At 55.1% G+C, this 57,671-nt stretch carries 32 protein-coding genes and 1 pseudogene; 16 read left to right on the top strand and 17 right to left on the bottom strand.

The features are described from left to right. The first annotated feature begins 422 nt into the window (after positions 1–422). The 4 genes from ABEA92_RS10730 (at position 423) to ABEA92_RS10715 (ending at position 10,256) form a co-directional block, all read left to right on the top strand. Positions 423–3,896 carry a PVC-type heme-binding CxxCH protein gene (locus tag ABEA92_RS10730; protein ID WP_345683821.1) on the top strand — a complete coding sequence of 1,158 codons (3,474 nt, stop codon included), beginning with the start codon at positions 423–425 and terminating at the stop codon, positions 3,894–3,896. Positions 3,897–4,121: 225 nt separating this feature from the next. Next, positions 4,122–4,871, top strand: coding sequence for an ABC transporter ATP-binding protein (locus ABEA92_RS10725; RefSeq protein ID WP_345683820.1), 750 nt, complete (start codon positions 4,122–4,124; stop codon positions 4,869–4,871). A gap of 399 nt (positions 4,872–5,270) precedes the next feature. After that, entirely contained in the window at positions 5,271–8,189 is a 2,919-nt protein-coding gene (locus tag ABEA92_RS10720; RefSeq protein WP_345683819.1) for a Gldg family protein, read from the top strand. A 12-nt stretch (positions 8,190–8,201) separates the two neighbouring features. Then, positions 8,202–10,256, top strand: a complete 2,055-nt coding sequence (locus tag ABEA92_RS10715) for a DUF4340 domain-containing protein (RefSeq protein WP_345683818.1) — start codon at positions 8,202–8,204, stop codon at positions 10,254–10,256. Positions 10,257–10,563: 307 nt separating this feature from the next. Here ABEA92_RS10715 and ABEA92_RS10710 read toward each other — a convergent pair whose 3' ends face one another. After that, complete coding sequence (locus ABEA92_RS10710) at positions 10,564–11,088, bottom strand: tRNA (cytidine(34)-2'-O)-methyltransferase (RefSeq protein ID WP_345683817.1); 525 nt, start codon at positions 11,086–11,088, stop codon at positions 10,564–10,566. On the opposite strand from ABEA92_RS10710, the gene ABEA92_RS10705 reads away from it, so the two are divergent. From ABEA92_RS10705 to nagB, 3 genes are read left to right on the top strand one after another with little or no spacing between them, the layout of a single operon-like run. After that, a complete protein-coding gene (locus ABEA92_RS10705; RefSeq protein ID WP_345683816.1) occupies positions 11,087–11,857 on the top strand; it encodes a hypothetical protein in 771 nt (256 codons plus the stop codon). The genes ABEA92_RS10710 and ABEA92_RS10705 overlap by 2 nt on opposite strands. Then, entirely contained in the window at positions 11,847–13,319 is a 1,473-nt protein-coding gene (locus ABEA92_RS10700; protein WP_345683815.1) for an HD domain-containing protein, read from the top strand. The genes ABEA92_RS10705 and ABEA92_RS10700 overlap by 11 nt, the downstream gene beginning before the upstream one ends. A gap of 13 nt (positions 13,320–13,332) precedes the next feature. Then, positions 13,333–14,103 (top strand): glucosamine-6-phosphate deaminase, encoded by a 771-nt coding sequence (nagB, locus tag ABEA92_RS10695; protein ID WP_345683814.1) that lies wholly within the window; start codon positions 13,333–13,335, stop codon positions 14,101–14,103. Between the two features lie 208 nt (positions 14,104–14,311). Here nagB and ABEA92_RS10690 read toward each other — a convergent pair whose 3' ends face one another. Both ABEA92_RS10690 and ABEA92_RS10685 read right to left on the bottom strand, forming a co-directional pair. Next, on the bottom strand, positions 14,312–15,292 hold the full coding sequence (locus tag ABEA92_RS10690; protein WP_345683813.1) for a Gfo/Idh/MocA family protein: 981 nt from the start codon (positions 15,290–15,292) through the stop codon (positions 14,312–14,314). Between the two features lie 59 nt (positions 15,293–15,351). Then, a complete protein-coding gene (locus ABEA92_RS10685) occupies positions 15,352–16,521 on the bottom strand; it encodes a cysteine desulfurase family protein (RefSeq protein ID WP_345683812.1) in 1,170 nt (389 codons plus the stop codon). Between the two features lie 245 nt (positions 16,522–16,766). Here ABEA92_RS10685 and ABEA92_RS10680 point away from each other — a divergent pair, with 245 nt between their 5' ends. From ABEA92_RS10680 to ABEA92_RS10670, 3 genes are all read left to right on the top strand, one after another. Next, positions 16,767–17,093 carry a DUF6793 family protein gene (locus tag ABEA92_RS10680; RefSeq protein WP_040771478.1) on the top strand — a complete coding sequence of 109 codons (327 nt, stop codon included), beginning with the start codon at positions 16,767–16,769 and terminating at the stop codon, positions 17,091–17,093. A gap of 50 nt (positions 17,094–17,143) precedes the next feature. Beyond that, positions 17,144–19,720 (top strand): hypothetical protein, encoded by a 2,577-nt coding sequence (locus ABEA92_RS10675; protein WP_345683811.1) that lies wholly within the window; start codon positions 17,144–17,146, stop codon positions 19,718–19,720. A 73-nt stretch (positions 19,721–19,793) separates the two neighbouring features. Continuing rightward, positions 19,794–20,720 carry an ABC transporter ATP-binding protein gene (locus ABEA92_RS10670; protein ID WP_345684035.1) on the top strand — a complete coding sequence of 309 codons (927 nt, stop codon included), beginning with the start codon at positions 19,794–19,796 and terminating at the stop codon, positions 20,718–20,720. Positions 20,721–20,931: 211 nt separating this feature from the next. Here ABEA92_RS10670 and ABEA92_RS10665 read toward each other — a convergent pair whose 3' ends face one another. Beyond that, positions 20,932–24,570, bottom strand: coding sequence for a hypothetical protein (locus tag ABEA92_RS10665; protein WP_345683810.1), 3,639 nt, complete (start codon positions 24,568–24,570; stop codon positions 20,932–20,934). Between the two features lie 300 nt (positions 24,571–24,870). Between ABEA92_RS10665 and ABEA92_RS10660 the strand changes: the two genes are divergently transcribed. After that, positions 24,871–25,296: an FHA domain-containing protein gene (locus ABEA92_RS10660; protein WP_345683809.1), complete on the top strand. Its 426-nt coding sequence runs from the start codon at positions 24,871–24,873 to the stop codon at positions 25,294–25,296. Positions 25,297–25,577: 281 nt separating this feature from the next. Here the strand turns inward: ABEA92_RS10660 and ABEA92_RS10655 are convergent, their stop codons facing one another. Next, positions 25,578–27,086, bottom strand: a complete 1,509-nt coding sequence (locus ABEA92_RS10655) for a hypothetical protein (protein ID WP_345683808.1) — start codon at positions 27,084–27,086, stop codon at positions 25,578–25,580. A gap of 458 nt (positions 27,087–27,544) precedes the next feature. Further along, entirely contained in the window at positions 27,545–28,603 is a 1,059-nt protein-coding gene (locus ABEA92_RS10650) for a hypothetical protein (RefSeq protein ID WP_345683807.1), read from the bottom strand. Positions 28,604–29,228: 625 nt separating this feature from the next. Here ABEA92_RS10650 and ABEA92_RS10645 point away from each other — a divergent pair. Continuing rightward, on the top strand, positions 29,229–30,239 hold the full coding sequence (locus tag ABEA92_RS10645; protein WP_345684034.1) for a DUF1559 family PulG-like putative transporter: 1,011 nt from the start codon (positions 29,229–29,231) through the stop codon (positions 30,237–30,239). Positions 30,240–30,362: 123 nt separating this feature from the next. Here the strand turns inward: ABEA92_RS10645 and ABEA92_RS10640 are convergent, their stop codons facing one another. The 3 genes from ABEA92_RS10640 to ABEA92_RS10630 all read right to left on the bottom strand — a co-directional run bounded on the left by ABEA92_RS10640 (position 30,363) and on the right by ABEA92_RS10630 (position 36,361). Further along, positions 30,363–31,679, bottom strand: a complete 1,317-nt coding sequence (locus tag ABEA92_RS10640; protein WP_345683806.1) for a 3-deoxy-D-manno-octulosonic acid transferase — start codon at positions 31,677–31,679, stop codon at positions 30,363–30,365. Between the two features lie 43 nt (positions 31,680–31,722). Further along, on the bottom strand, positions 31,723–35,433 hold the full coding sequence (secA, locus tag ABEA92_RS10635) for a preprotein translocase subunit SecA (protein WP_345683805.1): 3,711 nt from the start codon (positions 35,431–35,433) through the stop codon (positions 31,723–31,725). A 262-nt stretch (positions 35,434–35,695) separates the two neighbouring features. Next, positions 35,696–36,361 carry a hypothetical protein gene (locus tag ABEA92_RS10630; protein ID WP_345683804.1) on the bottom strand — a complete coding sequence of 222 codons (666 nt, stop codon included), beginning with the start codon at positions 36,359–36,361 and terminating at the stop codon, positions 35,696–35,698. A gap of 282 nt (positions 36,362–36,643) precedes the next feature. On the opposite strand from ABEA92_RS10630, the gene ABEA92_RS10625 reads away from it, so the two are divergent. After that, positions 36,644–39,688 (top strand): CHAT domain-containing protein, encoded by a 3,045-nt coding sequence (locus tag ABEA92_RS10625; RefSeq protein ID WP_345683803.1) that lies wholly within the window; start codon positions 36,644–36,646, stop codon positions 39,686–39,688. A 339-nt stretch (positions 39,689–40,027) separates the two neighbouring features. Here the strand turns inward: ABEA92_RS10625 and ABEA92_RS10620 are convergent, their stop codons facing one another. The 3 genes from ABEA92_RS10620 to ABEA92_RS10610 form a co-directional block, all read right to left on the bottom strand. Beyond that, complete coding sequence (locus tag ABEA92_RS10620; RefSeq protein WP_345683802.1) at positions 40,028–40,675, bottom strand: RNA polymerase sigma factor; 648 nt, start codon at positions 40,673–40,675, stop codon at positions 40,028–40,030. 7 nt (positions 40,676–40,682) lie between these two features. After that, complete coding sequence (locus ABEA92_RS10615) at positions 40,683–46,715, bottom strand: alpha-2-macroglobulin family protein (protein ID WP_345683801.1); 6,033 nt, start codon at positions 46,713–46,715, stop codon at positions 40,683–40,685. Positions 46,716–46,969: 254 nt separating this feature from the next. Beyond that, positions 46,970–48,307, bottom strand: a complete 1,338-nt coding sequence (locus tag ABEA92_RS10610) for an NRAMP family divalent metal transporter (protein WP_345683800.1) — start codon at positions 48,305–48,307, stop codon at positions 46,970–46,972. Positions 48,308–48,567: 260 nt separating this feature from the next. Between ABEA92_RS10610 and ABEA92_RS10605 the strand changes: the two genes are divergently transcribed. Both ABEA92_RS10605 and ABEA92_RS10600 read left to right on the top strand, forming a co-directional pair. After that, positions 48,568–49,332, top strand: coding sequence for a glucosamine-6-phosphate deaminase (locus ABEA92_RS10605; protein WP_345683799.1), 765 nt, complete (start codon positions 48,568–48,570; stop codon positions 49,330–49,332). Next, positions 49,329–50,264 (top strand): N-acetylglucosamine-6-phosphate deacetylase, encoded by a 936-nt coding sequence (locus tag ABEA92_RS10600; RefSeq protein WP_345683798.1) that lies wholly within the window; start codon positions 49,329–49,331, stop codon positions 50,262–50,264. Before ABEA92_RS10605 ends, ABEA92_RS10600 begins: the two co-directional genes overlap by 4 nt. Here the strand turns inward: ABEA92_RS10600 and ABEA92_RS10595 are convergent. From ABEA92_RS10595 to ABEA92_RS10585, 3 genes and pseudogenes are all read right to left on the bottom strand, one after another. Then, positions 50,234–50,791: a GNAT family N-acetyltransferase gene (locus ABEA92_RS10595; RefSeq protein WP_345683797.1), complete on the bottom strand. Its 558-nt coding sequence runs from the start codon at positions 50,789–50,791 to the stop codon at positions 50,234–50,236. The two genes, ABEA92_RS10600 and ABEA92_RS10595, sit on opposite strands and share 31 nt — an antisense overlap. A gap of 380 nt (positions 50,792–51,171) precedes the next feature. Continuing rightward, positions 51,172–51,636, bottom strand: a pseudogene (locus ABEA92_RS10590) (TMEM43 family protein); the annotation flags it as partial. Positions 51,637–51,648: 12 nt separating this feature from the next. Further along, positions 51,649–52,476, bottom strand: coding sequence for a TMEM43 family protein (locus tag ABEA92_RS10585; RefSeq protein WP_345683796.1), 828 nt, complete (start codon positions 52,474–52,476; stop codon positions 51,649–51,651). A 683-nt stretch (positions 52,477–53,159) separates the two neighbouring features. Here ABEA92_RS10585 and ABEA92_RS10580 point away from each other — a divergent pair. After that, the gene (locus ABEA92_RS10580) at positions 53,160–55,712 is read left to right on the top strand and encodes a right-handed parallel beta-helix repeat-containing protein (RefSeq protein WP_345683795.1); all 2,553 of its coding nucleotides are present in this window, start codon (positions 53,160–53,162) and stop codon (positions 55,710–55,712) included. Positions 55,713–55,904: 192 nt separating this feature from the next. On the opposite strand, the gene ABEA92_RS10575 is transcribed toward ABEA92_RS10580, so the two are convergent. Further along, complete coding sequence (locus tag ABEA92_RS10575) at positions 55,905–56,087, bottom strand: hypothetical protein (protein ID WP_345683794.1); 183 nt, start codon at positions 56,085–56,087, stop codon at positions 55,905–55,907. Positions 56,088–56,188: 101 nt separating this feature from the next. Continuing rightward, positions 56,189–57,406: a DUF1559 family PulG-like putative transporter gene (locus ABEA92_RS10570; RefSeq protein WP_425572423.1), complete on the bottom strand. Its 1,218-nt coding sequence runs from the start codon at positions 57,404–57,406 to the stop codon at positions 56,189–56,191. Positions 57,407–57,671: the final 265 nt, after the last annotated feature.

Genomic DNA, 57,671 nt, shown 5'->3' with positions numbered 1-57,671 from the left:
CCATCTGATTTGTTATTTCCATCTGACGTCTTTGCCTTTTCATCTTACCTGCTCGCCGCTTGCAGAGTGTAGTTCAATCCACCCCGCGATAGGGCACCCAGAGGTGGGCGGGGGGAAGGGTTTGATGAGTCGGAAAAGAGGGGAAGGCGTAAATCTAAACAAAACCGCCCTCTTAAAGGTTAAACTGCCCCGTCGCGTGGGTCAAACTGACCGGACAAACAATCCACGTTGATCTATACTGTCGCCTTCGCTCGGCGTGTGCTTGTGGCGTGTGCTCGTTCAGCTCACCTCGCTGGCATCCATGCAAAAAGCCCCGAATCGGCGTTTCGGAAACCAAACTCCCAAAAATCAGCCCAGTATCGATAATGAAGTATTGTCCCCCTCGTTGCCCTGCTGCTGCCCCTCTTTCTGGTTTGTCGATCGTGGCAAACGTCATTACGCCCAAGCGTGCTATCGCAGTCGTGCTGTGCGGCGTGCTTGCGATCGCGACTCAGCCGGCGCTGTATGCCCAGCGAGATCTGACCGAGATTCCGCAGCCGGATCCGGCGAGCGAGTCGTCCGAAATGCGAGTGGCTGAATCAGCAAGCGTTAATCTTTACGCGGCTGATCCTCAGATTCGCAAGCCCATTCAAATGAACTTTGATGCTTCCGGGGCTCTGTGGGTGGCGACCAGCGAGGTGTACCCGCAGATCAAACCGGGTGAGTTGGCAGATGATAAAATCGTGGTGCTGCGTGACACCGACGGCGATGGCGACATCGATCAATCGACCACGTTTGCCGATGGGTTGCTGATTCCGACCGGAGTGATCCCCGATGGCGAAAACGCATGTTACGTCGCCGACAGCACTCAGCTGCTGCATCTGGCGGACACCGATGGTGACGGCGTCGCGGACAAACGCCGCGTCATCTTTAGCGGCTTTGGTACCGAAGACACGCACCATCTTCTGCATACGTTGCGTTGGGGGCCTGATGGATGTTTGTATTTCAATCAATCGATTTACATTCACAGCCACATTGATACCGCGTACGGCACTCGGCACTTGGACGGAGGCGGGATTTGGCGTTATCGCCCCAGCACCGGCCGCTTGGAAGTTTTTTGCAAAGGGTTCATCAACCCATGGGGCCACGTGTTCGATGAACAGGGCGAATCGTTTGTCACCGATGGGGCGTGTTTCGAAGGCATCAACTATGCCTTTCCCGATGCCGTCTTCATCACGTCGCCGGGAGCAAGTCGATGGGTGAGCGGATTGAACCCGGGAAGCCCAAAGTATTGTGGGCTCGCCGTGTTGTCGGGGACGCACATTCCCGCCGATTGGAAAGGAGGCTTGGTCACCAACGATTTCCGTAGCCACCGCGTCTGCCGCTTCGACGTCACCCCCGATGGCAGCGGATTCCGCAGTCAACAGCAACCCGAAATCATTACGACGTCGCACGTCGCGTTCCGCCCGATCGACGTGCGGATGGGGCCCGACGGCGCCGTCTACATTGCCGATTGGTACAACCCGATCATCCAGCATGGTGAAGTCGATTTCCGTGACGAACGACGCGATCGCAAGCATGGTCGCATTTGGCGGGTCAGTTTTCCCGAGCAACCGCTGGATCCTTGGCCTGAATTTGCGAAACAGTCGACTGCCGAGTTGTGCGAACTGCTCGAGGATCCGTCGCTCGACGTTCGCCAATTTGCTCGCGAAGAACTGTGGCGACGTGCAGAGACCGATTCCGCCAGCGTGATGAAAACGATTCGTGATTGGCGAGACGCCGACAATGCAAACGCCGCGATGCGAGCATTGGAGGTGTTGTGGATGAATGAAGTGGTTTCGGCTGCGAACGCGAAGGATGCTGAAATCGCGATTGCCGCCAGCAAGCAATCCGAGAAACGAGTGCTCGGTACGGCGCTGCGAAGCATTTGGCGTAGCCGCGAGAACGTCGCCACCGACAGTGAGGCTTACAACACGATTTCGCAGATGGTGTTCGCGCAAGCGGATGCGGCGGATCCGCGGACACGATTGGAAGTGGCGATTAGTGTCGGCCAAGCCCATGCAGATCGTGATGCACTGAACGCCGTGATTGACGTTGCCAAGCATCCGATCGACAGCAATTTGGATTTTGTCATTTGGCAATCCTTGCGGAAACTGGACGCGGCATCGCCATCGACATCCATCTTGGAACAAATCGATTGGCAGTCAAAACCGCATGAATTAGCGATTGCCGTCAGCGCGATTGCCAATCCAAAGGCAGCCCAAGTGGCGATCGAGATGCTGCAGCGTGATGCCGGCAAAGCGGCCTCGAGCGACGAATTGTTCCTCGCCGCGGTCCAGGCTGGCAACGCAAACCAGCTCGGTCAATTGCTCAAAATGCTGACGAGTTCCTCGTCGTCCACGCCCTCGGCTTCGCGGTTGACCGCGCTGCTTGAGCGGACCAAGTCGGATGGAACAATTCCGGCCGATGCAAACGCCAGCGTCGCGGTTGCGGTCGCCGATGCGGCAACACTCGACCGCAACCCGCAGTGGCGAACAACGCTGTATCAAGCGGTTGCCACTTGGAAATTGAGCCAAGCCGAGTCGGCCTTGATCGAAATGTTGCCTCAATCCAGTGGCGATAGCCGGGTGGCGTTGATCGAGGCGATTGGATCGTTCGAATCAGACAAGGCCAAACAGACGATCCGCGGACTACTCGATTCGCAGGACCCCCAAGCCCGTGTAGCTGCCACCCGGACGATGGCAAGCCATCGCCCGCGAGCCGCGTTTGCTGCGGTGATCAAGCTGGTCCAAGACCAAGAGACGATCGAAGATGGAGCGACGATCGTTGCCGAGATGGCGAAACGCAAAGACATTCCCGAAGCCTTTGCCAGCGTGCTGGAGAAGCACACGCTCGATACCGAACTTGCGAGCCATCTGCTACGGCATCTTCGCAGCAGTGGTGGAAATGCACGACTCGAAGAAGCGATTCGCAAAAGTGGCAAACTCGAAGACCTTGCCTGGAAATTGACTCCAGAGCTTTCGGCTGAGATTTTGGCTCAAGCCAAGGAGGGTTCACCAGCTAAAGGCGAACGAATTTATCGGCAAGCCAAGCTGCAATGTATCAATTGCCATGCCATCGGGACGGCGGGCGGATTGGTTGGTCCCAACCTGATCAGCATCGGGGGAAGCTCGCAGCCGGACTACATCTTGGAATCGCTGCTCTCGCCAAATGTGAAGCTCAAAGAAGGTTACACGACGACTCAATTCTTGACGGACGAGGGCCGCGTGATCAGCGGGATCGTGCTTACCGAAAACGACAAAACAATCCAGGTGCGGCTGGCCGATGGCACGGTCACTTCGGTCCTTGTCGATTCAATCGAGGATGAATCGCCCGGCAAGTCGCTGATGCCCGAGGGGTTGTTGGACAATCTGACTCAGGGCGAATTGGCGGATCTTGTCGCGTTCCTCTCTGTGCTAGGGCGAGATCCGGAGTACACGGTTTCGACCGAACCGATGCTCCGCAGCATCGAGACGCTGATTTTTACCAACCAATCGAATCGCCAGATCAATCGCACCAGCACCGATGCTGTGGCAAACGACAGCGAAGTCATGCAGTGGCGACCGTTGACGTCGCGAGTCGACGGAACGTTTGTGATCGAAGAGATGGACGCGTTCAAACAGCACCGAACGACACCACCCACGTCGTTCATTCGTTTCCATATCAACGTGTCGGCCGACGGCGACGCGCGTTTGGAATTTCCCAGCGAGATCAGCGAGGCTTGGGTGGATGGCAAACCGACGCCTGCGGCATCGCTGCGGACCGAATCGTTGCCCGCGGGCGAGCACACTGTGGTGTTTGCCATCGATCGGACCTTGCAAACGTCTCCATTTACGATCGGATTGTCTGGCGGCGTGACCGCATCGGAGCCTAAGTAAACTCGCCGCATCCGAGCTAACCCGTGATCGGATTGATCCAGTGGTTTTGTGTCGGCTGGCATCGGTGCCGCCGGCGGGATCGGAATGCCCGAGGATAATTTTTCGGACATTCCAGGCGAACCGGGGGCCAAATGTCCGCGTAGCGGTGTTGAGAACCTCTCTCATACCGTTATATTCCCGGTTTGAAAATTCCCACATTTAAAGGACTTACCCAAGAACTGCCGCATGACGATTCAAAATGAATCCCGCCGGCCCATGATCGAAGCGATCGGGCTGAGTAAGTTTTATGGTCCTTTTGCCGCGACTCGTGACGTCACTTTTTCGGTCGGCGAAGGCGAATTGGTGGCGTTTTTGGGCCCCAATGGTGCTGGAAAAAGCACCACGATGAAAATGTTGACCGGGTACATCGCCGCCAGCGAAGGTGAGGCTCGGATCGCAGGTCACAACATGATGGAGGACCGGATCGAAGGCAGTCGGCATTTGGGCTATCTGCCTGAAAATGGGCCGCTTTATCCGGAAATGACCCCGTATGCGATGCTTAGTTTTTTCGCCGAAGCACGAGGCATGACGGCGAGTCGCAAGAAAGATCGTATCGATGCGGTTGTCGATATTTGTGACCTATCAAGTGTCGTGCATAAACCGATCAGCAAACTTTCCAAAGGCTTTAAGCAGCGTGTTGGCATGAGCCAAGCGTTGTTGCACGAACCCGACGTTTTGATCCTGGACGAACCGACCGCCGGTTTGGATCCGAACCAGATTCGTGGGGTCCGAAAAACGATGCGGCGATTAAGCGAAACAAAAACGATTTTGCTTAGCACCCACATTTTGCAAGAAGTCGAAGCGATGGCCGATCGTGTGGTCATGATCAACGAAGGGCGACTGGTTTACGACGGGGACGTCGAAGGTCTGCGAAAGCTTGGTGCAAACGATTTGGACGAAGCCTTCCACTCGCTGACTCAGGGTGCCACCGCCTAGCATGCCCGACACGCTTGTCCATCAGAAAGAAACGCACAGCATGACGGGCAGGATGGTTTTAACCACGAACGGTTGTGGGCAGGCAGCATTGTTGACGGGCGATTTGCCTCCGGGCAATTTGCCGACGATGCAGTGGGGCGACCTCTGGCCGCGTTCGCTGTCGTGATGTTCACCATGATCTGGATGCGAAATCGACACGTGACGCCCGAGATCACTGCCCAAAACGGCGCGAGACATCCTTGATGATTTCGACCTGGGGTTAAACCTGATATGAATGCATGCAAACCGTCGCTTAGGCCCGGTTTGCACTCCGCTCGGATGTTTCAAGCAACGAGCTAATCAACATCGAAGCGAACCACTTCGACACGTTTCATCTACACCATCAATCAAACAGAAAACATGACGCTCAATAACGTCGCATTTGCCCTGCTGAACCTGTTCGTCTTGGACTTGATCCTGCTGTTGGTATTAATGGCGATTGTCGCTGCACTGGCGGGTACCAAGCGAGCTGCCTATGCCGTGCTGAAGCGAAACTTTGTCGGCTATTTCGGTAACCCCACCGGCTACGTCTTCCTTTGTATCTTTGTCTTTTTGACATCGGTATCGGCGTTTTGGCCTTACGAGTTTTTCAACCAAAACTTGGCCACACTGGACCAACTGAATTACTGGTTCCCGTTGATCATGCTGGTGTTCATCCCCGCGATCACGATGAGCATTTGGGCGGAAGAAAAGCGTCAAGGCACCGACGAATTGCTGCTAACGCTGCCCGCGGATGACTTTGACATCGTGATTGGCAAGTACATGGCCGCGGCATCGATTTTCACCGCATCGCTGTTGTTTAGCCAATTGAGCACGTTCATCACGTTGGCCGTGTTGACTGAGGGGACGCTTGATACCGGGCTGATTTTCACGACCTATCTCGGTTATTGGTTTGTCGGTTTGGCGATGATCGCGATCGGTATGATCGCATCGTTTTTGACAGGGAATTTGACGGTCGGCTTTATCCTTGGCGCCCTCTTCAATGCTCCGCTTGCGTTTGCGTCGCTTGCCGATTCGATCAGCCCCAACAAACGGATTGCCGAATGGTTGGCCAGCAGCGGGATTGCACGTCCGTTTGATGATTTTGGACGGGGTGTGATCAGTTTGTCTGCCGTCGGCTATTTTGTGCTTGTCGCTGCGGTAGCACTCTACACGACGATGGTTTTGATTGGCCGACGTCACTGGACCGGTGGCAAAGACGGTAACACGATGGCGTGGCACTATATCGCTCGTGTCTTGGCCCTGATCGTGATCACGGCCGGCGCCGTCACGCTGTTTCGAAACTGGGACTATCGCAAGGACTTGACCGAGGGCAAAGTCAGCTCCTTGGCCGGCGCTACCAAGACGTTGATCCAAGAATTGGACACCGATCGACCGATCGTGATCGACGCGTTTATTAGTGCCGATATCCCCGAAATCTACGCTCGCACGCGATACGAGTTGATCAACCTGTTGAAAGAATTTCGCAGCGAAGCGGCCAAGCGTAATCGCACGATTGAAATCAATCTGTACGACAACATCGAACTGTTCAGCGAAGAGGCGGCTCTTGCATCGGAGCGGTTTGGGATCGAACCGGTCACCCGTATGGTGCGAGAAAAGGGATCCTTTCAACAAAAGGAATTGATTCTTGGGGCCGCATTCCGGTCGGGACTCGAGAAGGTTACCGTGCCGATTTTTGAATACGGGATTCCGGTTGAATACGAACTGGTTCGCTCGATCAACACCGTAGCCCAGGGAACACGAAAACGGATCGGGATCGTTTCCACCGACGCTCGTTTGATGGGCGGCGTGGTGATGCAAGGGATGTCGCCATCGCAGGCTCCGAAACATCCGTTGGTCGAAGAGCTTGCCAAGCAATATGACGTCGAAGAAGTGGATCTGGGGGCTCCGGTCACCGCGGGTATGTTCGACGCGATGATCGCCGTGCAGCCATCGACGCTGCCTCCGGATCAATTCAGTCGTCTGGTCGACGCGATCAAGGTGGGCGTCCCCGTTGCGATCTTCGAAGATCCGTTGCCGGTGTTTGACCAAACCATCACGCCCACAGGAATGCCCAAACAGTCGCCGGGCAGCATGTTTGGTGGCGGCGGTCCGATGCCCAAGGGAAACATCCACGAATTGTGGGACGCTTTGGAAATCGAATCCCCTGGGACTCCCGGAATGCAGGGATTGTTTTCGTCCGATTTGGTTTGGCAGCAATTTAATCCGTACCCCAACTTGGAACGGAATATCAATGAGCTGTGGATCTTTATCGACGAAAATGCACCCGAGGTCGAAGAGGGCGAAGCGCTCAGCGAGAACAGCGTCATCACCTCCAAACTTCGCCAAGTGCTGTGTTTGTACGCCGCGTCGGTACGAGCAAAAGACAACTCGACTCTGAAACACACCAAGTTGATGTCCACCGGTGGCCGCAGTGGCTTGTTGCCCTTCAACAAGGTGCAGCAGATCATGCAGGGAGCGACGACGGTTGCTCGAGAGATCGACAGCGTCAGCCCCGGATTGGCCGTCGCGATGACGATCGAAGGGGCCGCTGCGGCAGCCGAGAAGAAAGCCGATGGCGATGACTCGAGTAAGGACGCCGACAAGGACGCCGAGAAAGCGGATTCGCCTGCGGCGGCTCAAGGCATCAAGGCAGTTTATGTTGCCGACACCGACATCATGTCGCCGGTCTTTTTGCAGATCCGGGCCGATCCCAAACAGGCGGCCGACATGCGGTTCCAGTTCCAAAACGTGACCTTCATTTTGAACGCGATCGATTGGTTGACCGGTGAAACCGACTTTATCGAAGTGCGAAAGCATGAGCCGATTTTTGCCAGTTTGCGAATGATCGATTCGGTCAAAGAAATCGCCAGCAGCAATGTCAGCAAGCGTAGTAAGGAATTCCAAGACGAGTATGACGAGACCGTCCGTGAAGCTCAGGAGAAAATGGACACCGAGCTGAAGGCACTGCGAGAGGAGCTAGAGAAGCTTCAGAAGGAAAGTGCCAACGGACGCGTGCCTCCCGATAAGTTGCAAGCCAAGGTCCAAGCGTTCCAAACGTTGCAAGAACGCGAGCAGACTCGTTTGGAAGTCAAGATTGCCAAGAGCGAGCGTGATCGCGAACAAAAGATTGGTGACATTCAGCGTGAAGCCGATCAGAAAGTGACTTGGATTCAAAACCAAGTCAAAGCCGCAGCCGTTGTGCTGCCATGTATCCCACCATTGATCATCGGTGTGATTGTATTCGCCTCGCGGCGATTGCGTGAACGAGAAAACATCAGCAAAAGCCGTTTGAAATAGTGAGATAGAGTCGTGAACGAAGGTACGAAAACAGGAATTTTCTGGGTCGTTGCGGTCGTGATGCTCGGCATCGCGACGTTAGTGGCATGGCCCACGACAAGCGATAGCGAAACCGGCGGATTCGTCGGCAAACCGCTGTTCGAAGAGTTTAAAGATCCGTTGGCAGCGGCCAGCTTGAAAATTGTCACTTATGACGAAGTCGATGCGACGCTGCAGTCGTTTGAAGTTCGTCGTGACAAAGAAACGGGCCAATGGACGATTCCCTCGCGAAAGGGCCCCAACAACAAGGGGTACCCCGCCGACGCGGTTGACCACATGAAAGAGGCAGCGAATTCGCTTGTCGACTTGAAAGTGCTCGATATCCAATCGGAAAATCCCGAGGATCACGAGGGGCTTGGCGTTGCCGAGCCGAAACTCGAAGAGCTCAAGCGTGGCGATGAAGGTGTCGGCCGCTTGGTGACACTGAAAGATGAGTCTCAAAAAACGTTGGCGTCTTTGATCATCGGCGACAAGCTGAAAGACGATCCTGAGAAAGTCTACGTCCGCAAACCGGGCCAAGATCCGGTTTATGTTGTCAAGCTTGATGACACCCCGCTGACGACTCGGTTTCAAGATTGGATCGAAGAAGACCTGCTGAAGCTAAGCAGCATCGATATCGACACGATGGAAATCAAGGACTACAGCGCCAGCCTTGGGGCCAACGGCATTTCATTGCAGCGGAACTACGTCGCCAGCGTTGTGATGGACGGTTCGCAGTGGAAGCTTGATAAGCTGTTGAAGTATCCCGAGAACAACCCATTGGGCGAACCGGTTCCGGTTGCGGTCAAACCTGGCGAAACGCTTAATGCGACCAAGTTAAATGAGATGAAGAACGCATTGGACGATCTAAAGATCGTGGATGTCGTTCGTAAACCGGCGGGGATCAGCGAAAACCTACGCGCCGACAAAGATCTTGTCTCGGACCAAGAAGCTCTCGAATCTCTTGCTCGTCGTGGATTCTATCCGCTGCAAACCTCCGATGGCGGCGAATACGAGATGATCTCGGCGAATGGTGAATTGACCGTTTCGCTGAAAAATGGCGTTCAATACCTGCTTCGTTTTGGCAACGTTTCTGGATTGACCGACGAAGCGGACCAGGAAGCCAAAGAGGGCGAGGAAGCGACCAGCGGCGGTGTGAATCGCTACTTGTTGGTCACCACGCAAGTGGACGAATCGAAATTTCCCGCTCCGCAATTGCGAGAGATCCCACAAAACCTTGATGATTTGAGGAAGTTGTTGGGAGAAACCGAACCGAAGGCGGAACCAGCAAAGGCGGACGAGGAAGCTGAGAAACCAGCGACGGAATCGGAGGACGCATCCGAAGCCGAGATGAAAGCGGACGAAGCAGCGGAAACACCGGATGCGGACGAGGCCAAACCTGCCGAAGAAACGAGCTCGGCGGAGGAAGCGAAGCCTGCTGAAGAAATGAAGGCAGAGGAAGCGGAATCCGACGACGCGAAGGCAGACGAGCCCAAAGAGGTAGAAGAGCCCAAAGAAGTGGAAGAGGTCGAGGCGGAGTCAAGCGAATCGCCTGCGGAATCAGGCGAAAGTGAACTCGAAGGCTCGGGCGAAGCCAGCGGTCAAGGCGAAGCTCAAGAGGAAGTCGCGGACGATGCGGAGGCCGACGATGAGTCGGAAGCCGAGCCCGCAGCCGCAGAGAAAACCGAAGAAGCCGAGGCCGACAAGGAATCGGCTGACGAGGAAAAGGCTGCGGATTCCGAACAGCTAAGCGAAGAAGAGATGCTCGAGCGATTGGCTTCGGAACAGGAAAAGATCACGAAAGCCAATCAACGGATGCTGGACGAGCGAAAAGACAAGCTCGAGGTGGCCCGTCGAGCGGTTCGAGATTTGAATGCTCGCTTTGCCGATTGGTACTACGTGATTCCCGAAGAGACCTATCGCAAACTTCGCCTCAGCCGTGAAGAGTTGTTCGAAAGCGACGACGCGGCCTCGGCCAACCCAGCCGCCGGATTTCCTGGTGGCGCCGGTGCAATGCCGCAGTTCAACTTCGGACCTCCCGGACAATAAGTTCTGGCAAGCTGACTGCAAACAAAGCGTTCTCAGGATTCAATGCCTGGGAACGCTTTTTTTTTTGCCGCAACGCGTAAGCACCGCCTGAATAAGAAGTGACGGGTTTTCCCGTAGCGGAAGTCGTCAAGACTTTCGTTTTCCAGGCTGGTCGAAACTCTTGACGAGTTCCGCTACCTCAGTAATTACTCCGACAGTCCGACGAGTGCGTCCGGGTTGGGAAGCTTCGTTATTCCCGCGGCCGGCCATACCGGCAACTCACGGCGAATGCCGCTACCAACATCAATGACGTTGCGTTCCCGGCGACTCACTCGCCGAGGCTTCGCACTTGGCGTTGGTGTTCGTACAACACGATGCCGGCGGTGGTAGCCAGGTTCAAACTTCTGACTTTACCGGTGGTGGGGATTCGCAGTGCGTTCGGCGCGTCGCGATCGAGGATCGATTCAGGTAAACCCGACGACTCGCTACCAAAGACAAACACGTCGTCTTCCTGAAATTTGGCGTCCCAGATCGTCTTGGTGGCGAACCGCGAAAAATAGAAAAATCGGCGGGGCGAAAGTTTTTCGGTCAGGGCGTCCCAATTGACCACTTCTTCGATCATCAGGTGCTTCCAGTAATCCAAACCGGCCCGGCGGACGTGCTTTTCATCCAATTGAAACCCGGCGGGGTGAACGATCCACAACTTGGCTCCCACGGCGACGCAGGTTCGCCCGATGTTCCCGGTATTCCCCGGAATCTCAGGCTGGTAGAGTACAACATGTGCCGACGGTAAAGTCGCTATACTGTCGCCTTTCCCATGACACGGCTCCTGCTTTTCTTGATTCTGTTTCATGCCGATCCAAGTAACCTGTCCAAATTGTTTTAAGCGATTCCAAGTCAGCGATAAGTTCGCCGGCAAAAAGGGGCCCTGTCCCGGTTGCAAGAATACCATAGCGGTCCCGGATAAGTCCGAGGAAGTGGTGATTCATGCGCCCGATGACGGTGCGCCGAAAGATCGCAAGGGCGTCAGCGTCCTGAAACCGATCAAACGCACCGAAACGGACGTCACCCGCAAAGGATTGGCCATCACGATCTCGGCGGTGGTCGGTGCTTTGGCAATCGCGATTGGGCTTCGCTTTTTCAGCGGCGAAGAAGGCCCCCCGCTGATTGCGCAAATCATCGGTTTGATCGCGATCGCCCCCCCGCTGGTTCGCTGGGGGTACTCGTTCGTCTACGACCAAGAGCTCGAACCCTACACGGGCATCGAATTGCGAAATCGCGTCTTGATTTGTTCGGTGCTCTATGCCTCGCTTTGGATTATCTACGCGTTTGTTCCTACTTATGTGTTCGATCTCGAAAAGGCGTCGGAGATGAATTACATGACGTTCGGGATCATTCTGTGTGTGATGTTGGGGGTGGGGACATTCATTGCCATGAACACGTTCGAAGTCGAAATGCTCGGCGGGCTGACTCACGCCGGGCTGTATCTGTTGTCGGCGATTTTGTTGGCCTTGATCGCCGGCGTCACGTTGGCCGGAGTGGAAAGCCAGGAAGACGCGCGGCTCCGCGAAGCCGGTTTGGCAATGCAAGTCCGATGGGATGACGGGCAGCATGATTCCTGAAGTCGCCCAGCTGAACCAAGCCTCTTCGCTGGTTCGCATTCCACCGGCCGAAGGGGTTCCGATTTCGCCCCGTGTACGACGGATCATTGATTCGCCACCGATGCGTCGCTTGGCGTCGATCAGCCAACTAGGGATGGTGGCGTTGGTTTACCCGGGAGCGACCCACTCGCGATTCGAGCATTCGTTAGGCGTTTATCTGAACGCACTTCGGTTGTTGGCCCGATTCACCGGTGATGCCTCGCTGGACCCGCCGCTTGATGCACGTTCGGCCGACGCTTTCGTATTGGCGGCTCTACTGCACGACGTCGGGCACTGGCCGTTTTGTCATCCAATCGAAGATATGCGGTTAACCGGATTCCGCGAACACGAATCTCGTGTGTCCGACTGGATCGAGCAATCCGAGCTTCGCCAATGTATCGAACGAGATTGGGCATGCGAGATCCAAGATGTTGTCGATCTGTTAGAACCGGCAAAGAAATCGGCGGAATCGCCTACGAGTCATCTTCCGCTTGATTTTCTTCGCAGCTGTCTCAGCGGCCCGATCGATATCGACAAGCTTGATTATTTGCAGCGTGACAGCCTTCACTCGGGTGTCCCCTATGGTCGCAATTTCGACGTCGGGCGACTGATCGAATCGATGTGCGTTCATCCAACCAAAGGCATTTTGGCGATCGGTGAAAAAGGACGAACGGCGGCTGAGATGATGGTTTTCGCTCGCTATGTCATGTTCAGCGAAGTTTATTGGCACCACACCGTCCGTTCGGCCACGGCAATGCTGCAGCGTGCGGTGTTCTTGATCAAGGACCAACTCGAACTTGAATCCACCTTCAAGTTGAACGATGCTCAGTGGATCGCTCGACTCGTCGAGGTTAGCAACTCGCTTCGTGACTCGTCGCTTGGTAACCCTTATTCGCTAGTAGACGGTTTGTTTGGCCCTCAGCGTCGGTTATACAAACGGGTCGCCGAGTTCAACGCCATCGATGCAGTTGACGGTCATGCGGTCGAAGTGCATCGCCAAATCGCCCGACGTCCGTATTGGTGGTTGGTTGCCGCAAGCGAAAAACTAGCCGCTCGTTTGTCATCAATGACCGGCGAACAGGTGGTTGCCGAAGACATCCTGATTGATGCACCGCCCGTCAAATTGGAAGTCGACATCAATGTCGATGTCATTTTGCGTGATGGTAATTTCGATCGTGCTTGCCGTACCGGCGACGTCACCGGCGGTGCATTGGCTGGGGACGCCGAATCAACGTGGCGATCACCGATCGGCGTGACTTTGGCGAATGTTTCTCCGGTCGCACGGGCACTGGCACGACAACAATTCGACGATCAAGTCAAGCGGGTTCGCGTGTTTGTGCATCCCGACAAACGCAGTAAGATGTCCGCCGCCGTTCACGCTGATGGCGATTGGTCTAAAGTCTTGATCGATGTGGTCCAAAGTGTCGACAACGAGATCGTTTAACTCTAGGAATGAAATGCACAAGCCTGTCTCGAAATCAGCGGACGCCCATGCTGCAAAGGTCATCGTTTGTGCAGACGCAGCTGCCGCATCACGCACCGTGGCAAACATGATCGTCGCGGCCGTCAACGCGAACCCGTCCATGGTCTTGGGGTTGGCGACCGGCGGCACGCCGACCGCGACCTATGCGAACATCGTCGACGATTACCGAGCCGGTAAAGTGCAGTTCAAAGACGTGACCTCTTTTAATCTGGACGAATACATCGGGCTCAGCGGAACGCACCCTCAGAGTTTTCGCTACTTTATGCAGTCCGAACTGTTTGATCACATCGACATTGATCCTAACAACACTTTTGTTCCTGATGGGGATGCACGCGATCCAGACGCGCACGCGATCCAGTACGAAGCACAAATCGCTGCATCCGGAGGCATTGATCTGCAATTACTGGGTATCGGCCACAATGGACACATCGCCTTTAATGAACCAGGGGCATCACCTAGCACTCGAACACGCGTCGTTGAGTTGACGCCGTCAACGATCGAAAAAAATGCACGCTTCTTTGCTTCGGCCGACGAGGTGCCCAAGACCGCGATCACGATGGGGATTGGGACGATCTTGGAAGCGAAAAAGATTCTCTTGTTGGCCACAGGTGATGGCAAAGCCGAAGCGGTGCGGCGTTCGCTGCAGGAAGCAGCCAGCGAAGCGATTCCCGCATCGTGGCTCGAGCAGCATCCCGACGTGACCTTTGTCCTGGATGAAGCCGCCGCGAGTGAGTTAGTGCGGTAGTGGACGAGGCTACGAGTCCCAGCGACTGAGTGACACGACGGGACTTGTATCTTCGTCCTCCTACAGAGGAATCACTTCGCTCGCGTGATTTGTCACAAAATTTGAATGACGAAGTTATTTCCGATCCGTGCCTAAACTTCTGCGGACTTGCCACTCAATACAAAATCGCAACTCTAAATCTTAAGCGTCGGGTTGTGATGTTGCCTGCTCACACCTCGTCGTGGGCAAGTTCCACCGATTCGTTGATCGCATCGATCATGTGCTGGGTATCGAGTGCTTGTTGGTGATAGGCGTCGAGAGGTTCGTCGCTGATGAATTTTGCGATCATTCGACGTTCTTGGTTGCCTTCGAATGGAAACTGCTCGACGCCTCCGGTTGCATCGTGGATCCAGCAGCGGGCGGGACGATCATGCCAAGGACGTGTGAAGTCATCGCACACCAGCGATGCGTCACTGCCGGCGACTTCGAACCACTTTCGCGTCGAGGTGTCGTAACCACACGACAGCGTTGCGGTCACGTCATGGTCGAACCACATCATCGCCGTAATCCGCTGGGCGACGCCTTGCCGGACGACGCGTCCGGCGACCACACGGTTAGGCAACCCGCCGGCGATAAATCTTGCTAACGAGCAGACGTACCAACCGAGATCCAATAAACATCCACCGCCCAACGCGGGGTCCAGTCGATGTTCGCCGGTGATGAAAGGGCGGAAAAAAGAGACTGCGGCGCTGATGTGGCCAATTTTTCCAAACCGCCCTTCGTCCAACCAGCGGCGAAACATCTCGGTCCGTTCGTGGTGCAGCCAACCCGTTGCGTCGAGTAGACGAACCCCGTGAGCTTCACACGCCAAGTGAACTGCAAGCGATTGTTTGGTGGAAAGCGTTAGCGGTTTTTCGCACAACACGTGCTTGCCGGCTTTGGCCGCTGCGATAGCCCATTCGGCATGCATCGATGGCGGCAATGCGACATAAACCGCATCCACGTCATCGCGTACTAAAAGCGACTCGTAACCTTCCACGGACGCTCCGATGCCGTATTGATCGGCGTACCAACGCGCTCGTTCGCTGGTTCGACTGGCAATCGCCGTCACTTCGGCGCCGTCGGTGGACTGGATGTCGGCGACCAATCGCCGTGTAATCCGTCCCGTGCCAAGTACTCCGAAACGTGTGATCGATCCTTCACCACTCATAAACACATTCTCTTGTTCTTTAATTTCGAAATTTTTTGGGAGAGGCCGAGACTGGGCAACTAGGACATGCGACGCAGTTTGGCGTGTGATTCGATCAACCACACTGCCGCCTGCTCGATCTGTTGCTCGGTATTGAACCGACCGATTCCAAAGCGAACACTTCGTCGTGCCTCGGATTCACTCAGCCCGGTTGCGGTCAGTACGTGGCTTGGTTTTGCATCGACGCTGCTACATGCCGATCCGCTGCTGAATGCGACCGATGGCGTTGCGGCCATCCAAGCCTCGCCTTCGATCAATTCAAGTTGCAAATTTAAATTGCCCACCAAGCGGTTAGGTGAATCCAGTGGAATGCCATTGATTTGGATGCCGTCGATCCCATCGCACAGCAACTGGCATAGCTTGTTTCGCATGTGCCGGATCTGCTCGGATTGGCTTTGCATCTCGTCGACGGCCAATTTTAGTGCCGTCGCCATCGCTACAATTCCAGCCGTGTTGAGCGTGCCGCTGCGTCGTTCCTGCTGCTGTCCGCCGCCAACGATTTGCGGTTTCAATCGTACTCGGCGATTGCCGTTGCCGACCACCAGTAAACCGCTGCCCTTGGGGCCATAAAACTTGTGAGCCGATGCACTCAGCAAATCCACATCGGCATCGAGCATGTCGACCGGGATTCGGCCTACTGCCTGCGTCGCGTCGCTGTGCAGCAGCACGCCGCGAGAATGGCAAAGATCGGCAATGGTTTTCATCGGAGCGATCGAGCCGATTTCGTTGTTGGCCCACATCACCGAAACCAGTGCGGTGTCGTCATCGATTGCTTCGGCGAGTTGGTCTAGATCGACGATTCCAGCTGCATCGTCGCCATTGCTGATCACGGGGACTCGCGTCACGCGAAACCCGTCACGCTGCAGATCATCTCCCACATCCAACACGGCGCGGTGCTCGGAGGACACGGTGACGAAATGACGCTTTTTTTGGCGAGGATGCAGACAAACACCGCGGATGGCTAAATTATTGCTTTCGGTCGCACCGCTGGTGAAGACCACCGAATCGGAGGGGACATTCAACGTCGCCGCGATCGTGGCTGCGGATTGTTGGACGGCCGCCGCGGCGCTGCGTCCCATTTCATGAGATACACTGCTAGGGTTCCCAAAATCCTCGGACAACCATGGCAACATCGCCTCGACGACCCGTGGATCGCATCTCGTGGTGGCGTGGTTGTCAAGATAAATCATCGGTCGCGTTCGAAAAAAAAGAGGCGTATCGGCACTTGAATCCATTGTAGCGGGCTAGTTGGTTTTGCAGACCCACCTGTACTGTGCGAAGGAAACCGATAAAACCAGCGAAAACCACCGTCAAAAACTTTCCAGCGATTCGCGTCGTCGGTATCATGCACTAGCGATTCGTGGCCGAAGATTCGCTGCCGACTGATCCCCTTGCCGATTTACGCGCTGCCCCTCTCTCCGAAGGACTTGTACCCATGCCGCTATTCGAGGTTGAAACCAACTCTCACATCATCATCACATGGGCCGAAGATGAAAAGGCGGCTCGGTCCGTGGTTGCAGACGCCTATCCCTATGACGAAATTGCCCGGTTGACCAAGCGGCCTCGTGACACGTGGGTGATTAGCAAAGGGGTGCTTGGGCTAACCAGCCCCGATCTGAGCCCATGTGCAGTGGCTCGCGAATGTTTGAGCCGTTCCTCGGGGGACAAAGTCAATGCGATTCGTCTGTATCGGATGGAAACTGGTAGCGATCTGGAACACGCGCGGAAGGCGATTGAATCCAATATGGTCATGGGTTGGTAGTTCCATCGGACCGTGTTGCATTTCCTCTCCTTCGCCTGCCAGATTTTTACATGCCGCGTTTTTCACTCTTGTTGGCCCTGCTGTGTAGCACGCTGATCGTGGGCTGTGATGGATGTCGTTCCACCCCAAACGACGAAGAAGAAGAGAAGAAAAAGGCGGCACTGCCCGACTTCACCTCGTTGCCCGCCCAAGCGTTTCCGGCCGATCGAACTCCAATCGGCGGCGGGATCAAACCAGGCCATTGGTTCTCGGCCTCGGAAATACTCAAAAGCAATCGCGAGGACGTCCGCGGACAATTGGAAAGCCGGGCAAGATTAGGTAAATCATCGAGTCCTGATACGCAAGCGGCTCGCACCGCACTGGTCAACGTTCGCCCGATCGTGTTACCCAAGGGGCAACAGCGACGATTTGATTATCGAAACCTCGCTCCGTTGCCGCAGGGTGATTCCAAAAACATCTTCCTTTCAAGCCAATTGTTTTCAGGCGGCCGCGGGCTGGTGTATGATTCGCAGCCCGACTTGTTCCAATTCCTTTCGCAGGAAGAGTATTTCTTTATCATTTTGACGAATCGTCCCGAACGATTCGCAAAGTTGATCGGCGCCGATTGGCAGCGTCCGTATCGCTCCGAGGCAGAATTCGCAAGCAAGGCGGCGAACTATCGAATCGTGATCCCCGACACCGACGAAGTGTTGCCGATCGCGGAAACGATGCTCGATTGGACCAGCACCGCGGTGGTGCTGTGGGACGATATCTCGGCCGATGCGTTGACTCCGGGACAAAGCACTGCGATTGCAGATTGGGTTCATTTTGGCGGGCAATTGATCGTCAATGGTGCAGACGGCTCGGAGGCAATCGCGGACTCGTCGCTTGTTGATCTGTTGCCGCTGTACCCGCGTGGCAACATCGAACTTGCCCCGGAATCCGCGACGGAGTTGCTTCAGCAATGGGCCGTCAAGAGCGATCGATCGACGGAAGCACAAACGGCGCTGTTGCAGAGCGAAACCGCCCGAGTTGCCGTCGATGGAAATCTTGCTGATGACGCCGAAGATGTCGCCGGGACCGGGAAGCTGATCCTGCATCGCCGAGTCGGACGCGGCCGCGTCGTGCAGTCCCGGTTTGATCTGATGAGCGATTGGATTTCGAACTGGGATTCCTACAACAGTTTCTTTAACGCCGTGATCCTACAGCGTCCACGACGTGAGTTCGTCGAGATCGATACAGATTTGTTGCTGAAACATCAATACGCCGATTTCGAGCGGTACGACGCCGACCCCACGATGAATACGACGTTTCGTATCGCCACTCGCGATGCGTTGCTCGATTACACCCCACACGCTGCTACAAGCACTGACGCCAAAAGCCCAGACGCTAATCGCTCAGAGGCTAAACGCACTGATGCGAAATCCACCACCATGCTCGCGACAACCGACTCGGCGGCCAAGTCGATTGCGGCATCGCCAGCCACGCCAACTCCTGAAGCAGACAACGCCAACGGCGAGGCCAACAAGGCACACTCGAAAAAAAGGCCGGCCAACGATGGGTTGTCTCGCGACCGATGGACCCGTGTCGATCCGGTCATGGGAATCGGCGGATGGAACAACGCCAGCGACGCGGTCAATTTGACCAAGGCGATTCTGCGAAACGAATCGGGAATCGTGATCCCGCCATCGTCGTTGGTGGTCCGCTCGCTAGGAATTTACTTGCTCGCGTTGGTGCCGCTGAACTATCTCGTCTTTCGTCTGTTTGGCAAACTGGAATACGCTTGGTTGACCGTACCGGTGATTGCCATTGCGGGTGCGGTTTGGGTTGCGCGTTCGGCACAACTTGATATTGGATTCGCACGCAGTCAAACCGAACTGGCCATTCTAGAAACCCAGCCCGGGTATCAACGCGGTCACCTTGCTCGTGTCATCGCCATCTACAATTCGTTGTCCAGCACGTATGACATGCAATTCAGTACCGTCGATGCGGTTGCAAATTCGATCGCTCAATCACAAACGAACTCGGTCGATGAACCGCTTCGATTCCAAACGGATTTCGAAGAGGGGCCGAGGTTGTCCGGAGTCGCTGTGGGCAGTAACCAAACGCAGATGGTTCGCGCCGAACAGATCATCGACCTCGGCGGCGGCATCTATCTCGACGGCGAAACGTTAGTGAACGAGACCGAATACGATTTGCTCGATTCTTTTGTGGCAGTCAAATCGGCGGAAAATCAAATCAGGCTTGCTGTCGTGGGGCTCTGTGCGGCAGGTTCGAAAAACAAACTGCGGTTTCGCGATGATGCCGAGGTGAATGTGTCCGCCGATCTGCCGCTTCAGATATCCCACGTGATGAACGCATTCCTTGCTGACAAATCGATCCCACCGAACTCGTCGCGATTGGTCGGACGCATCGAAGAATCGCTGCCCGGAATGACCGTCACGCCTCAGGCAAAACAGCACACCGCACAGACGGTGGTGCTCGCCAATCTTCGTTTCCCACCGTCGCCCGAGCCCAAGTCGGACGTCAATTTGGTAGTCGATTTTCAGAAATCGTTGACCGATCCAGCGGACTCGGGCTCGGACTCGGAATCGCAAAGCGAAGATGAAGATGACGAGGAAGTTGAAGAGGATGAGTCCGAGAGTTAGTTTGGCTCGTGTTTGTCGTGCCGCACGACAACACTGAATGTTCACCGCCCACCGTTTGGCCCCAGGAAACCTGATGATCACGCTCAAAGGATTTGGAAAAGACTATGGCGATTTCACTGCCGTCCAGAGCATCGATCTCGAGATCGCGGCGGGGGAAACGTTTGGTTTTATTGGTCCCAACGGGGCAGGGAAAAGCACCACGATTCGATTCCTGGCGACATTGCTGCGTGCGAGTCGTGGCAGCGGATCGGTCGCCGGTTGTGATGTGATGGCGGATCCCGTCGGCGTGCGGCAGTCGATCGGCTACATGCCCGATAACTTTGGTGTCTATGACGGCATGCGTGTGTGGGAGTTTTTGGACTTCTTTGCCGTGGCGTATCGTATCGGTCGAACCGAGCGAAAGCAGATCATTGATAACGTGTTGGAGCTATTGGATCTCGGCCACAAACGCAACGATTTCGTCAACGGCTTGTCACGAGGGATGAAACAGCGTTTGTGTCTAGCCAAGACGCTGGTGCACGACCCACCCGTGTTGATTTTGGATGAGCCTGCCTCGGGACTTGATCCACGTGCGCGAATCGAAGTCAAAGCGTTGCTGAAAGAGCTGCGTAAGATGGGCAAGACGATTTTGATCAGCAGCCATATTCTGACCGAGCTGGCGGATTGCTGCACGTCGATCGGCATTATCGAACGAGGCCAATTGCTGATGAGCGGTCCGATCGGCAGCGTGTACCGGCAAATCCGTCGCAATCGAATTGTCGAAATTGACTTTTTAACAGGCTTGGAAGCAGGACTTTCCATCCTAAGAAGCAGTCCGGCACTGCGGTCGCTCGAGCAAGAGCCCACTCGCGTGATTGCCGAGCTGGAAACCGATGATGAGGGCTTGGCAAACCTGTTGGACGAATTGATCCGTGCGGGCGTGCGAATGCGTTCGTTTAACGATCGCGATCCCACGCTCGAAGATGTCTTCATGACCGTGACCAAAGGCCTGGTCACATAGTCGTTGATCGCTCCGCGATCATAACGTGATTGTCGCTGATCTTTCGGAGCGTCGTTTTAAACATGACGCACATGGTTGTAACGGAAGCCGTCAAGACTTTCGTTTTCTGGAATGACCGAGACTCTTGACGAGTTACGCTACCAAAGTAGTTGAATCGACGTCCTCGTGATCATTCCGTATTGATCGCGAGAGCGATCAGCGACAATCGGTCTTAGCGACCAAAGATCTTGTCGATACCACGGCCAAGCTGCTTTTGTAGATAGTTTTCGGCGGAATCTTGGACTGCTTGCACCCCCAACTCTGTCACCACCTTTCGTACTCCCGACGAATCGAGCGTAGGACGCGAGAACGTACCATTGATCGGCAGGGTGACGGGTTGCCCGGCCAAGCCTTGAAGATTGCTACCCAACCAACGCGCATCCAAGGGGACTTGGGCGATCAGATTCAGATTGCCGTTAAACGAGACGTTTCCGCTAGTGACCACTTGGGCTCGGTCCACTTCAAAGAACATCCGTTGGTGGCTGACTACGCCTCGATCGACCGTAAAGTCGACGGTTTGTGCAGGCACGCGAATCAACGTTGTCTCTGGATTCACCGCGTTTTGTGGTTGTCCGATCGATGCGAGCGAGCGGAGTTGTTTGATCCCACTGATGATTTGATTGGCCATCGGGCCCGAGTTCATATCGATCGAATCGATGTTCAATCGTCCGACCACACGGCTTTGTTCCGGCCGATCAATGACCACAATGGCTTCGTCGATCTCAGCACTTAGCGTTCCATCGATGCGAGTCGTATTGGCCGCCAGCGGCGCCAAATACTTGAGCCAACGATCGGTCATGTCGGGCGTCAATCGGATCGAATCCGCAATCCGGCCGGGTTCGATTCGCATCCACAGCGGCCCAGGCCGATAATGCACATCGCCGGCGATATTCAGCCGGCCTTGATCGACTGGGATCGACGCGGGGGAAACGAAAACGCTTGTTTCGGTCAATCGCACCGGAATGTTGGACGGGCCAAACTGAACTCCGGCGACTTCGCCAGCTTCCCAGCCAAGGTTAGCCAAGACGTTGATTGCAATGTGTTCGTCGGCTTGACGCTTAACTGCGATTTCAATCGGCGTCTCTTGGACTCCTTGCAATTGAATCTGCATTCCCGCAAGTTCGCTCAGACGTTTGGCGACTTCGGTCATTTTGATTCGCGCGGGGCCTTTGATTGCAACGTCTCCGAGCGAGTCGTTCCAAACCGCATGACCGGTTAAACTGGTCGCGAACCAATCGCTAGACAGCTTCAGCGAATCGGTCACCACGCCGCCGCTGCTTGGATCGACGTGAATCGTGCCGTTGACTTTTACGTTGGGTTCAGCCCACACCACTCGCGACCCCGAATTCAAACCGCCCAAACCGGTTGCGTTTGAATTCGTTGGGATCGCCCTCGATGTCGTGCGAATGGGGCCAACCAATTGCGATGCCGCACTTGCTTGAGCCGGTTGTATGACGGCGAAGCCCTTGCCGTTTAGCTCGGTTTGGACGGCGTAGCGATTTTTTTGACTGGTGACAATGAAACGACCGTCACAGTCCCCCATCACCAGCCATTCATCGGTCTGGACGTTTTGCCCGGGGCGGTACCCGACTTGGCTGATGGCAGGGATGACACGGTTTGCGATTCGCGTTTTCATGCTGCCTTGGATGCGTTCTAGCTTCGCTTGCCAAGCGATTTCGAGATCGGTCCGCTCGGCACTCCACTCTCCTTCGATGGCCGCCGAAACAGCGTTACCCACAACGGTCAATGATCGGCAATCGAGCGACGAATTGGTCCAGTCATAGTCGCCACTGAAATGCAGTTTGATTTCCGGTTGGCTGAAGTAGCGGTCGGCGTAAGCCACTCGAGGTTGAGTCAATTCGATCGTGGTTCCGGTCAAACGACCACCCGAAGACGAGATGTCCGCACGTGCATTCATGGTGAAGCCGCCGTCGAAATCATGCAGTTCGGCTGGAAGCCACGGACCAAGCGTGTCGGCCAGAGCTTCCAGACGCCCGTCGCCCTGGATACGCAGCGGAAATCGAGTGTTCGCATCGGGGTGTTGGATCCCTTGAACCAGTTCCGCTCGCAAATTCAGTCCGCTGCTTGATAGGGTCGCGTTTGCCACCGACAACGATTCAATTTGGCCTGCCTGCCACTGGCCCACGGCGTCCACTTTCATGTTCACCGCCGGGTGACGCAGCCGATTGCCGCCTGGTAATTCGATCAACAAATCCTTGGCGTCGGCATTGCCGGTCAAACGCCATTGATCGTCACCGGACGCATTCCACTGGATGTTGCCGCGGGCGGATCCTGCTAACGAGGAACTGGACAAATCCACGATCGGACGCAGCATGTTGGCCAAACGTCCAAAGTCGACTTCGATATCGGTTGCTCCACTTTGCAAGTTGCCTCGTCCGCTGGCCGCAGCAAAGGAACTTGTCAATTTGAACTCTTCGGCCTGGATGCGGTCGAGGTTGCTTGACACGATCGCGGTCATTTCGACCGGGTCGATGACCACGGCTTGGCCACGCGACCGCGCTCGCAACGCATCGCTTCGAAGACTTAAACGTCGTCGTCGAGCGTCACTTGATGGCAACGATTCGATTGTGGCCAAGGCTCGTCCGGAAACCAATTCGGCATCGCTGCGGATCGGTAACACTCCGGGCAACGCATGATCCAGCGCCGCCAAGTCGACTTCGGCGCTTGCGGTCCCTTCGAGTGCATCAAGCCAACGCACCGGATTGTCGCTCGCGCCGACCAAGGTGATCGAAGTTGAAAAGGCACCATCAAGTTTCAAGGAGGCAAAATCGGTCGTCGCCACCAATCCTTGCCCAATCACGCGTTCGTTTCGCAGCGTCAAGCGGCCATCGAGCATCGCAAGCTTGTTGGTCCATCGGCGGGCGTCTTGTTGTAAATTGGCTGCCTCGAGATTGCGAACTTGGAATTGGGTCACGTCCGCATCGACCGATCCATCACGACTGCCATGAATCTTTAGATTGCCTGTGGCATCGCCTACCAACTGAGCGGGAATCTGATCTGCATACGCACTCAAGCGTCGACGGACCAAACCGACCACCGATAGCGGCAGCGAATCACAGGTTAGGTCAATGTTCCAAGGTGAGGCTGTGTGGGGTTGGTCGAGCGAAGCATAAGCAAATTCGACCGCTCCTTGTAACGAACCCTGGCTGCCTCGAGGTTCGGCCAAGACGCCCGTGAAACGACTTTGCAGTGAGTCGTTTCGTAGTTCGAGTTTCGTACTCGCTTGGGATAATCGCCAAGTCTCGCCGGTGGTTGCGTCTTTCACGGTCAAGGTCGCGTCGCTGATGTCGACCATCGCGGTGGTCGCAGGTCCGTCGCTGGTAGGTTGTTCCAATAGGGTTTGCAGGTCCGCTTCGACACTGCTTTGGCCATCGCGAACATCACACTGGATGTCGACTCCACGCACCAGGATAGAGCCGAGATCACGTTTTGGAGTGCCGACCAAGTCCATGACGGTCAGTTCCGTGTCGAGCTGCTCGACCCTTAATTTGCTGCCCGCTTCACGTCCCTCGATCGACAACCCCGTAATGCGTAGCGGTGTGACCCAGCCGACACGAACCTCCTGGGCGCTGGCATCAAATCCGTATTCCGCAGCGGCGCGGGCCACCATCGACCTGCCAACCGGCGAATGGCTGACCAGACTCGGGGCGGCAAGCATCAAGAAGCCCACGAACATCAATCCGCCGAGCAGGTAATACCGCTGCCGTCGGCTGCGATTTTCGCGTCGACGATGCGTTTGTTCCTGCTGCGTTCGCTCGAGTTGATCGAGCAAATAATCGTCGGTGGTCACAGGCACATCCTTGCCGCCATTCGTAACGAAGAAGAGAAGATCCGGACCACAGTGTAACGGCAACGGCCCCGAAAGCCCAAGATGAGTTTTTTGGTTCGCGTTTCAGTGACTTTTGCCCACTAAATCATCGGAACAGGGCCACGTTTGGTACGAAAGCTGCCATGCAAATACTAGAATGGAGACATCCGGTGCCCCTCTTGGCGGAAGTTGAAAGTGGCTGAATCAAATTGATTCGGCTGCCCGCGGTACCGACGAAAACCCTGACGCTTTCTTTTCTTTTCGAAGTCGACGGTACAAATCATGATCTATAAGCTTGTGCTTAAAAACGAGGTGCCTGGGCTACATCGTCGTAGTTGGACGTTCAAGCCGCCAGTGTTGTTGGGACGCGATCCTGATTCCAATCTTTGCATTAACCATCATTCGATCAGTCGGCAACATTGCCAATTTACGCTCAATGGTGACGAAGCCTTGGTGATCAAGGACTTGGGGTCGACCAATGGGATCTATGTCAATGACAATCGTGTCCAACAATGTGTTTTGATGCCAAACCAAGTGGTGCAAATTGGGGCGTTGGAACTAGAGATTCAATTTTCGTCGCCCGATGAACTTGCGGAGTCACAGGGTTATCCAAGCGAAGGCAATGTGGATCGAACGCGTCCGTTGCCGGTGTACCAGCTTGATGCTCCGGCCGAGGCCAAGCCGTGGTGGCGCCGCGTGCTGGGGTGATGCCGTCTGGGAAGAGATGCTTGCTCGAGAATGCGAACGACGTTCACACCCGGGCAAGTATCGCTGTGAGCGATTTTTCTTTTTGAGTGTGTGTAAGATTAGTGTAGCGGAAGTCGCGGGCGGCTTGTTGTTTTAGTCGTACGATGGACTTCCTAGTCCGTCGAATACGCCATTGACGGACTAGAAAGTCCATCATACACCAATTGCCGCAGGAAACTTCATTAAATCAACAAGCCGTCAAGAGGTTCGTCTTATACGTTACATGTCAAGCGTGTGCCGGTTTAACCGATCGCACTTTGGATCCGCTGGACCAATGGCCGGGTTGTTTCGGCAGGGCTGCATAATTGATAGGTCGATGCGGCGAGGAAACGGTTGCGCCATGGTGGCGAAAGAACACGGTAATCCTCGAGAGCCGCCGAGCTGAATTTGTAATCGTGCGAATCATTGCCTTTCAAGAACACCAACCGTCTCGCATGATCCACCACATCTTGGGGATTGCCGCCTGCGGACAGCAGTTGGTACATCCGCAGCGACGCCTCTTTTCGACTTTTGCCCATCGTCTCGAACACGTCGGCCACCGTGGCGGATCGATCGTCGGTGGCATCTGCAGTAAGTTCGTCAATGTGAATGTCGCTCAGCGTGCCGCGACCTGCAGCCGCGTCACGAAACATGGGTAAAAACGACGCGTTCTGTAGCAACAGTACTTTGCGTGTCTGGTTATCTGCTGCAGCGGAGAACGCGTGGTGGATCGCGTTGGTGGTGGTAACCGAGTGCAGTGAAACGATTCCACGCTGACGCATCAACAATTCACCCGCCGCGGCAAACAAACCGTTCCAGATCGATTGGACGGCGATGTTTTTCTCAAGCAGTTCAGCAACCATTTCGCTTGCCTCGATCGGTGAGCAATCATGGAGCGACCGCACCAAGTCTCGCGTGGCAATGTCATCGATCCTTCCTCCGGCAAGGGACGTCGAGATGTTCTCCGCCAGGACACGATTGTGACGGCCTGGACGGTCGGCTTCCAAGTCATTTGTCGATGGATTGGGTTCACCGTTGTGATTGAGCATCGCGTAGACAAGACTTCGCATCACCGGTTCCGCATACTCCCATCCGATCGTTTGCAACGTGCGAAAGGCGTTGGACAGATAGATGACTTTGTGTCCGATGCTGCGGAAATCACGCGCCGCGTAGTGGCTCAGCACCTCGAACACTCGATTGGCGCCCTGGTGCCGGACCAACGCCGTGATGGCGGCGTCGGCGGCCGGTTCGTCCCACATTTCCAACGCAGTGCGAAGTGCGTTTTCAGCTTGGGTGGCGTTCGGCAGTGCCGTCTCCTCGACGGCTGGCATCGTCCAATTGCCTTCGCGAACGTCACGCGCTTGCGAGCTTTTAAAATTGTCGATCGCCCAAAAAATTGGCAACCAACGATCTTCGTCAGGACCGCTGATGCTGGCCAAGTGCGCCGAGTTAACGACCAGCACCGCGTGGAATTTAAAGCCCACCGAGGGACGCGGTTCGACGTTTCGCACGCCGGCCAGCAGCAAGGCGGCAAGCAATTCGCGATAGCTAAGTCCCGCTTTGACACGTTTTGCCGTCGCTTCGATGATTGATTGCTGAGGCGTTTCTTCGAGGAAACGCACCAGTGGTTCAATGTCATTGGAAAACTGAGCGATGCCGCGGTCGATCGTGACATCGGCAGCCTTAAGCGGGCCAAGCGATTGCAGCAAGCTGCCAAGTCCCAGGCCGGCCGCTGTAGAAGCTAAAAAGGTCCGCCGCTGTAGCATTGACATTTGATGATCTCCGGTAAGCGAGTGTTGCCTACGATTGTAGCGACTTCACCGGTACACAACCTAAAGCACAGGACCGCAAAGCAATCATCTAAATGGATCGAGTCTTCTGCGGAGCGATTGGCCCAACAGCATGCAAGAAGCCGCCCTCCAACCAGCCCCGCTTCAACAGGGACAGAGCATTAGACAGGCCGCCATTCCCGTGAAGGGACAGAGCACATTGCCTGACCACCCGCCCCCTCTCAAAACAGGGACAGAGCCTGTTTTGGGGGCGGAACCAATTCACGTGAGCGGGCTAACAGTGGAAATGCGGCTCGGTTTCGACCTCGACAAGGCGGAAACTGCGAAAATACGCAAGGGTTTCAGCCGAAATTCGCATGTTTTTCGGCGGCGGCTGCGCAGTTCTCTTATCGGCGACTCTTCGCCATGCTCCGCAGTCAAAAAGAAGTGACGCTCGCAAGCTAATCCGTGCGAGCGAGCAGCTCTCTCGCTCGTCGCCGCAAATGATAGCGGCGGTGGGTGCGGAGGCTTCGCAGCGGATCGACACACTCGGGGCGTCCCGCGACCGTGCAAAACAACCGGCCAAAGTCGCTGACCAGTTCACACCATGTCGTGCCGTCCAAACCCAATCGCTTGAGCACCGGCGGTGTGTCCGCGGGCGTCCGGCCGCTTTTACCGGGGGCGATTTGGCGTGCCGTCCAGTCGAGCATTTCCAGGTAATCTTTGAGCGACATCGGCAGAAAGCCTTTGTCGCTGCAGCGTTTTCCCGACTTGCTCACGCATGGGCCAATTTCACCAGACCGCTCGTCGATCGTGACCGGAGTCAAGAAACTGTCTCGTCGTTTTGCCGCCGGAATGCAATTGCTGCGATTAGCGGTTATGGACTGAATTCGACGCTGTACCGAGGTGTGATCGCTCTGCTCGAGCGTTTCGGCCATCGCAGCACGAATCGGATTCAAGTCAACATAGGCCGCACACGCCAACAGCGAGGCCTCGTCAACAATCCGCGTGGCATGGAATCGGCCTTGAAAGAAATGGCCCGATTCTTCGTCTTCGCGGTTCGCTCGCAGTGCGACACGTTGGCAGAGTAGTCGCATCCACCAGCTGACACTGCTGAGCCGTTTGCGAATTTCGGCACACTTAACGGGACATCCTGCGATCGAGCGGATCTCAGGCTCGGTAGGCGGAAGCGGCAGTCCATCGTCATCTCGCCGATGCGGACAAATCATCATCCACCGGCGTGCCACCTCGTTGTCGCTCCAGGTGGCAACAACATCTGGTCGCGTACGTAGAATCAAATGCATATGATTTGATAGCAAACTATACCCAAGGAGATCTACACTGAAATTTTGGGCGAAGTGCATCAAGTGCTGTTCGATCCACATTTTGCGATGATCGAAATTTTTCCCGGTAAAGGGATCATCGCCCATCAAGAAGCATCGCCGTACGGTCCGACTACAGGTGTGAGCGATGGCAATTTCGTCGGGATCGAAGACTTCCGAGCGTGCAAGGCGAACCATCACACACCTCCGTGTCAGTCAGGAGGAACCGAGCCAAGGGCCAATGATGAATCGTTCGCCTGGCCTGATCAAAAGTCAACCCCCAACGATCGGGCTCTGTCCCCTGCTAACGGTCCCCTGCTAACGCTGTCCCCTGCTAACGAAGGTCGACCCCTATCGATAGAGCTCTGTCCCCAATTGGTTGGTGCCCTCGATCCGACTGGCCCCGTGTGCCCTACGTAATGCTCTGTCCCCGAGCGTGGTCCCCGAGCGTGTCAAAAAGCTCTGTCCCTGACCGAGTAGTCCCTGAGTGAGTACGCTGTCCCTGATGGAGGGCGGTGGGGCGGGACTGCGATGTTAGCGTTTTAGGCTACTCGTACCATCGCGTCAGTCTGCTCGGTTCGGTGGGAGGACACTGGTTTACGTGGGAGTCTGCGCGGTGGCGAAAAATACGCCGGGGGTGCTGAAAGATGCGTCACACTCGACCCGCGACATCCTAGCCTACTGCAAGTTCTGTTGGGTTTACGAGCCGAGACCATTTGGCACAGTTTCTGCAAATGCGATCCGCGACGGCCAATGCCGACACCCAAAGCAGATGAATCACATTCAGCAAATTAGCCACCTTGGAATCAAGAAAACGAAGTTAATGCTTGCCAAACGAACCGCCTTTACTCTTGTTGAACTTCTTGTTGTTATCGCAATCATTGGCGTGTTGGTTGGATTGCTGCTTCCGGCGGTCCAGGCGGCTCGTGAAGCCGCGCGGCGGATGCAATGCAGCAATCATCTCAAGCAAATCGCACTGGCTTGCCACAATTACCAAAGCGCGTTCAGAAAATTTCCTCCCTCGGCAATCGTGGATCTCAGCGTCACCAGCACAGGAAACAACGGATCATGGGGCGTTCACGGTCGCATTCTGCCGTACCTCGAGCAAGGTAACGTTTATGATTCGGTGGATCTCTCGTTGGCTTGGGACAACCAGCTTTCAATCGATGGTTTGAAAATTCCAACCTACGCGTGCCCGAGTGACCCAGGTGCCGACGAAGTTCGAGTGTTTGATGACAACCGACCGTCGCTGTATCCAACGACCTACGGTTTCAACTTCGGTCGTTGGTTTGTCTTTAATCCGACCGATCGCCAAGGCGGAGATGGAATGTTCTATCCGAACTCGTTGTTGAGTTTCCGTGATTGCTTGGATGGAACAAGTCATACGTTGCTGGCCGCCGAAGTGAAAGCGTGGACGCCCTACAACCGAAATGGTGGTCCGGCTTCAACGACCATTCCGACCAATCAAAGCGAAGCCGAGACCATGGTGGCCAGCGGTGCCCAATTCAAGAACACTGGGCATACCGAATGGCCTGACGGCCGAGTCCATCACACCGGGTTCACCGTGACGATGACGCCAAACAGCAAAGTGCAGTACATCGAGAGCGGGCAAGTCTATGAAGAAATGGACTTCAATTCATGGCAGGAAGGCAAGGATGGGATCGCCGGCAATCCAACCTATGCCATGATTACGTCGCGAAGCCATCACACCGGGCTAGTGAATGCTGCCAAGTTGGACGGTAGTATCTCGTCGGTCACTGATTCCATCGACAAGACAATTTGGCACGCACTGGGAACTCGAAATGGACGTGAAGTCGTCCAAGAACAACGTTAGCGACGAACCTTAAGAAACGGACGCAAAGCCGAGCATAAATTTGACGCTGCCGCCGTGCCGGATTTTCACTCCGCTGTGATCCGGCCTAAAATCACGGCAAACGTCGACGCTCGATCGCAGGCTCTATGCCGCATGTCGTTGCTGCTGCGGTCGATGCAATTGTCGCCGCAGTGCACTGACTGTTCTCTGCGTTGCCCCTTGATGCTCTGAGATCACCCGGCGTGCGGCTCGCCCCAATGCATCGGCGCTAGGAATGTCCGTCAAACATCGCTCGACAAATTCACGCAACTGTGCTGCGTCGGCGACGCGGACGGCTCCGCCCGCGTCAATCAATTGATTGGCGATCTCTTTGAAATTCTTGGTGTCGGGACCGAAGGACACGGCGCTACCGTAAGCACCGGGTTCAAGCATGTTTTGGCCACCCCGCGTACCAAAGCTGCCGCCGACGGTGGCGATGTGGCTGACGCCCCACCAATGTCGCAGCTCGCCAATCGTATCGACAAGAATCACGGTACCCGCCGACCAACTCGCTTGATCAAGCGACGGATCGATCGAACGTCGATGGACATTCAGTCCCGCGTTGCTCACCAACGTTGCCACGGCGTCAAAGCGTTCGACGTGACGCGGCACCAATACCAACCGCAACTCCGGATGCTCGGCAATCAACGACTTGAAAATTTTAATCGCCATGATTTCTTCGCCGGGTTGGGTGCTGCCGACCACCCAGACTCGATTCCACGGATCGACGCCTGCCCATTGAATTCGGGATTGGACTTCGACGGTGTCTCGGTTACTCGGCGCATTGTCGAATTTGATCGATCCGGTCACCTCGATCCGCTCAGCCGCCGTTCCGCATGCCGCAAACCGCTGAGCCGCCTGTTCGTTTTGCGCACCAACCCAAGCGAGTCTGGCAAACGTTGATTGAGTCAGGAAGGCAAATCGCTGGTATCCCGCTGCACTGCGTTGACTCAGCCTCGCGTTGGCCACCATCACCGGACAACCGCGGTCAGTCGCAATGCGGATCAAATTAGGCCACAGTTCCAGTTCAGCTAGCACGAGCATTTCGGGCATCAAATTTCGCAGCGTGCGAGATACGGCCCAGCTGAAATCCAACGGGCAAAAGAAAACCCGATCGGCACCGTACAGCTTCACAGCCAAGTCGTATCCGGTGTCGGTCGACGTGGACACAACGACTTGATGCTCGGGATGGGTCGCCTCGAGACGTTTGACCAGTCCGCTAATCAGATTGACTTCGCCAACGCTGACGGCGTGCAGCCAAACCGCGGACTTGCCTGCGGTCAACGACTGGGCGTGCGTCTTGGAGATGCCCCAAAGTTTTTCGCGGACACCACGCCGATAGCGACCATGCCGCAGCATCCGATAGATAATCACCGGCGAAAGCAGTAGCAACGCGGCGGCGTAGAGCAGATTAGCGAACATCGGAATCCTTTCCGAATGGACAAAAAACTAGCGACTAAAAAAACTAGACTACCGGACCGCTTTTTCGCATGCAGCACGATTTATACTTTTTGCCACTACCACACGGGCAGGGATCGTTGCGACCGACACGCGGTTCGGAGTGACGCACCGGGTCAGGACGCGATTCATTGTCCTGGTTGCTCGATTGAGCCGCTCGTTGAGCAGGGGAATCGATTTCTTGGCGTGGCGGGCTGGCTGCACTCGGATCGGTGCGACTGGTGGTCGCTTCGACCCATGTGCTGCGGATGAATTCCTCGTTGAACGATTCCATACGGAAGATCAGATCGGTCACGCGCTCGCCGATCGATTCCCACATCGCATCGAACAACCGCATGCCTTCGCGTTTGTATTCGACTTTGGGGTCAAGTTGGGCGTAGCCTTTCAGTCCCACGCTGCTGCGCAAATGGTCCATCGTCAACAGGTGATTCTTCCAAGCTTCGTCCACAATGCTTAGCAAAATCTGGCGTTCCATCCGCCGCATTTCAGGATAGAAGCGGTCGTCCACCGCACCATCGACCGCCAACGACAATTCTTGGCGGTTCATTCGCAACAAGTCTTCCTTGATCGCCCGGTAGTTGAATTCGTTTTTCAACCAATCCGCAAATTCTTCGAGACTGCCATTTTTCCCGGAGGCAACTGCCGCCGTAGTGTCTTTTCCAGCTTTCCCGAACAACTCGTTCAGTTTTCGCTGTGCGATCTCATTTTTCTCTTTCGCAGCACCGCCGGCCTTGCGACTGAATTCAACAAGTTGTGCCTTCAAGTCGTCGCGGTTCAGTCGTACTTCGTCGGGCGTCAGTTGGGCACCAAATCGATGTTGTACCCAATCGACCAATCCTTCGCGGTCGAGCGAGATTTGGGCACCTTGCTTCTCAGTGAAGCGAGAAATGCCGGCAATGACGGGGTATTCGGATTCCTTCTGCGTGTAGGCTTCTTCGGCTCGCTTGTACAGCGACTCGCTGACTTGACGCAGATCTTCGACGTCGCGGAATTCGTCCGGGGTCGTTTCGATTCCGAATTTGTGACGCATCCACGCACACATCGTTCGCAGACCAAAGTCGGCATCCAAGAACGGTTCGCCTTCCGTCAGATCGACCGTCCCGATTCGCTCGTGGGCTTTTTGGATCAGTTCGTCGGTGAGTTCATCACGATCCATGTTTTTCAATTGGTGTTCTTGGTAATTGGTGCCAAGCCGGGTGTTGGCCCAATTGGTCAGCGCCTTCCAATTCCACTCATCTTCCATCGCTTGAGGAAGATTTTCTTCGATGATCTCGTGAACCGTGACTTCCGCTGCACGTTCGGCTTGGTCGACCGCATACGTCTTGGCCATCTCGAAATCCATATTTTGGAAATCGCGTGACTCGAGTTGGCAATCAAGCTGGCTGCCGGCATACGCAGCGAACGTGTCGACGCCGTAGTTGGGGTCGAGGAAGGTGTTGACGAATTTTTCGATCTGAGCCCGAATCAGATCCAGGATCATGTTGCGAGAACTATGGCCGTCGAGCAAGTTTTGGCGATAGCGATAGACGCGTTTGCGTTGTTCGTCCATCACTTCGTCATAGTCAAGCAAGCTCTTGCGAATTTCGTAGTTGCGTTCTTCGACCTTTTTCTGAGCCGAGGCAATGCGGCGAGTCACCATCGAATGTTCGATCGCTTCGCCCTCTTTCATGCCCAGGCGTTCCATCATGCTTTTGACAAAATCGCCAGCAAAGATCCGCATCAAATCGTCTTCCAACGACAGAAAGAATCGGCTCGACCCCGGGTCGCCTTGACGTCCACAACGACCGCGAAGTTGCAAGTCGATTCGGCGGGATTCGTGACGTTCGGTCCCGAGCACGTACAAACCGCCCAAGTCGCGAACCACGTCGCCTTCTTCGCTCATTTTTTCGCGTGCATCGATCTCTTCGACCAAGGCGTTCCACTCGTCGTCGGGCACTTCCAGCCGGGTGGGGTATTTGTGTTGCAATTGTGCCCACGCCATCGTTTCCGGATTGCCCCCGAGCACGATGTCGGTACCACGACCGGCCATGTTCGTTGCGATCGTCACGGCGTTGATACGACCTGCTTGCGAAACAATCTCAGCTTCACGACCGTGGTTTTTCGCATTCAAAACGTCGTGCTTGATTCCACGGCGTTCGAGCAATTCGGACAACCGCTCGCTCTTTTCGATGCTGACGGTACCGATCAAGACCGGCCGTCCACTGCGTTCGATCGATTCGATCTTGCTCATCGCATAGGTCTCGGGATTCTTTTCTCCCTTGGCGATGATCACGACTTCGTTGTCGTCGCTCTTTTGGATTTTCCCCCAAACCTCGTTGCCATCCTTCAGATTGATCACGTCCCACTTGTGAGCTCGTTCGACCTCATCGGCAAGCGCTTTGAATTTGTCTTTCTCGGTCAGATAGATCAAATCGAGATGTTCGATCCGCTTCATTTCGCGGTTGGTCGGAATCGCAACGACATCGAGTCCGTAAATCTTCATGAACTCGGTCGCTTCGGTCATCGCCGTCCCGGTCATCCCGGAAAGCTTTTTGTACATCTTGAAGATGTTTTGCAGCGACGCGGTGGCGAAGGTTTGTGTTTCTTGTTTGATCGGCACGCCTTCTTTGGCTTCGACCGCTTGGTGCAGTCCGTCGCTCCATTGGCGACCTTCCATCAACCGTCCGGTGAACTCGTCGACAATCACAATTTGGCGATCTTTGACGACGTAGTTGACGTCCAATTTGTATAGGTAATGAGCTTTCAGCGCGTTGTCGATCAAGTGCGGCCATTCCATATTGCCAGCGGTGTAGAAGCTTTCGACTCCCGCTAGCTTCTCGGCCTCACGAACTCCTTCGTCGGTCAACGTGACGTTGTGTTGTTTTTCATCGACGGTGAAATGGACTTCCTTCTTCAGTTGACGCGCGACGCGATCGGCATCGGCGTAGCGGCCGAGATCCAAATCGGCCGGGCCGCTAATGATCAGCGGGGTCCGGGCTTCATCGATCAGAATGTTGTCGACTTCGTCGATGATCGCGTAGTTCAGCGGTCCTTGGCACTGTTGAGCTTCCTTTGGGTACCGGTCGTCACCCTTGGCGGCGGGACGCATGTTGTCACGCAGGTAATCGAATCCGAACTCGTTGTTCGTTCCGTAAGTGATGTCACAGGCGTATGCAGCTTGTTTTTCAGCCGTCGACATCCCGGATTGGATTGCGTTAACGGTCAATCCTAGGTTCATGTACAGCGGGGCCATCCATTCCATGTCACGACGGGCCAAATAGTCGTTGACCGTGATGACGTGAACGCCCTTGCCTTCGATTGCATTGAGGTATGCCGGCAGCGTTGCCACCAACGTTTTACCTTCCCCGGTCACCATTTCAGCGATGTTGCCGTTATGCAGCACCATCCCGCCGATCAGTTGGACGTCATAATGACGCATGCCTAAGAAGCGTTTGCCCCCTTCGCGACAGACCGCGAAGGCTTCTTCGAGAATATCGTCGAGCGTTTCACCATCGCGGAGTCGTTTGCGAAAGTTTTCGGTTTGTTGACGGAGCTCTTCGTCGCTCATCGCCTCGTATTTGGGTTCCAACTCGCCGATCGCTTCGGCACGTTGGCGTAGTTTTGCGACATGACGAGCATTCGCAGAACCGAAAACCGAGGTGATACTGCGTTCCACAGCACCGAAAGCGCCACCGAAGACAACGCCACAAATATCAAAAAGTCGTTCGAAGAAAGACATATTTTTCGTCGGGGTAAGGTCGTGTGCGATTCGGGGGAATCGCAGTATCTGGATGAACACGTCTCAAAAGCACAGGCTAAAAATTGCCCACCACGAGAGCAGAACCTGTGTACGTTTGATCCGTCGGCGCGAGCGTCAATATGACACTTTTGCGGGTCAACATGAAGGTTGTGGCAAATCCAGGACCGAGCCGGAAGCCTCCATGCAATCATCGCGGCACACGTTACAAAAACGCGTACCTAAATGCCGTTACATCCGCAAGTTACGAGTTTAGTGAAGATGGGTCAACTGCGATTGTTTTTTCTCTCTGCGGTTCGTTCTTGCCCGAAATCGCCCGGATCGCCAAAACAATGCCAAAAACGACGATCCCATAGATGGCCAGAACGACATTCATCAGGCCTCCTTGGATCAGTGTGGTTAACAAAACAGGGAAAAAGGACTCGCCAAACGTCGAGATTTCACTCTCGGGCCCGCCCGGCTCGAACTCGAATCCCGTCATCTTTGTTACCAACGACGTCGAGACGACTCCGCAAATGATATCAAGCATTCCCCCGATCGGCACGGCGATCGAGATCAAGACTCGCGTTCCATACATGATGCCTAGAGTCCATTTTAGCGACTTTTTGTTCCGCCACGCCTGCTGAGCCGTCCGCCAATCCAACCAGGTGTACAAAGCACAAAAAATGGCGATTCCAACCAGCATCGCCGGGATTTGCTGGTGCTTGGTGACAACCATTCCAAACAAAAAGCTTGGAATGGCACTCAATGAACAAACAAACGTCCAGCGAATCGCAATTCGCCAAATCGGCAGCCGATGGCGGACGTCCGAGGTCAGGTCACCATTGATATCATGAAGGGCGTCGTCCGACTCTGATTCGATTACCCCCGCAGGGGCGTAAGGATTCGGTCGGGACGATTCGTTCGTCATGCAAATAGCTCGGTGCCAAAGTGAAGGAAATGTCGATCGTGTGAAGCTTCCTCGGCATCAGAATCAAAAACCTCGCCCCCTTCAGCGGACAATATACTGAGAGGGAGTCCGCTTTCGGAAAATCATTCGACGCCGCGTCAATCAGCTCCTAGGATAACATCCGATCGAGCGAATCGTTTTCTGTTGCTTCACGATGTGGATGGAATGGTGGGAGCATGAAACGAATTCCCGATCGCCCGCGTCGCAGCTCCGCCCCCTCTCTTTGCCGTCGAATCCATGCCCATGAGCGATTTTCAATCCAGCCACGTTTTGGCGTACTCTGATTTTCCTCGAACGGACTTTTCTAAAACAATGTTGACGCGAGTTCTCGCTTGCCTGATCGCGGCGGCCAGTGTGTTGTCTTTAACACCCCAAGTCTCCTTCGCCCAAGGCAGTGGTTTAGGGTCTTTTGGCACCTTAGGGGGGATCGAGCCTGGTGGTCGCTATCCGTCACAGGAGTACTACATTGCACTGGAGATCTACCGCAGTGGCGATCTTGAAAATGCATTAGACGCTTTTGAGGGGGCTCTCCGCAGCACCCGCCGCGATATCAATGGGCGTTGGATCGATTCAATTCCTGTGTATGCGATGTTGGCGGAATGTTATTGGCACATGGGCAGCGTACCGCAAGCTCGCGAGAACATTGATGCTGCGATGCAGGTCGCGATTCGCTATCGCGGTTGGTTGAATAAAGTCGATTGGCGGTCAGCGGTCCGTGACGGGGTGCAAGTGTCCCCGCCGCCGGGAGTTTGGCCGGCTGCGATGGCGATCAAACGCATCCCAACGTCCGATCGGATCATGTACCGTTCAGGGCAACAGGTGACCGAGCAAACGTTGATCCAAGGCGGGGTGATCGAAGAACCCAACCTGCGTGCGATGGACATCATCGAAATCATGCGTGGGCTCGCGATCGCGTCGTATCGTCGACGGATCATCTTGGGGCCATTGTCAGAGCAGGACAACTTTGTCAACGAATTGGCCGAGTCCACTAATGTCGGTGGGATCCCCCAACCGGTCGCGCAAACGATGGTCGGAGCACTGCACGGTGCGGCTCGTTTCGCGGCGTACGACGACAAGCGTGCGTTTCCCGAAGCTTCGAAGTCCGCGTTGTCCAGTGGTGGAGCCCATCCATTGTCGGCGATCGCGCTGCTGGTTCAAGCATCGGTGTTAGCCGAGTCCGACACCGCCGAAGGATCGCTTGCTGCGGCGTTAGCGTGCGTGAACGTGGCTGCAGCGCTTGAGCAACCCGAACTGATCGGCGAGGCGTTGCAATTGGCCGCTGGAGTGGCCAGCGACAAGGAGGCGAATGTCGTACGCACGGCTGCCGATACGGCTGCCAATGCCATGCTCCGCAAATCACGACTCGCGTCGGTACACGGTTTCGTCGCCTCGGCGGATGCGGCTGTCAAATCGCGTGATTACGATGCTGCGACGCTCTCAATCGGTCATGCCAAATCGCTTTCGGACCGTCGCGACGTGGTGCAACCTCGAATCGATGCGTACGGAGCCTTTGTTGCTGCGAAATTGGCTGCGGCTCGCGGTGACGCAATTGGGTTGAAATCGAATAGCGTCGTTGACAAGGCGTATGGATCGATGCGGACCTTTGCCCAGCAGCATCGGGTACGCAATCGGACGCTGGTTTCGATGCCCAGTACGTATCAATTTGCATTGCTAAGCCAGTCGCTTGGAACCCGAATCGGAGGCTCGACAAGCGATGCGATTCTCGAGTACTTCACCAACGATCCGCCGCCCGGATTGTGGCGGCGTGATCCAGTCGACGCGATGACCTTTTTGACAATCGATCGATTGGCCGCGCTGGCAATGCGACTTGCAATCGCGGCCGAGCAGACCGATGGCGTCAAAGTTTTGGCCCGCACCGACACCCTGCTCGCCGAACGGTTCTCGCAAACGATGCCGTTGGCGGGCCGGATCGCACATGTGCGTGTGTTGGCCAGTGCCGATGAGCAGACGCTGAGCGATGATCAGAGGAAATTTCGCGACCAAGGTCCTGCCGAATTCAAGCGGCTTCGCCAGATGGTTTTGGACAATGCCAATTTGCCAGCGGAAACGGTCAACGATTCGGTGGTTGAAAAACTAGCGCAACAACAAGAATCGCTGGCGACGCTGATCGCATTTTCGCGTGGATCGTTGCCACGTTTGGCCCCGCCACGAGTGGATGAAAAAGCACCGATCCAAGGATTGCCGAAACGAACGGCGCTGGTCACGTTTGCGTTTGTAGGCAACCGTTTGTACACGACGTTTTCGTTGAACGGAAATACACAATCGTGGACCAACAACAACACGTCACGATTGCCCGCGATGATTGGATCCGTGTTGCGATCGATCGGTGTGGGCAAGACGCGTGGGGCGCGTTTGCCCGAAGATAACGCATGGCGAAAAGATGCTGCGACGTTGTTGAAGTTTTTGTTTCCCGACGCAAGTTTTTTCGCGGGCACTGACATTGATGATTTGGTGATCGTGCCCGATGGACCGCTGTGGTATCTGCCGTTTGACATGCTTCCCATTGATGGTGAAGACGCTGAATTCCTGGGCGACAAGATGAGTATCCGCTACGCCGCAACGCCTGGATTGGCGGTCCGACCCATGCCCGTTCGCAAAAAGAGTCGAGCGGTGGGGCTTGCAGCCAATCGTTTCTTTGCCCCACGTGACTTGGAGGTCAACACCGCAATCACTGAATCGATCGTCGATGCGGCAGCGGGATCGATCTTGTTGCCTGTGGCGGAGATGCCTCCGACGACGATGCTGGGGCTTGTTTTGGACAGTTTGATCGTCGCTGCGCCAAGCGTGATGGACATGAACAACCCGTTTGCCATGAGCGTGTTGCCGTACGAGGCAGGAAAACCCAACGCATCGCTCGGAGCATGGTTGCAATTGCCATCTCAGTTGCCCAAGACGATCGCATTGGCCGGTTTCCGCTCGCAGGCCGAAGCGACGCGACTCGGGGATGGACGCGATCTGTTCATGACCTTGTGTGCGTTGAATATCGCAGGTGTGGATGATGTGTTGATCAGCCGCTGGGCCGTGGGCGGCGAATCCAGTGCGATTGTGCTTCGCGAATTTTCACAAGAGCTGCCGTTTTCAGGAATGGTCGACGCGTGGAGACGGGCGCGGATGGTGTTGCGGCGCTCTGACTTGGATCCGTTGACCGAGCCGCTGTTGGCCCATGCCGACAAGGATCTTGAAAACGTTACCGGCGAAGAGCCGCTGTTTTGGGCCGGCTATCTGCTGTCGTCTCCGATCGATCCAAACGCCGCAGAAAAGCCGTAGCGAAGGTTGGAATCAATGTAGCGAAACTCGCCAACGGCTTGTTGTTTTAGTCGTACGATGGACTTCCTCGTCCGTCGAATGCGCCATTGACGGACTAGAAAGTCCATCATACACCCCTTGCCGCAGGAAACTTCATTAAATCAACAAGCCGCCAAGAGTTTCGGCCGTTGCGAAGGAGCAGAGCCCCAGACCTAAGCTTCGCTCGCAAGCTCGCTACGTCTAGCCTGGGCTATGCAAATGACTGAACCTTCGGCCCGCCAAATACTTCTGCAAATTTCAAACTCGACGCCCTCCCAGAGAACGCCCAGTCAGCGCTACTTTTGCGAAGCGTAAGCCAACTCACTCCGCCAATTCAGGGAACACTTCAGCGTCGAGATTCATGCGGCTGATGATCGAACGCAAACGGAGCTGAAAATCGCTTTTGAAATTAGCGACCTGTTGTTCGGTCAAATCGGTCTTCTCGGCCACCGCCTTGTTGGACAATCCGACGACATACAACAGCTCGATCGCTTTGAGCTTGGACCAGCTTTCGCCCTGTTTCCACCGCTGGATCTGCTCGGCGATCGCATCACGAATCGCGGACTGTTCGATCTGTTTTCGCTCGCCACTGCGGGCAATCGAGCTGGCAACACGTTCACCGCCAGCGAAATCGATGTTGGTTCCGTCACCCGATGCACGGCGATGCAGCTGCAACGCAGGGCGTCGACCTTCGCGCCGCAGGTGGTCGGTCAATTTGTAAGCACAAATCGAAAACAGATAGCTTTCCAGCCGTTTCGATCCGTCGTAGTTGGGCAAACTGATCAAGAACCCCACGAAGGCCTCTTGCACAATATCCTCACTCGCCGCTCGATCTCGAATCCGGCTGTTGGTGTACGCCAACAACCGGCCTTCGTAACGGTCGATCAATGCTTGCCAAGCATCGGAATCGCCATCGCGAATCCGAGCGACCAAGTGAGCATCGATTTCGCTAGGTTCTGATATCGTCATGGGGTACCTACTGGACCACAATGGGCAAGCTTTCGCTGTGGCTGTTGAATTCGGGAGCATACATGCACTCGATGTTCGCAAATCCCGTTTGGTACTCGCCTTTCAATTGGACGCGTGTGCTGTACTCAAACACATACGTTCCCTTTGGCAAGTAGTCGATGAAGAAATGCGTCGCCGTATCACGAGTTGATTCGTAATACCCCAGTCCATCTTGGTATTTGTACTGAGATAAAACGTTCACCGGCTCGGTGCCGCTGCCGCGATAATCTTTCATATGAGCATACTCCATATCGCGGTCGGTCCGCAAAACGATTCGCACGACCAACTCGTCTCCCACCGAGACCGGCCCATCGACTGCGACCAGCGTTGGACCATCGGCGGTGTTCTTTTTGACAAACAGCTTCTTTTCCAGAGTTAATGGCGTGCCCTCGTGAGGCGTCACTTTGCTGATGTCTTCGAGGTATTGCCAGTGCAAACTGCCCCAAGCCACGCCTTCGTCGACTTTTTTCATGGTGACGTTGCCAAGTTCTGGTTTGACTTCGCCGGCAGCGAAGCGGGCCTCGTAGAATCCGGTTCCGGCTTCGACATTTCCCGGCTCGATCAATTTCTCGCCAAGTTCAACGCGGACCAATTCATCGGACGCCAACAGATCGCTGCCTCGCAGCAGCAATGCGTAGATCGCGTCCGCGGTCGCTTTGGTCGTCTTCCAATCTCGCGTTTGCTTCTGTTTCAACAGCCAAACCTTACACGCTTCGACCGCCTCGTGATCGTTCATCACTTCGTCAAAGGCTTCGATCATCATTGCTTGGGTTTCGATCGGAGCACGGTACCACCACCATGACAATTCGGTGTCCCGCCAATACATGCCAAGCTCTTCATCGCTGACCGATCGTTCTTTGATCGATGCCATAATGCCTTGCGCGGCTTCGGCTTCACCAAATCGCTTCAGTGCCACCGCCATGTGAGCTTGCGATTGCCGGACCGCCAATTTCAACCAATGCGTTTTCGCTTGGTTGACCCAGTAATTGACCGCTTCACGATGTTCCGCTGCAATTGCCTGGTCCTGCAAGAAGAAACTTCGGCCATACAAGTACAACGCGATCGTTGTCGACAGGTGATTTTTGTCGCGATTCTCTGGTTTGATGTCCTCGTACTGCTTGGTCACCCAGCCGTCGAGCCGCGTCAGTGACCGGATCGCAGGTTGGGCATCGATGGTCACGCCTAAATGTCGTATCCGACCAAAACCCGTTGTGATGTACAACGTGATAAAGTCATTGCCGCGTCCGCCGGGGAACCAAGGCCACGAACCGTCTTCGAGTTGCATCTCGGTCAATTTAAACAGGTTCCGCTTCGTTTCGTCCTGCAGCCGATTGCTGTCGAACAGGATACCGACGTTGCGACGAGCCTGGCTTTCATTTTCCGCTTGGCGAACCCAAGGGGTTTCTTCGAGCATCACCGTTTTCAGTTCTTCGTTCTTTTCCAGCGGACTGTCCAGCGCCGCGGTGCCTCGCCACTGATCAAACACACGCTCGATCTTGGGATCGCTGTTGGCGATATGCTGGGCCAACGTGTTGGCGTACAATCGGTTGAATACCTGTTCGCTGCACTCGTACGGATATTCCATCAAGTACGGCAGCGCCATCACGGCGTACCATGACGGATTCGATGCGACCTGCAGTGTCAATGATTGATGTTGTAGCGAGTCGGAGCTACCGGATTGAAGCAGCTTTTCAAAATCAAACTGCTTCACCTGCTTGCCGCGGATCGGCAATGGAATCGATTCCGTTACCAACACACGGCGTGACAGGACTGGCAAATAACCTTCTTCACCATCGGAAAGTCGTCCGGTAGATCCAATGGCCTTGTAGGTCAAGAAGCCGATTCCATCGGGCACGCTGATCTTCCACGACAACGATTGCGATTGGCCGGCGGCAATCGTGAACGATTGAACCGCGGTGTCATTGCCGAGTTTGGTATCAACATTTTGGGTGCTCTTTGCATCGGCAAACGACAAACGAACCTGTCCGGTTTGTTGCGTTGGCGATTGGTTGCTGACCTTGACCGTAAATTCGATCAAGTCGCCTTCACGAACAAAACGAGGTGGGTTGGGTTGGACCATCAAGTCTTTTGCCGTCACTGTTTTGCCGCTTAGAAAGCCGCTGCGCAATTTCGTGTCATGAGCGAAACCGAGGAACTTCCATTCGGTCAGGGCTTCGGGCATCGTGAATTCCATCCGCACAGTACCATCGTCTCCGGCTAGTAGATGAGGAAAGAAGAACGCAGTTTCGTTCAGGTTTTTGCGTGCGGAAACATTTTCGAGATCGACGTTGGCGGCGTCCTGGCCATCGCCACCCTCTTGCGGGGCAGCCTGTCGCTCGCCTCCGGCCATCTCGGCGTCAGCTTCCATCATCAACTTGGCCCCGAGGCCTCCGGGTTCGCCCATCATCGCCCCGGCATCCATGGCCGCCGACATTGGTGCAGGCGCTGCGAATGCCTCCAAACTATCGGTCCTCATTCGTGATCGCATGCCCCCTTTCTTTTGGTTTCGGAATTGGTATCCCCACAAATTTTCCACGATCATCGACGGATAGTGGCGATAGGACAAGTTTCCGTTCCGCTGATTGCGATGCCATCCGTGCCAAATTTGACGCAGCGATTCGGCCGAATTTTCGAACTGGGAATGCATCCTCGAGTAGTCTTGGTAGAAGACGTTGAAACGCTGCATCCACGTGTGCGGCTGGAACGCATCGAGCGACGCGTCATACAACGTCGCCACCATCTCGGCGGCCGCACGTTCGGCGTCGGGGCCTTTGATGATCGCGGTCCACGTCTCTTTGGCAGCAGGATCCAGTTTGGAAACAAAGTGCTCCCACTGGATATCTAGCTCCTTGTTCGTCCACGGCACTTCGATTCGCTCGTTATGGAAGTAGGCTCGGTTTTCGCGAACCATCGTCGTTCGCACGATAAAGCCGCCTCGCATCGATTCGTTGACCGGTTGTTCGATCACAACTTGAGTCGAATTCGCAGGCGTCCAATAACTTTTTAGCAGTTTGCCGCGATGTTCAATTTCGATGAACGCGCGGGCGGTTTCATAGCCGCTGCCCCAGATCGCTCGCATCGTTTCGCCCGGTTCGAGCGAATTCTTTTCTTGCATGAAAAGATCAGGAATCTTGATCGCAAGTTTCTTGGCCTGCGGGTCAAGTACCTTGATCGGTAGCAGTGCGGTGACCTGTTTGCCAAACCGATCTCGTGTTTCGAGCTTGGCTCGGTACGGGCCTGCGGTCAAATCGAATGTCAACTTGGCGTTGCCGGCGCCGTCGGTTTGGAAGTCTTGTTTGGCAACTTGGTCACCGAGTTCCCACGTGTTGAGGTCCGACAAATCAGGTGCCGGTTTCGAGTCCGCTCGATGCAGTGGTTGATAGTGATGTCCACCAAGTGACGGACGGACGACTTCGCTTGGCTGTTTCAATTGATACACCGTCACCGTGCCCTCGGCGGACTGTCCATCACCGTCAAGCGTTTTGGTGGTAATCGAAATCGCGACTGGCTCGTCACTGGTTTGCCAATCATCGGCTGTCATCGTGGCGGCAAGTGCAGTGTAGCCAACGTGGACCGAACGTTGATCCGAGCGTGTTTCGCCCGTGGAATCGGTTACGTCAGCGTAAACCGTGAACTGAAATGTCGGCTCGCTTTCTTCGGGGACCGACAAATCGGGCTTGGCATCAAACGTGATTTCAAACGATCCATCGGCACCACTACGCGTCGTGCCATGAGCGATTTCTTGGTTGCCCTGTGGTCGTGGGGGGAACCACAGACGACGCGACGACCATGTCCACCAAATTGGATAGCGCACTTCGCGGACCACACGCCACGACACCAACGCGTCATCAATCGCGGCTCCGGTGTAGGCGGTCGCTTTGGCTGGGATGGTAACGGATTCGCCCAATTTGGCGGGTGCACTTGGGGCGTCTAGTTTGACTTGAAATTTCGGACGTTTGTATTCTTCGACCCGAAACTGGGTTTGGCCACGCGCGACGCCATCGACCCGCAGTGACATTTGCCCCATCAAGCGGTCTCGCGGAGCGGTCACGCTGCCACTAAAGCTGCCGTAGTCATTCGTGCGGTGTGTCAATCGCTCGATTTCTTTACCGTTGACGTCCGAGAAGACCACCACCACTTGTTGATTCGCTAACGTTTGATAATTGTTTCTGGTTTGGTTGACCGAGAAACTGATTCCTTTGTAGCGAATCGTTTGCCCTGGGCGGTACAACGTGCGGTCGGTAAAAAATTGGGTCTGTTGGTGGGTGCGTTCTTGATTATTCGATTGATAAACCGAAATGCCATGGTTGGACGAAAGTCGTTGCCCGCGATGTGACGCCAACAGGATCAAATTGTGGCGGTTGTTGGCTTTCGTTTTGAAAAAGCCGTTGGCGTCGGTGATGACGGTCGGCAAAGCCACCCGGCGGTTGCCCTCGTTGGCCCAAATCTTGACCGACGCGTCTTGGCGTGGTTCCCCGGTTTTTGCGTCCAGCACAAAGCCTTCGAGCGTTCCCGTGCCGCTAGCGGTTCGCAGCACCAACGCCAACTGGCTGACCCAAACCTCGGCCATGCTGACTTGGTTGTCGTCGTGTGCGAAATCCTCGCGGTGGCTGGCGTACAAGAAATACGATCCAGCCGGGATATCCTCGGGCACCTTCACTTGTTCAACGCGTTCTTGATAGTCCTCGGTTTTTGGCAGATCCGCAGACCAGCGTTTGATGACTTTTTGGTTCATCAAGGCGGCCTGCTGAGCACGATTGAGTTGCATCGGTTGGTAACGATTTGAATTCACGAATTCGTCGAAATCAAACGTCACTAATCGAAAGTACACTTTCTCGACGTTGCGGTAGCGAACATCCACGGTCGGCCACGGAGCGTTCCACACACGTTCGGTCGTGATCGATGCCGAGGGGGCTTCGATTTGCTTGATCAGGTTGTAACAGCGGTTTCCACCGATGCTGTTGGGATGACGAGCCAAGCCTTGCTCGGCGATTTCTTTGGCATTGACCAAGTCGTTTTCACCGTGCACGACGGAGGCCAAGTTGTGTAGGGCACGTGCCGAAATCACGTGCGATGCATGTTCGTCGGCAAACCGTTTCAGTGCCGCCTTGTAACGTGCCGCCTTCTCTTCGCCAAAGGCTTGGTTGTAGGCGAATTCGAGTCGGTGCAGGTCGGCGTCGATGAACGCCGATTGATCCGTGTCGTCGCGGTGAAATTTCAAGAGTTGCTGGTACAACTGGATCGCTTTGAACTTGGGCGAATCGGTGTCCTCGGTTGCCGGAGTCCAATTCATAAAGTCATTGGCGGCAGCAAAAACGGGACTGTCGGCTTGCAAGTCAAAAGCATCTTCGCTGCGTGCACCGGCTTGTTCGGCGGCCGAATAGAACTCGAGTGCTTCGAAGACGAGGAAATCCCAAAGCGTGGGGCGATAGTCGTCCGGTGCCGTTCCTTTTTCGATCAATTCGTCATAGTCAGCGATCGGCGTGTTTTGAAGCACATCGGTGTCGTCGAGTGCCTTGTCAAATTGCTCAGCGGTGACCTCCAAGATCCGCGGCAAATCCCACGTGTTGATGTCGTCGCTAACGGGGGCTTCGGTCTGCGTCCGCTGCATGAACCGCCAGCGGTTTTGCTGGAAAAAGTGCCAGTACCAATGAGCGACAATCGCCTGCATCATCGGTTGCATCGCGGCGGGCGCCTGCTCGATTTCGGCCTTCATGTGAGCAATTTTTTCTTCCGGACGATTTCCCTGAATCGTGCCTTCGAGCGAGATTTTCATCCCAATTGCCTTGATCGCTTCGTCGTAATCTTTTTCGGCCTTGGCTTTGCTGATGATCGGTTCCAACTTTTCCACGGCCGTTTTGGGTAGCCCCTGATTGATGGCGTCCTGAACCTCCTTCCAGGTGGCCTCGTTGGGCTCGGCCGCCCACAGCAGCGTGGCAAACAGGAGGACAAAAACGCTGGCAAAACCGAACTTTTGAAAGTTAGAGATGCGGTACGACAAGAGAAAGCTCGCGCGTTGGGGGTAGCTTGAAAAGGTGCGTCAACGTGATGGTAACGAACGGCGGACCGATTTATTAGCCGGAAAACTTTTAAATCTTGCCCTTCGTACCGCCCGCCGTTGGTGGGGATGCGAAGTGGCGTCGCTGCCCCCAAAATTGCGACGCCTTATCCCCAAAAAGCGGTGCTACCGAGTACCCGAGGACGCTGCCACCACGTTGGGAGGGACGCGCCGTTGTTGAGTCGCCTTTTTAATCGCTACGACAATAGCCCCCACAAGGTGCGGGCTGACAACGCCAGCACCACGATGAGACCAAGCCAGCTGAGCACTTTGATGGCAATTGGCACGCGGACGGCAAGCTTTTGTAACTGCCAAACGATCACGATCGCCAGGATTGGGAAACAGAGCACCGTCAACGCCTGGGCGATGACAATAAAGCTGACCAAGTCGATCCCCGTGATCGTCACCGTGCTGGCTACCAGCCATCCCAACAACAGTGCCACGATGGTCGAGGTGCGGACGCTTGTGGAAGACATTTTGCTGCTCAGTCCGATGGCGTCGCAAAACACCACGCCGCCAATGAGCGCATTGACGAGAAACGAGCTTGCCGCGCCCGCAAAAATTCCCAGCGAAAAGACGATTTTTGCCCACGTGCCAAACATGGGCTCCAGCGACATTGCAACCATGCTGGCGTCTTTCAACTCGCTGGGGTCGATCACACCATGCAGCGCTGTCGCGGCGGTTACAAAAATCATTCCGGTGATCAGCGCGAGCGAGGCAATGCCGACAAAACTGTCGACCAGCCCGACTCGCAAATCCGCTTGCGTCCATCCTTTCTCTTTGACTTGGTACGACTGATAGAATGCGCCCGCCACCGAAAACGTCGTCGCGATCATCGCTCCGATGCTTAGCCAAGAAACGGCCGCAGCGGTATCGCCAGGCGAATTTGTCTCGCCACTGGCTGCAAGCTTGGGGATCAACCCCATGCCGATCTCGCTGATCGATGGTTGCGACGCGATCATGCTCAATCCAAACGCGACCACCATCATCCCGACCAAGACTGCCATCATCCGTTCGACCAATCGATAGAGATCACGCCGTCCCAACACAACGATCGCGATAATCAATAGATTGACGATTAGCAGTAGCGATGTTTTCGCTAGGGGGCTGAGGTTGTCTAGCGTCGAGGGGCCAACAAAACCTCCCGCCGCCATCAGCATCGCATTATTATTGGACGCTTGGAAAAGGGTGATCGCAATCATTAGCGAACCGCCTACGATCCATGCGGCCGGCCGACCAAAGGTGTCCGCCACACTTTGGCAGAGCGTTTTCCGGTTGCACACGCCGATCATCATCGAGGCCATCGTCATGCCGATCATCAGCAGCCCGGCAAACGGCACCACCCACAGCAAATCGAGCCCGTATTCGCAGCCCACACGGCTGGCGCTAACGATGCTGCCGGGACCGAGAACGACGGCTGCGACGACAATCGCCGGCCCGACTCGAGTCAACCAGCTGAACCAATTTTTCGGGGCCGACGCGGAAATTGGGGCGTCACTCGCATCAGCCGTGTATGTTTCGCTATGATCTACCACAATCGGTTACCAAAAGTGCCATGAAGTCGGCCAGTCCTTCTGGCCCGCAGCAACATGTTATAGTCAATATCTATAGAGATTTGGGGTCGCCAGCATTTCGTCGCCCTAAGATCCGTGGATCTGACTATCATTTCCAATGCGATTTCCACTGCTGGAAGCCCAAACGAAGTTTTCCTGCACCCGGAATTTTTGCTGCACCCCATTTGCTGCACCCCGTCTGATCCCACCCGTCCGAACCCCACCTCAACGTCAAAGTGAAGATGCGTACGATTTTAGCCGCTGATCGAACTGCCATGGGCCACTGGGTTGCCAAACAGGCTGCCGAAGTGATCCGAACCGCAATCCAACAACAGGGACACGCCACCATTGTGATCGCCACCGGAGCGTCACAATTCGAAGTGTTGGGCGAATTGGTCAAACAACCCGACATCGATTGGGGCAGTGTCACCGGATTTCATCTGGATGAATACATTGGTTTGTCCGCCGATCACCCGGCGTCGTTTTGCCGCTATTTGAAAGAGCGTTTTGTCGACCACGTGCCGATTTCGCAATTCAATTTTCTGTATGGTGACCAAGACCCCAAGCAAACGATTGCCACGATCGGTTCGGCGCTTCAAAAAACGACCATCGATCTCGCTTTGGTCGGCATCGGTGAAAATGCACACTTGGCGTTCAATGATCCGCCTGCCGATTTTGAAACCACTGATCCGTACTTGATCGTCAAACTCGATGAAGCATGCCGCATGCAACAAGTCGGCGAAGGGTGGTTCCCCTCGCTCAGCGACGTGCCAACCGAGGCGATCAGCATGTCGGTGCACCAGATCCTCAAAGCGAAACGAATTTTTTGTAGCGTCCCCGATGCTCAAAAAGCCACAGCGGTTCGCCAAACGCTCGAGGGCGGAATCGACCCGATGGTGCCTGCCAGTATTTTAAAGCAGCATGAAGGCACGACGCTGATCATCGACAAGGCGGCGGCAAATCAATTGAGTGAAGAAACTCGGAACGAATTGGAACCGATCACGTGAGCGGCTTTATCGACTTGCAAGTCAACGGCTATGCGGGAGTTGACTTTAATTCCGATGATTTGCACGAATCCGACTTCGTTGCTGCCTGTACCGAATTGGCTTGTGATGGAGTCGAGCAAACCTTGGCGACCATCATCACCGCGCCGATGGATCAAATGGTATCGCGAATCGCTCGCATCGCCGATTGGATTGATTCGGTCCCCGAAATTCGTAAACAGATTGCGGGGATTCATGTCGAAGGCCCCTTTATCAGCCCGGTGGACGGTTTTGTTGGAGCGCATCCCAAGCACGCCGTCCAGCTTGCCACGATCGAGGCGGCCGGACGATTGTTGGATGCGGGCAAAGGGTATGTGCGATTGGTGACGCTGGCGCCGGAAATGGATTCGGACGCTACCGTGACGCGTTTCTTGCGGGACCGCAGCGTGGTCGTCGCCGCTGGGCATAGCGATGCGTCGCTAGTCGAGCTGGACCGTTGTATCGACGCAGGGCTCGAGCTTTACACGCATCTGGGGAATGGATGTCCGAGTCAATTGCATCGGCATGACAATATCATTCAACGGGTTTTGAGCCGTTCGGATCGCTTGATGATTAGCTTCGTTGCCGACGGACATCACGTTCCGACATTTGCACTGCGAAACTATTTGCGCTGCATGCCAAGCGAAAACGTGGTGATCGTCAGCGACGCGATCGCCGCAGCGGGGCTTGGGCCGGGCGAATACCAATTGGCCGGACAAACGGTCTATGTCGATGACGATGGCGCTGCGTGGGCGGCATGCCGGACGCACTTTGCCGGATGTGCAACGACGCTGCCGCGGATGCGTGAGATCTTGATGCGAGATCTTGCCGCGACCGCAGCCGAGGTGGATGCTTGGATGCGGGACAACCCGAAACGGTTGCTTGGCTACACGCCGGCGACTTCGGCCGCCTTGTAAACCACTTGGGCTCGGCGGAATCCCAGTCGCTCGTACAGTCGCACTGCCGCGGTATTGTCGGTCGTCACTTCAAGGTGCATTTGCGATAACCCGGCGGCGCGAAATCCTTCGGCGGCACGCGCCAACAAGATGGAACCGAGCCCACGACCGCGATGCTCGGGGGAAACACCGACGTTTTGGATCGCGCCCCAGCCTTCCAACTGCAAACCTTGGATCGTGCCGACGGGTTCGGCGCGGGTGGAGCGAGTTGGGCGGAAATGGACCAACCAAGTCGCTTCGGGGACAAAGCTGATCCGCCCAGTAATCTCTCGCATCAGACTCAAACAGCCATCGCGTCGGGCCAAACAGGGGAAGACGTTGGCGTCAAGCTCTTCGCGGAAACTGCGGTACTTTGCCGTCGCATGATCGCGAAGGAGATCGTCCGAAAAGGGAACCAATTCGTAGCCCGCTGGTGTTGCCACTTCGTCGATCATGGGGCCGGTGAGATCAAACTCCATCCGAAATCGCTTGAAGTACGTTAATCCCATCGTGTTTTATCCAGCAACCTTGGCCGATCGAACGCCCTGATTTGGGGACGCAGCATTTGGCCTGAAAATTTGGCCTGCAAACCCGAGCTTGATCGCCGCGTCAGCCCTCTTTTAAGCCTAACAACTTTGATAAAGCCTAGCACGCTGCAAGGATGCTGTTTTCGGCGTCTCGCGGCAAATAGTGTCCTGCGGCTTTAAACCGTGCGGTTGCTTCGGTCTCTGCGGTTAAAGCACGTCATGCCTGTCGTAGCGAACGCCACCGAGCCGACCGATTTTTAGCGGACTGCCAACCTCGGACTTCATAGTCGGCAGTCGTCAAGACTCTCCTGCGATCAGGCATGTCCCCCAAAACTTTTGGGGAGTGCCGCTTTTGCAGTTTTCTAGGGGACGACTTCAAACACGCCGGGAGCGAGCACTTCGGGTTTTCGTTTCGATCGTATCACCAAAAAGGCAATGATCGCGATCGCCACGGCCATCAACCCGATTCCCAGCAGCGGTCGATAGACGATCCATGCGGTCGCAATCGTGACCAACGAAAGACTAATCGCAATCCCCGCAGCCACGAACGTGGTTCCAAACGCCACGATGCTGCCCAATAGCGGGATCACGTCCCCCAAGACCGCGAGTGGTTTCATCCCCATTAGAACTCCGAAGAACATCAAGATCACGCCGACTCCGCGTAGTATCCAGGTCAGATTGGCATTGTCGGCTTCGGCGCGGGCGATCATCGCTTCGGGGCTGACCACGCCCACCGACAACATGTTCAGTTCGGTGCCCGCGTGAGTCGCATAGGGTTCGAACGTTTCACCGAATTGTTTGGCCATCACGCTAACGTCGGTATTCGGTGTCGAGCTGAATCAGATCCGCACGTCGCCAATCGTAGGGGTGTCGCTCGTGACGACATCGGCTTGAGTTCCTGCGTTGGCAGGCTCTGACTGCGTTTCCACCGTCGGGTCATGCGGATCGTTTGGACCTGAGTTAACCGATCGGCTGCTTTCAGCGGACGCAAGTGGTTTGTTCGCGGGCCAATACAGCCGTGGCGAACCATTGGGACCGTCGTTTCGCAGGATAGCGTGATCGCGGATCTCGGCAGGCAGCGACGCCTTGGTAAACGAAAGAGGCTCTGAGAGATCGATCTGGTTGACCAACGAATCGGGCAAGCGATATCCACCCAAAACGACGTTGCTGGCCTGAACGGAACGATTCTGAAACGGCATGTGTGGCGGATTGTTGCGTCCGGACTCTTTGAAGTCTGCCGAATCAATCCGATGATCGGCCCAGACTTTTTCGTAGCTGTACGTCGTTGTGGTCGTCGTTCCGCCGCCGACTTTCTTTTTGGTTTTTCGATCCTCGTCCTCCATCCATTGGTACATTTCGACGTGTCGGTTCAGTCGAATCCCCTCCAGCGTGATGGCGAACGCGTCGTCGGTCAACCGTTCCGACGAATGGGCTTTACCGCTGACATGAACGAAGTGGCCATCATGCGACGGATCGGGGGAATCCGCATTCACGCGGACCACCGCTCCGGCACCTTCCTTGAGTCCCTTGGCGGTACGGACGGCGCGTCCTTCGTTCCAAAACAGCAGCGGAAACGAAATCAAAAACAGCAGCCCGCCGATGACGATGCCTTTGATCGACCCGACGATACGGCTAAACCAAGATTGATGAGTGACTTCGGTAACCATCCAACCGTTTCCGCATCCAATGGGCGAGTGAAAAAAACGCCAGGTCGCCGCCGAAAACCGATGAACGTATCGCGAACACGCGACCCATGATCCGAAATCATACTCGAATTAGACGCTATCGTGGGGGCGATGAAGATTGCGTCAGAATCGTCAGGTGACGCCCACGAGCCTAGGGGATGTGAGAAGACACACGTAACGCCTTATTTTCAAGAAGCGAGCACGATCGTCCGCAAGCTAGTCCGTGAGTTTGAAAAGCATTGTTGTCGATGCTCTGGCTAATGGTCCGTCTTCGATTCAAGTTTGAGACCGAATGTTGCAGTCCCGCTGGCAGATTTCTCGACGCATTGATCGAGAATTGACAAGTGTCCACCTCGTCTTGTCTCCATTATCGTGGGCCCGTCCAGCACGGGGCGTATTCGCTCGTCGCGCGGCACACCGTCTGGCACGCCTCGAATTCTATGCAGTTTTTAAGTCTATAGCGTTACATCAAAGTCATGTCCGCTACCGCCAGCGGAAGCTGGCTACTGAGAGCCTTCGCAGTCTCCTTCGCTATCTCCGGCTCTTTTGTTTGACCGCGAAGGAGGTGAAACGGTACGATCTTGCAGGGCTATTGGCGGATGGCCCGCCATAATTTGGTTTTCCGCCTACGTTCATGTCGTTGGACTCATGGAAAAGGAATCAAAATGTTGTTTGTGAACCAGAAGCGTGACACGCTTAAATCTCGGCGGCGACGACGGTTGTTGGCAGAGAGTTTAGAGACGCGGGCGATGCTCACGACATTCTATGTGGACGCTGAATTTGGCGCGGCAGGTAATGATGGTACTGCGCAATCCCCTTTTGCGAGTATCACCGAGGGAATTCAGGCAGCGATGCAAAGCACTGGCGCTGATGAAGTCATCATTGCACCAAGGGCGGCAGGAGGTGCTTACAACGAGTCTGTCTCATTGCAAAGCCATGGCACCGACGATTCACCCATCGTGTTGCGAGGAGCAACCGGCAACGCAACGGATGTTTTGTGGACATCGGCTGAGGGCCCAGGTCTTTTAGTCGATGCTGCAATTGAACTGACGATCCAAGATTTGAAGTTTGAAGGAACAGAACTGGCTGGGATTCGCGTTGTCAGCGAGGCCGACGTCACCGTCGACAACGTGCATGTCCAGGGGTCACGCCGGAATAGCGGAATTGTTCATCAAAACGGTGATTTAGTGGTTCGCAACAGTCTGCTTGAAAACAACTTCCAAGGTTTGTGGTCTGCCGAATTGAGAGATGATGTGTCAAGTGAGATTGTTGACTATCCGGACAATCTGACGGTGGAAAATACAATTTCAGCGAACAACAACGCTAACGGGATTTATTCTCGTAATGCCACCGGAGATGTCGTTCTTGAAAATGTGCAAGCGACGGACAACCGATTCAACGGGGTTCGGGTCTGGCAGATCAATTTAATCTCGATCAACGATGGGGAATATTCAGGAAACGGTTACAGCGGGATCTCGATAGAGGACAGTGAATCGCCAACCCTTCGTGGTGGGGTGATGTCGGGTAACGGTCATCATGGTGTTTGGGGACGCAACAATCAGTCGCCTTCGATTGGCGGTGGTGAGATGACCGACAATCTACTGACCGGTATTCATCTATCCGGTTCTTCCGACGTGACCATTACGGACACTTTGGTTAACGGCAACGAGGTGCATGGCATCAAGATCGTGGATGCGGATGGTGTTTTAATTGATCAGGTCACCGCGACCGAGAACGGCAGTATCTTTTCGAATTCAACTAGTGGTGGCGGCGGGATTGGGGTTTTGCCCAGTACCGCCGCGCCGATCGTGATCACCAATTCCGTGGTTTCACGTAACCAGACGCGTGGTAACGGTGGAGGCATCGAGGTTTGGGCATGGAGTTCGGTGAACTACAACTTCATGTCCGAGGTGTACATTTCCAACACCGAGGTTACGGGAAATCAAATTGCTCCTGATGTGTTCCGGCACGGGGGTGGAGTGGCAATTTTCGGATCCGCTAACTCAACATTCGCAAACGTCCTTGTCGAAGGTAATGTTGCCCGAGGCACAGCGGGGCTTCATTCCTACACAGGGTTTTCGACCCCCGAAGGATTTCCAACCATGACCGTCACGGACTCGACGATCGCCCATAATGTTGCGCTTCGCGAGGGGCCTGGCATCGGAGCGGGGGCGGCTGGGATTTATCATGGCAATGGTCACATTGAGCTTTCAAATACGACGATTTACGAAAATGATGGCGGCAATGCTGGTGGCATGTACTTGGCTTCGATCGGCGGCAACATCAGCAACACGACCATCTCTGGCAATAACGGGGTGATTGTAGGTGGGATGAATTCACGAGTCGTCCGAGAAGATCTCAATATTCGAAATGTGACCATTGTCGAGAACCACGGAGGTAACGCCGGTGGAGTGACGTCGCTGTCGAGCAAGCTGAACTTCGGAAACTCCATTGTTGCTGAGAACACGAGGGGCGATTCAAACGATGGATCCGAGGATGACCGACTTGCGAGTGATGTGGCGGGTACCGCGACCACATTAGGAGGGAACTTCTTTGGAGAAGCTGACAACGTCGACTTGGTTGGGTCTGGGCAAGATCAAACCGGAACTCAAGCGTCACCGCTTGATCCACAACTCGGCTCGTTGCAAGACAACGGAGGAGCGACGCTGACCCATGCTCCGTTGCCGGGTAGTCCCGTCGTGGATGGTGGTGTTGATGCATTGGTCGAGTTGATTGCCACGGATCAACGAGGTGCGGATCGCGTCCAAGGAAATGCGGTTGATATTGGCGCGGTCGAGCAAACGGTATTCCATGCGGATGTTGAAATCCCGAAGAGTCACTTGAATTTAAATTCAGCCGACAAAGGCAACAAAACGGTGAGTGTGGTGATACATTCCACCAACCAATTGGACGCAACTTTGATTGACGCCTCCACCGTGGTGTGGGCTTCCGCATCCGCAAGCGGATTTCAATTGCGTGATGTGGATGGCGATGGGGATCTCGACCTGATCGTTGACTTTAAGCTACGTGAAACAGACTTAGTTGATCGCTATCGAGACGCATTGATCTTGGATGATTCCGACAATCAGGTGAGCGTGGATGTGCCGGTCAGTGGAATGACTGACGATGGACTTCGTGTGATGGGATCGGGCAGCGTCGATTTGGTGATGACAGGAAAGGCTCTACGAGATTTGCTGCGTTCAATCGACGAGTCCTGATTCGCACCGTTGAAAATCGATTGCGTGAATTTGCACCAATCAAATTCACGCAATCTGAATTGGCACGGGGCTGACTTCTCGTCCCGCTTAGGGGCCGCGGTCCCTGAGCGGGACAGAGCATGTTTTTCGAGACGCGGAATCGCTGCATCATGCTCTGTCCATTTCATTCTATTCTTTCATTGGGCCCGTGACTCAGTCGGAACCATCGATGGGCGAGTCACTGCCTTCTTCGGCCGCCGATGGGTTCTCGGCAATGTATTGCTCGAGTTCGTCGAGTTCGGCCACCTCCGATGGGGCTCCCGAATCGGCACTGCAACCAGCGTTAACGACCAATGCGAACGTGAACAGTGAAAGTAGCATCCAAGATTTTGACATGTTTAAAAACTCCTAAAACGATTTCGAGTTGATGCATCCTCCCTCCCAAACGGTCTCGCTTGGGAAGGAGGACAGGGGATCCAATAAGGAAAGGTGAACGACTAGAAGTCTTCGTCGATGATCTCTTTGCTGGCGCGGGTTCCAAGACTTCCCCACAACCCAAACGGGCTCTTCGAACCAGCGGGCAATCGGTTGCTCTCGTTGCTAACGTGGGCACTCGTTTGGTCGCCTGCTTCGATCGAGTCGGTGACGAATTTGACAGCCCCATCGCCCATCAAAACATGCACACCGCCTTGGTGACGACTGCTGGGCGGGTAGATCCCGTCGTTGAAATTGTTGCTGTCAGCACAGAGATACGAATTTGGCGGTTTGATGGTGTTTAGCATCCCCCAAATTCCGCGGCTCATCGACCATTCGTATCCACGTCGCTGCTCGGCTCGTGGAATACCGCCGGCGGTTTCAAATCCTGCGGACGGCGGTGTTTTCCAGAACCCAGGACGTTCGGGATCCACCTTGCTGTCGCATCGGGTGTTACCATTGGCAAGCGAGACGCTGCCACCGGTCTGTTGATTGCCACGTGTACGAACATCGTTGTCGCCTAAGTCGGTTGCAATTTCGCCCGCACAAATCGTGTTGGAAAGTCCATCGAGGACGTCACGAAATCGACTTTTTCGGCGATGTTTGAAAAAGCCGCGGCATGCCGCTCGGGCTCCGGCCGCATTGGTGTCCACGCCGCGATCGTTGACGCCACCGTTGATATAGCGTGCCGAATCGCCAACACAGCCGAGGTAGTTGGTGCGGCCTTTCGCCGGCAAACCGACACCAGGATCGCTGGGGCATCGCAATCCTGGAATCTCGGTCATCCACGGCGCATAGTAGGAAGCATTGAAGTTTGCGATATCCATGCGTGGGTTCGGCCCCATCGGCGGCCACAACGCTCCCGTCTTTGGATCTTTGAGTGGATTAGAAATCTGTTCCCAAAGTGCTTGCTGCTCCATGAAAGGAGTCACCCCAACGAGCCAGCTGAGTTCCAGAAAGTTGGAAACTTTGGGAACCGCTGCGGCGCTTCCACCGACACGATTACCACCGGTGGCGACGGTCGTCCCCCCGCCGTGGTCCGGTAATTGTTTGTAAGCGGAATGGTAATTGTGTAACGCCAAGCCGATCTGTTTGAAGTTGTTGCTACAACTCATCCGGCGGGCGGCTTCACGGGCGGCTTGGACTGCGGGAAGCAACAGTCCAACAAGTACACCAATAATGGCGATCACAACGAGCAGCTCCACGAGTGTGAAGCCTTTCTTTCGAGAGTCGACGCGCATATGCATCTCCTTTTGAAAAGAGTTTGTTCCAATAAGCGGAACGCGAATAGATTTGCCTTGCCCGATAACGACAAAACGCAAGGCACGTCAGAAATCAGCCCATCCACCTTGCTCGATGTGCTGGTGCGCTACGACCGAAACCGCTCAGACGAGCTCATTGGGTATTCGATAGAAACGTCCACCATTTGGCTTTAAGGTGGATTTGGACGCCGAAGTGCTGACTTGTGAGGCCAACTGTATCCCCGAGAAAGGAGGGGTACCTTAA

This window comes from Novipirellula caenicola, assembly GCF_039545035.1.
Classification (GTDB): domain Bacteria; phylum Planctomycetota; class Planctomycetia; order Pirellulales; family Pirellulaceae; genus Novipirellula; species Novipirellula caenicola.
The sequence above is the reverse complement of the archived record's forward strand: the minus strand, read 5'-3'. Positions and strand labels throughout refer to the sequence as shown.

What these genes read in the sequence shown, in the direction of transcription:
- ABEA92_RS10725 (WP_345683820.1), top strand. Translation starts at nt 4,122, where the DNA reads ATGACGATTCAAAATGAATCCCGCCGGCCCATGATCGAAGCGATCGGG.
- ABEA92_RS10720 (WP_345683819.1), top strand. Translation starts at nt 5,271, where the DNA reads ATGACGCTCAATAACGTCGCATTTGCCCTGCTGAACCTGTTCGTCTTG.
- ABEA92_RS10705 (WP_345683816.1), top strand. Translation starts at nt 11,087, where the DNA reads ATGCCGATCCAAGTAACCTGTCCAAATTGTTTTAAGCGATTCCAAGTC.
- ABEA92_RS10710 (WP_345683817.1), bottom strand. Translation starts at nt 11,088, where the DNA reads ATGAAACAGAATCAAGAAAAGCAGGAGCCGTGTCATGGGAAAGGCGAC.
- ABEA92_RS10700 (WP_345683815.1), top strand. Translation starts at nt 11,847, where the DNA reads ATGATTCCTGAAGTCGCCCAGCTGAACCAAGCCTCTTCGCTGGTTCGC.
- nagB (WP_345683814.1), top strand. Translation starts at nt 13,333, where the DNA reads ATGCACAAGCCTGTCTCGAAATCAGCGGACGCCCATGCTGCAAAGGTC.
- ABEA92_RS10690 (WP_345683813.1), bottom strand. Translation starts at nt 15,292, where the DNA reads ATGAGTGGTGAAGGATCGATCACACGTTTCGGAGTACTTGGCACGGGA.
- ABEA92_RS10685 (WP_345683812.1), bottom strand. Translation starts at nt 16,521, where the DNA reads ATGATTTATCTTGACAACCACGCCACCACGAGATGCGATCCACGGGTC.
- ABEA92_RS10680 (WP_040771478.1), top strand. Translation starts at nt 16,767, where the DNA reads ATGCCGCTATTCGAGGTTGAAACCAACTCTCACATCATCATCACATGG.
- ABEA92_RS10675 (WP_345683811.1), top strand. Translation starts at nt 17,144, where the DNA reads ATGCCGCGTTTTTCACTCTTGTTGGCCCTGCTGTGTAGCACGCTGATC.
- ABEA92_RS10670 (WP_345684035.1), top strand. Translation starts at nt 19,794, where the DNA reads ATGATCACGCTCAAAGGATTTGGAAAAGACTATGGCGATTTCACTGCC.
- ABEA92_RS10660 (WP_345683809.1), top strand. Translation starts at nt 24,871, where the DNA reads ATGATCTATAAGCTTGTGCTTAAAAACGAGGTGCCTGGGCTACATCGT.
- ABEA92_RS10655 (WP_345683808.1), bottom strand. Translation starts at nt 27,086, where the DNA reads ATGTCAATGCTACAGCGGCGGACCTTTTTAGCTTCTACAGCGGCCGGC.
- ABEA92_RS10650 (WP_345683807.1), bottom strand. Translation starts at nt 28,603, where the DNA reads ATGGTTCGCCTTGCACGCTCGGAAGTCTTCGATCCCGACGAAATTGCC.
- ABEA92_RS10645 (WP_345684034.1), top strand. Translation starts at nt 29,229, where the DNA reads ATGCTTGCCAAACGAACCGCCTTTACTCTTGTTGAACTTCTTGTTGTT.
- ABEA92_RS10640 (WP_345683806.1), bottom strand. Translation starts at nt 31,679, where the DNA reads ATGTTCGCTAATCTGCTCTACGCCGCCGCGTTGCTACTGCTTTCGCCG.
- secA (WP_345683805.1), bottom strand. Translation starts at nt 35,433, where the DNA reads ATGTCTTTCTTCGAACGACTTTTTGATATTTGTGGCGTTGTCTTCGGT.
- ABEA92_RS10630 (WP_345683804.1), bottom strand. Translation starts at nt 36,361, where the DNA reads ATGACGAACGAATCGTCCCGACCGAATCCTTACGCCCCTGCGGGGGTA.
- ABEA92_RS10625 (WP_345683803.1), top strand. Translation starts at nt 36,644, where the DNA reads ATGAGCGATTTTCAATCCAGCCACGTTTTGGCGTACTCTGATTTTCCT.
- ABEA92_RS10620 (WP_345683802.1), bottom strand. Translation starts at nt 40,675, where the DNA reads ATGACGATATCAGAACCTAGCGAAATCGATGCTCACTTGGTCGCTCGG.
- ABEA92_RS10605 (WP_345683799.1), top strand. Translation starts at nt 48,568, where the DNA reads ATGCGTACGATTTTAGCCGCTGATCGAACTGCCATGGGCCACTGGGTT.
- ABEA92_RS10595 (WP_345683797.1), bottom strand. Translation starts at nt 50,791, where the DNA reads ATGGGATTAACGTACTTCAAGCGATTTCGGATGGAGTTTGATCTCACC.
- ABEA92_RS10585 (WP_345683796.1), bottom strand. Translation starts at nt 52,476, where the DNA reads ATGGTTACCGAAGTCACTCATCAATCTTGGTTTAGCCGTATCGTCGGG.
- ABEA92_RS10580 (WP_345683795.1), top strand. Translation starts at nt 53,160, where the DNA reads ATGTTGTTTGTGAACCAGAAGCGTGACACGCTTAAATCTCGGCGGCGA.
- ABEA92_RS10575 (WP_345683794.1), bottom strand. Translation starts at nt 56,087, where the DNA reads ATGTCAAAATCTTGGATGCTACTTTCACTGTTCACGTTCGCATTGGTC.
- ABEA92_RS10570 (WP_425572423.1), bottom strand. Translation starts at nt 57,406, where the DNA reads ATGCGCGTCGACTCTCGAAAGAAAGGCTTCACACTCGTGGAGCTGCTC.